Origin of the sequence: Pantoea sp. JV6 (assembly GCF_025910055.1) — a bacterium.
Classification (GTDB): domain Bacteria; phylum Pseudomonadota; class Gammaproteobacteria; order Enterobacterales; family Enterobacteriaceae; genus Pantoea; species Pantoea agglomerans.
This window is the reverse complement of record NZ_JAPCIM010000022.1, coordinates 173,015-230,685: the sequence shown is the minus strand read 5'-3', so window position 1 is coordinate 230,685 and position 57,671 is coordinate 173,015. Positions and strand designations below refer to the sequence as shown.

At 57.8% G+C, this 57,671-nt stretch carries 50 protein-coding genes (1 of these 50 cut by a window edge); 20 read left to right on the top strand and 30 right to left on the bottom strand.

The window, feature by feature from the left end; translation table 11 throughout:
- Nucleotides 1–22 precede the first annotated feature (22 nt).
- From osmY to OK412_RS20890, 5 genes are all read right to left on the bottom strand, one after another.
- The gene (osmY, locus tag OK412_RS20910) at nt 23–637 is read right to left on the bottom strand and encodes a molecular chaperone OsmY (protein WP_010671097.1); all 615 of its coding nucleotides are present in this window, start codon (nt 635–637) and stop codon (nt 23–25) included.
- A 258-nt stretch (nt 638–895) separates the two neighbouring features.
- The gene (prfC, locus tag OK412_RS20905) at nt 896–2,482 is read right to left on the bottom strand and encodes a peptide chain release factor 3 (RefSeq protein ID WP_010671098.1); all 1,587 of its coding nucleotides are present in this window, start codon (nt 2,480–2,482) and stop codon (nt 896–898) included.
- Between the two features lie 293 nt (nt 2,483–2,775).
- Complete coding sequence (locus tag OK412_RS20900; protein WP_010248978.1) at nt 2,776–3,879, bottom strand: M20 peptidase aminoacylase family protein; 1,104 nt, start codon at nt 3,877–3,879, stop codon at nt 2,776–2,778.
- Between the two features lie 4 nt (nt 3,880–3,883).
- The gene (locus tag OK412_RS20895) at nt 3,884–4,357 is read right to left on the bottom strand and encodes a YjiG family protein (protein WP_010248980.1); all 474 of its coding nucleotides are present in this window, start codon (nt 4,355–4,357) and stop codon (nt 3,884–3,886) included.
- A complete protein-coding gene (locus OK412_RS20890; protein WP_033758794.1) occupies nt 4,347–5,015 on the bottom strand; it encodes a nucleoside recognition domain-containing protein in 669 nt (222 codons plus the stop codon). The genes OK412_RS20895 and OK412_RS20890 overlap by 11 nt, the downstream gene beginning before the upstream one ends.
- A gap of 489 nt (nt 5,016–5,504) precedes the next feature.
- On the opposite strand from OK412_RS20890, the gene ftnA reads away from it, so the two are divergent.
- Nucleotides 5,505–6,011 (top strand): non-heme ferritin, encoded by a 507-nt coding sequence (gene ftnA / locus OK412_RS20885; protein WP_010248984.1) that lies wholly within the window; start codon nt 5,505–5,507, stop codon nt 6,009–6,011.
- A gap of 60 nt (nt 6,012–6,071) precedes the next feature.
- Here ftnA and OK412_RS20880 read toward each other — a convergent pair whose 3' ends face one another.
- The gene (locus tag OK412_RS20880; RefSeq protein WP_264353509.1) at nt 6,072–8,435 is read right to left on the bottom strand and encodes a glycoside hydrolase family 31 protein; all 2,364 of its coding nucleotides are present in this window, start codon (nt 8,433–8,435) and stop codon (nt 6,072–6,074) included.
- Between the two features lie 10 nt (nt 8,436–8,445).
- Nucleotides 8,446–9,756, bottom strand: a complete 1,311-nt coding sequence (locus tag OK412_RS20875; protein WP_187507354.1) for an MFS transporter — start codon at nt 9,754–9,756, stop codon at nt 8,446–8,448.
- On the opposite strand from OK412_RS20875, the gene OK412_RS20870 reads away from it, so the two are divergent.
- A complete protein-coding gene (locus tag OK412_RS20870) occupies nt 9,728–9,982 on the top strand; it encodes a hypothetical protein (protein WP_010671102.1) in 255 nt (84 codons plus the stop codon). The genes OK412_RS20875 and OK412_RS20870 overlap by 29 nt on opposite strands.
- Entirely contained in the window at nt 9,979–11,043 is a 1,065-nt protein-coding gene (locus OK412_RS20865) for a LacI family DNA-binding transcriptional regulator (protein ID WP_010248992.1), read from the top strand. Before OK412_RS20870 ends, OK412_RS20865 begins: the two co-directional genes overlap by 4 nt.
- Before the next feature lie 26 nt (nt 11,044–11,069).
- Here OK412_RS20865 and OK412_RS20860 read toward each other — a convergent pair whose 3' ends face one another.
- The 6 genes from OK412_RS20860 to OK412_RS20835 form a co-directional block, all read right to left on the bottom strand.
- Nucleotides 11,070–13,919: a bifunctional diguanylate cyclase/phosphodiesterase gene (locus OK412_RS20860; protein ID WP_033772588.1), complete on the bottom strand. Its 2,850-nt coding sequence runs from the start codon at nt 13,917–13,919 to the stop codon at nt 11,070–11,072.
- Nucleotides 13,920–14,097: 178 nt separating this feature from the next.
- On the bottom strand, nt 14,098–15,186 hold the full coding sequence (locus OK412_RS20855; RefSeq protein WP_228312444.1) for an MBL fold metallo-hydrolase: 1,089 nt from the start codon (nt 15,184–15,186) through the stop codon (nt 14,098–14,100).
- Nucleotides 15,174–16,913, bottom strand: a complete 1,740-nt coding sequence (locus tag OK412_RS20850) for an ABC transporter permease (RefSeq protein WP_089414915.1) — start codon at nt 16,911–16,913, stop codon at nt 15,174–15,176. Before OK412_RS20850 ends, OK412_RS20855 begins: the two co-directional genes overlap by 13 nt.
- 2 nt (nt 16,914–16,915) lie before the next feature.
- A complete protein-coding gene (locus tag OK412_RS20845; RefSeq protein ID WP_061703100.1) occupies nt 16,916–17,917 on the bottom strand; it encodes an ABC transporter substrate-binding protein in 1,002 nt (333 codons plus the stop codon).
- Nucleotides 17,918–17,932: 15 nt separating this feature from the next.
- A complete protein-coding gene (locus OK412_RS20840; protein WP_033769858.1) occupies nt 17,933–19,000 on the bottom strand; it encodes an ABC transporter ATP-binding protein in 1,068 nt (355 codons plus the stop codon).
- Between the two features lie 133 nt (nt 19,001–19,133).
- Nucleotides 19,134–19,733: a cupin domain-containing protein gene (locus OK412_RS20835; RefSeq protein ID WP_010249001.1), complete on the bottom strand. Its 600-nt coding sequence runs from the start codon at nt 19,731–19,733 to the stop codon at nt 19,134–19,136.
- Between the two features lie 331 nt (nt 19,734–20,064).
- Between OK412_RS20835 and OK412_RS20830 the strand changes: the two genes are divergently transcribed.
- Entirely contained in the window at nt 20,065–20,547 is a 483-nt protein-coding gene (locus OK412_RS20830) for a YlaC family protein (protein WP_010249002.1), read from the top strand.
- On the opposite strand, the gene OK412_RS20825 is transcribed toward OK412_RS20830, so the two are convergent.
- From OK412_RS20825 to OK412_RS20815, 3 genes are all read right to left on the bottom strand, one after another.
- On the bottom strand, nt 20,544–21,947 hold the full coding sequence (locus OK412_RS20825) for a PLP-dependent aminotransferase family protein (protein ID WP_010249003.1): 1,404 nt from the start codon (nt 21,945–21,947) through the stop codon (nt 20,544–20,546). The two genes, OK412_RS20830 and OK412_RS20825, sit on opposite strands and share 4 nt — an antisense overlap.
- A 125-nt stretch (nt 21,948–22,072) precedes the next feature.
- Nucleotides 22,073–24,319, bottom strand: coding sequence for a putative bifunctional diguanylate cyclase/phosphodiesterase (locus OK412_RS20820; protein ID WP_264353508.1), 2,247 nt, complete (start codon nt 24,317–24,319; stop codon nt 22,073–22,075).
- A gap of 153 nt (nt 24,320–24,472) precedes the next feature.
- Nucleotides 24,473–26,554 (bottom strand): putative bifunctional diguanylate cyclase/phosphodiesterase, encoded by a 2,082-nt coding sequence (locus OK412_RS20815; protein ID WP_264353507.1) that lies wholly within the window; start codon nt 26,552–26,554, stop codon nt 24,473–24,475.
- 543 nt (nt 26,555–27,097) lie between these two features.
- Here OK412_RS20815 and OK412_RS20810 point away from each other — a divergent pair.
- From OK412_RS20810 to OK412_RS20790, 5 genes are read left to right on the top strand one after another with little or no spacing between them, the layout of a single operon-like run.
- Nucleotides 27,098–27,667, top strand: coding sequence for a spore coat U domain-containing protein (locus tag OK412_RS20810; protein WP_264353506.1), 570 nt, complete (start codon nt 27,098–27,100; stop codon nt 27,665–27,667).
- Nucleotides 27,668–27,689: 22 nt separating this feature from the next.
- A complete protein-coding gene (locus OK412_RS20805; protein ID WP_010249007.1) occupies nt 27,690–28,205 on the top strand; it encodes a spore coat U domain-containing protein in 516 nt (171 codons plus the stop codon).
- 25 nt (nt 28,206–28,230) lie between these two features.
- Nucleotides 28,231–28,929, top strand: coding sequence for a molecular chaperone (locus tag OK412_RS20800; protein WP_010671112.1), 699 nt, complete (start codon nt 28,231–28,233; stop codon nt 28,927–28,929).
- A 7-nt stretch (nt 28,930–28,936) separates the two neighbouring features.
- The gene (locus OK412_RS20795; protein ID WP_264353505.1) at nt 28,937–31,384 is read left to right on the top strand and encodes a fimbria/pilus outer membrane usher protein; all 2,448 of its coding nucleotides are present in this window, start codon (nt 28,937–28,939) and stop codon (nt 31,382–31,384) included.
- A complete protein-coding gene (locus tag OK412_RS20790) occupies nt 31,381–32,358 on the top strand; it encodes a spore coat protein U domain-containing protein (RefSeq protein ID WP_264353504.1) in 978 nt (325 codons plus the stop codon). Before OK412_RS20795 ends, OK412_RS20790 begins: the two co-directional genes overlap by 4 nt.
- Here OK412_RS20790 and OK412_RS20785 read toward each other — a convergent pair.
- The 3 genes from OK412_RS20785 to exbB form a co-directional block, all read right to left on the bottom strand.
- Nucleotides 32,355–33,677, bottom strand: coding sequence for an MFS transporter (locus OK412_RS20785; protein WP_033758824.1), 1,323 nt, complete (start codon nt 33,675–33,677; stop codon nt 32,355–32,357). The two genes, OK412_RS20790 and OK412_RS20785, sit on opposite strands and share 4 nt — an antisense overlap.
- Before the next feature lie 235 nt (nt 33,678–33,912).
- The gene (gene exbD, locus OK412_RS20780; RefSeq protein ID WP_010249013.1) at nt 33,913–34,335 is read right to left on the bottom strand and encodes a TonB system transport protein ExbD; all 423 of its coding nucleotides are present in this window, start codon (nt 34,333–34,335) and stop codon (nt 33,913–33,915) included.
- Nucleotides 34,336–34,341: 6 nt separating this feature from the next.
- Entirely contained in the window at nt 34,342–35,064 is a 723-nt protein-coding gene (gene exbB / locus OK412_RS20775) for a tol-pal system-associated acyl-CoA thioesterase (protein WP_022623877.1), read from the bottom strand.
- Nucleotides 35,065–35,416: 352 nt separating this feature from the next.
- Here exbB and OK412_RS20770 point away from each other — a divergent pair, with 352 nt between their 5' ends.
- The 5 genes from OK412_RS20770 to OK412_RS20750 all read left to right on the top strand — a co-directional run bounded on the left by OK412_RS20770 (nt 35,417) and on the right by OK412_RS20750 (nt 40,443).
- Nucleotides 35,417–36,388 carry a TRAP transporter substrate-binding protein gene (locus OK412_RS20770; protein WP_264353503.1) on the top strand — a complete coding sequence of 324 codons (972 nt, stop codon included), beginning with the start codon at nt 35,417–35,419 and terminating at the stop codon, nt 36,386–36,388.
- A gap of 48 nt (nt 36,389–36,436) precedes the next feature.
- Complete coding sequence (locus OK412_RS20765; RefSeq protein WP_010671117.1) at nt 36,437–36,943, top strand: TRAP transporter small permease; 507 nt, start codon at nt 36,437–36,439, stop codon at nt 36,941–36,943.
- A 14-nt stretch (nt 36,944–36,957) separates the two neighbouring features.
- The gene (locus OK412_RS20760; RefSeq protein ID WP_264353502.1) at nt 36,958–38,244 is read left to right on the top strand and encodes a TRAP transporter large permease; all 1,287 of its coding nucleotides are present in this window, start codon (nt 36,958–36,960) and stop codon (nt 38,242–38,244) included.
- Between the two features lie 135 nt (nt 38,245–38,379).
- Nucleotides 38,380–39,570, top strand: a complete 1,191-nt coding sequence (gene metC, locus OK412_RS20755) for a cystathionine beta-lyase (protein ID WP_089414911.1) — start codon at nt 38,380–38,382, stop codon at nt 39,568–39,570.
- A gap of 210 nt (nt 39,571–39,780) precedes the next feature.
- Nucleotides 39,781–40,443, top strand: coding sequence for a DedA family protein (locus OK412_RS20750; protein WP_010249020.1), 663 nt, complete (start codon nt 39,781–39,783; stop codon nt 40,441–40,443).
- Between the two features lie 32 nt (nt 40,444–40,475).
- Here the strand turns inward: OK412_RS20750 and OK412_RS20745 are convergent, their stop codons facing one another.
- The gene (locus OK412_RS20745; protein WP_010249021.1) at nt 40,476–41,384 is read right to left on the bottom strand and encodes an AraC family transcriptional regulator; all 909 of its coding nucleotides are present in this window, start codon (nt 41,382–41,384) and stop codon (nt 40,476–40,478) included.
- A gap of 204 nt (nt 41,385–41,588) precedes the next feature.
- Here OK412_RS20745 and dkgA point away from each other — a divergent pair, with 204 nt between their 5' ends.
- On the top strand, nt 41,589–42,413 hold the full coding sequence (gene dkgA / locus OK412_RS20740; RefSeq protein WP_010249022.1) for a 2,5-didehydrogluconate reductase DkgA: 825 nt from the start codon (nt 41,589–41,591) through the stop codon (nt 42,411–42,413).
- Between the two features lie 98 nt (nt 42,414–42,511).
- Here the strand turns inward: dkgA and ftsP are convergent, their stop codons facing one another.
- From ftsP to OK412_RS20720, 4 genes are all read right to left on the bottom strand, one after another.
- Nucleotides 42,512–43,942 carry a cell division protein FtsP gene (ftsP, locus tag OK412_RS20735; protein WP_264353501.1) on the bottom strand — a complete coding sequence of 477 codons (1,431 nt, stop codon included), beginning with the start codon at nt 43,940–43,942 and terminating at the stop codon, nt 42,512–42,514.
- A 141-nt stretch (nt 43,943–44,083) separates the two neighbouring features.
- Nucleotides 44,084–44,821 carry a 1-acylglycerol-3-phosphate O-acyltransferase gene (locus tag OK412_RS20730; protein WP_010671121.1) on the bottom strand — a complete coding sequence of 246 codons (738 nt, stop codon included), beginning with the start codon at nt 44,819–44,821 and terminating at the stop codon, nt 44,084–44,086.
- A gap of 45 nt (nt 44,822–44,866) precedes the next feature.
- A complete protein-coding gene (gene parC / locus OK412_RS20725) occupies nt 44,867–47,140 on the bottom strand; it encodes a DNA topoisomerase IV subunit A (protein ID WP_172608899.1) in 2,274 nt (757 codons plus the stop codon).
- A 192-nt stretch (nt 47,141–47,332) separates the two neighbouring features.
- Nucleotides 47,333–48,097 (bottom strand): transporter substrate-binding domain-containing protein, encoded by a 765-nt coding sequence (locus OK412_RS20720; RefSeq protein WP_061703106.1) that lies wholly within the window; start codon nt 48,095–48,097, stop codon nt 47,333–47,335.
- Nucleotides 48,098–48,264: 167 nt separating this feature from the next.
- Here OK412_RS20720 and OK412_RS20715 point away from each other — a divergent pair, with 167 nt between their 5' ends.
- A complete protein-coding gene (locus tag OK412_RS20715; protein WP_010249028.1) occupies nt 48,265–48,846 on the top strand; it encodes an NAD(P)H-dependent oxidoreductase in 582 nt (193 codons plus the stop codon).
- 48 nt (nt 48,847–48,894) lie between these two features.
- Nucleotides 48,895–49,203 (top strand): putative quinol monooxygenase, encoded by a 309-nt coding sequence (locus OK412_RS20710; RefSeq protein ID WP_010249029.1) that lies wholly within the window; start codon nt 48,895–48,897, stop codon nt 49,201–49,203.
- A gap of 295 nt (nt 49,204–49,498) precedes the next feature.
- On the opposite strand, the gene OK412_RS20705 is transcribed toward OK412_RS20710, so the two are convergent.
- The 6 genes from OK412_RS20705 to nudF all read right to left on the bottom strand — a co-directional run bounded on the left by OK412_RS20705 (nt 49,499) and on the right by nudF (nt 54,950).
- On the bottom strand, nt 49,499–50,398 hold the full coding sequence (locus tag OK412_RS20705) for a LysR substrate-binding domain-containing protein (protein ID WP_010671124.1): 900 nt from the start codon (nt 50,396–50,398) through the stop codon (nt 49,499–49,501).
- Nucleotides 50,399–50,492: 94 nt separating this feature from the next.
- Nucleotides 50,493–52,388, bottom strand: a complete 1,896-nt coding sequence (gene parE, locus OK412_RS20700; protein WP_010249031.1) for a DNA topoisomerase IV subunit B — start codon at nt 52,386–52,388, stop codon at nt 50,493–50,495.
- A gap of 49 nt (nt 52,389–52,437) precedes the next feature.
- Nucleotides 52,438–53,019 carry an esterase YqiA gene (yqiA, locus tag OK412_RS20695; RefSeq protein ID WP_010249032.1) on the bottom strand — a complete coding sequence of 194 codons (582 nt, stop codon included), beginning with the start codon at nt 53,017–53,019 and terminating at the stop codon, nt 52,438–52,440.
- Nucleotides 53,020–53,022: 3 nt separating this feature from the next.
- Nucleotides 53,023–53,850, bottom strand: a complete 828-nt coding sequence (gene cpdA / locus OK412_RS20690; protein WP_022623882.1) for a 3',5'-cyclic-AMP phosphodiesterase — start codon at nt 53,848–53,850, stop codon at nt 53,023–53,025.
- Nucleotides 53,851–53,892: 42 nt separating this feature from the next.
- Nucleotides 53,893–54,318, bottom strand: a complete 426-nt coding sequence (locus tag OK412_RS20685) for a DUF1249 family protein (RefSeq protein WP_008925735.1) — start codon at nt 54,316–54,318, stop codon at nt 53,893–53,895.
- Nucleotides 54,315–54,950, bottom strand: coding sequence for an ADP-ribose diphosphatase (nudF, locus tag OK412_RS20680; RefSeq protein ID WP_010671126.1), 636 nt, complete (start codon nt 54,948–54,950; stop codon nt 54,315–54,317). Before nudF ends, OK412_RS20685 begins: the two co-directional genes overlap by 4 nt.
- Nucleotides 54,951–55,163: 213 nt before the next feature.
- Here nudF and tolC point away from each other — a divergent pair, with 213 nt between their 5' ends.
- From tolC to OK412_RS20665, 3 genes are all read left to right on the top strand, one after another.
- Nucleotides 55,164–56,630, top strand: coding sequence for an outer membrane channel protein TolC (tolC, locus tag OK412_RS20675; protein WP_010249035.1), 1,467 nt, complete (start codon nt 55,164–55,166; stop codon nt 56,628–56,630).
- Nucleotides 56,631–56,772: 142 nt separating this feature from the next.
- Nucleotides 56,773–57,444, top strand: coding sequence for a DUF1190 family protein (locus OK412_RS20670; RefSeq protein WP_010249037.1), 672 nt, complete (start codon nt 56,773–56,775; stop codon nt 57,442–57,444).
- A 7-nt stretch (nt 57,445–57,451) separates the two neighbouring features.
- Nucleotides 57,452–57,671 carry the start of a glutathionylspermidine synthase family protein gene (locus tag OK412_RS20665; RefSeq protein WP_264353500.1) on the top strand. 941 nt of this gene lie beyond the right edge of the window, so 220 of the gene's 1,161 nt are visible here — the first part of the coding sequence; it begins with the start codon at nt 57,452–57,454; its stop codon lies off the right edge, out of view.

Sequence of the window (57,671 nt, the reverse complement as noted above, 5' to 3'; positions counted from 1 at the left end):
ACAGAAGTGGCCGTACGCAAGCTTAAGATTTAACCGTCAGGTCATTCTTAACGCTTTTCACGCCTTCAATGGCTTTAGCAATGCTTTCTGCACGATCTGACTGTGCCTGATTAGCAACCTGCCCTGAAAGCTGAACAACGCCGTCGGTGGTCTCAACTTTTACGTTGCGCGACGGAACAATGTCATCCGCTAATAGCTTAGCTTTAATTTCGCTGGTCGTGGCGGTATCGCCCGCATAACCTTTCATTGATGATGCTTTGCTGTCTCTGACGTGTAGTTTGTCGCTGACGGATTTAACACCTTCGATTTTCTGCACCACAGCCACAGCCTTCTCAGCCTGATCCTGTGAGGTGACGAAACCGCTTAAGGTCACGACGCCGCTATGCGTTTTTACCGAGATATCCGTGCTTTTAATTGCGTCATCATCTACCAGCGCCGCTTTGGCTTTGGCGGTGATGCCGCTGTCATCCATATAACCATCGACTTTTTTCATAGAACTATCGATTTTTGAACCCGCGCTGTCGGCTGTCTGTGACGCTTTCTGCGACATTGATTCGTCAGCCAGTGCGCTGCCGCTGATCAGTGCTGAGCCAATCATGGCGGCCATCAGGGTTTTAGCAATCTTAGTCTTGTTCATCGATATCTTCCTTCTATCAGTTAACTCACCCAAAAACTGTGGGCGCAACAGAGGCACAAGTGCCGCTGCGTTACAGGACGTAAGGACAAGAGAAGTCTCTTCCGCCGTCCGATAGAGTAATCATAGACGGCATTTTGCAATTTGCCTGGCTAACTGGTTGATCACACGTCAAAACAGAAGAAAAACGGGGTTTTTAGGAGGAGTCTGGAAGGAGGAAAACAGGGCCACTCCCAGCTGGAATGGCCCGGAAACAGGCGATTAGTGCTCGCGCGTTTTGCGGAAACGGACGTCGGGGTAACGTTCCTGCGTAATATTAAGATTAACCATGGTTGGCGCAATATAAGTCAAATTATTGCCGCCATCGAGTGCCAGGTTAACTTCGTTTTTGCGCTGGAAGTCCTCAAACTTTTTCGCGTCGCTGCATTCAACCCAGCGCGCCGTAGAAACGTTGATCGCTTCGTAGATCGCTTCGACGTTATATTCGCTTTTCAGACGGGCAACCACCACATCGAACTGCAGCACCCCGACCGCACCCACGATCAGATCGTTGTTATGCACCGGACGGAACACCTGTACCGCACCCTCTTCCGACAGCTGAACCAGCCCTTTCAGCAGCTGTTTCTGCTTCAGCGGATCGCGCAGACGAATACGGCGGAACAGCTCTGGCGCGAAGTTCGGAATACCGGTGAACTTCATGTTTTCACCCTGAGTAAAGGTGTCGCCAATCTGAATGGTGCCGTGGTTATGCAGGCCGATGATATCGCCAGGATAAGCCTCTTCAACGTGCGAACGGTCGCCCGCCATAAAGGTCAGGGCGTCGGAGATCACCACATCTTTGCCGGTGCGCACCTGACGCAGCTTCATCCCTTTTTCATATTTACCGGACACCACACGCATAAAGGCCACGCGGTCGCGGTGTTTCGGGTCCATGTTGGCCTGGATCTTAAACACGAAACCGGTGAACTTCTCTTCTTTCGCTTCTACCGTGCGGGTGTCGGTGTCACGCGGCATCGGACGCGGTGCCCATGCCACCAGGCCATCCAGCATATGGTCAACGCCAAAGTTACCCAGCGCGGTGCCGAAGAAGACCGGCGACAGTTTGCCGCTCAGGAAGGCTTCCTGCTCAAACTCGTGCGATGCGCCCTGTACCAGCTCCAGCTCTTCACGCAGCTGTGCCGCCAGATCGTCACCGACTGCGGTGTCGAGGTCCGGGTTGTTCAGCCCCTTCACGATGCGGACATCCTGAATGGTGTGGCCTTTACCGGTCTGGTAGAGATAGGTCTCATCTTTGTAGAGGTGATAAACCCCTTTGAACAGCTTGCCGCAGCCGATAGGCCAGGTGATCGGTGCGCAGGCAATTTTCAGCTCGCTTTCCACCTCATCCAGCACTTCCATCGGGTCGCGGATGTCACGGTCAAGTTTGTTCATAAAGGTCAGGATCGGCGTATCGCGCAGACGGGTAACTTCCATCAGCTTGCGGGTACGATCCTCGACGCCTTTAGCGGCATCAATCACCATCAGACAGCAGTCAACCGCGGTCAGCGTACGGTAGGTATCTTCCGAGAAATCTTCGTGGCCCGGGGTATCCAGCAGGTTCACCAGGCTATCGCGATAGGGGAACTGCATCACCGAGGTGGTAATGGAGATACCACGCTGTTTCTCCATCTCCATCCAGTCCGACTTAGCGTGCTGGTTAGAGCCACGGCCTTTTACCGTACCGGCGGTCTGGATAGCCTGTCCGAACAGCAACACTTTTTCGGTAATGGTGGTTTTACCGGCATCCGGGTGCGAAATGATCGCGAAGGTGCGGCGGCGTGCCACCTCTTCTAAAAAGGGATTAGACATGGAATTCTTCTCAATAGGCAGCGCAACTTACTGGCGCTGCTGATAAATCACGGTGGCCGGCAGAACCTTACCGGCGGGTAAACGGTGCCAAAAACGATCTTTCATCGTTGGCGGGTCAGCGCGAAGTTACATTGGCGTGAATTCCGGTTACCTGGTCAGCTTTAAGGCGGCATAGCATACAATATTTTGCGCGCGCGGCCTACAGGGAGAGGGGCAGGATTTCAGGGGCGGGGAATCGGGGAAAGGTGGATGCCGCAACAAAGCGGGACGGGTCTGCACCCGCCCCGCCTCCGTTATCCCAGCACCTTTCTGACGCAGGCTTTGAAGATCTGCACACCAATCTCCAGCGAGTCGAGATCAAAATGCATGTCGGGATGATGCAATCCGGGCGTCAGGTTGGTGCCCAGCCCCCAGAAGCCCGCTTTTACACCCGGACGCTTCACCGGATAGTAGAAAAAGTCCTCGCTGCCCGGCGTGGTCCGGGTTGACAGCGCGCCCTCTTCGCCCAGCACCTCGACGATCGCGGCGCGGATCACCGCCGTCGCCTCATCATCAATCTCGGCGGCGGGCATCTCTTTTAATACGCGGACCTCGGCGCTGGCACCCAGGGCCGCCACGCTGTGAGTAATGGCGCGCGTGACCTGCTCTTTCAGCAGCGTCATCGGCCCGTTCTCCTGCGAACGCAGATCCCAGACTACGCGGGCTTCATCCGGCACCGAGTTGGTGACACCGGCGTCGCACAGGAAGCGGGTCGCTTTGACGCTCCAGGTCAGGCCGGGCGAGAGGTGGATGGCGTTGACCGCCTGAACCGCCTGTACGGCAGCATCCAGCGCATTCACCCCCAGGTGCGGACGCGCCGCATGGGCGGGCTGGCCTTTGATGGTCGCTTCCAGCGTGCTGCAGGCTGAGTAGAGCACCGCAGGCACCGCCTGGCCGACCACGCACTCCTCCAGCGGACGCAGATGGAACCCCAGAATCATCTCCACATCATCCAGTGCGCCACCTTCGATCATTGAGAGCGCACCGGCGCCCAGCTCCTCGGCGGGCTGGAACAGGATCTTCAGCCGGCCACGTTTCACCGCGCCCTCCTGCAGCAGAGCCGTCGCCGCCGTCAGCACGACCGAAGAGTGACCGTCGTGACCGCAGGTGTGGCGCGCACACGGCACGCCATCAATGATGTGCCCCAGCGCATCCATATCCGCGCGCAGCGCCAGCACCGGACCCGGCACACCGCTGTCGATCTCGGCCACAATGCCCGTGGTGTTATTGATATTGCGCGTCACCTTCAGGCCCGCTTTCTCCAGCTGATCGGCGATGTAGGCCGAGGTTTTCACCTCCTGAAAACCCAGCTCCGGAATTTCGTGTAAATAGTGGTAATGCTCTAATACCTCAGACACAGCGTTACTCCTGAATAAACAGACGCATAACAGACATTGCGATCAGCGCGTTGATGATGCTCACCAGCATCAGCAGCGGCCAGTATTTTTTTGGCACATCGGCCACGCCCAGCAGCCGTCCCATATATTGCAGCTGCGATCCCATCAGGAAAATCGCCGGGGCCAGAATCGTGATATCCGCGCCGGTCAGCAGCCCTTTGGTCAGCAGACTCACCGCTACGCCGGTGCCCGCCGACGACGAGAGCCAGGCGGTGAGCAGCACCGTAATTGCCTCACCCGGCAGGCCGAACAGCCCCATCACTGGCGCAAAAACGTGCCCGAGAAACTGCATGATGCCGAGCAGATTGAGCACTTCTGCCAGCACATAGGCCATCACCACATTTGGCATCAGGTTGTGAATGGCGATGTGAAAGCCTTTACGCGCGCCGGTCACAAACACATCAAAGGGATTACTGCTGGTCGTGATTTTATTTTCCATCGGCGAAATCCTTTTTATAAACACTGTTTAACACAGCGCGCGTTATCGCCGCACCGACAAATTTCAGCACGAACATTAATAACAGCGGAATAATAATCGGCAGCGTCATTGAGGCGAATAGCGCGGAGCCGATGGCGAAATAATTATTGATTAAGCCGGCACCGGAATATTGCCAGGCACTCATCACCACCACCTCTTTTTTACCGATCTGATTCTGGTCGGCCATCTCTTTGGTTAATGCCGCGCCCGCGTCGGTACTTTGCAGGTCGGTGATTAACGCCAGACCGCAATGGCCCGGCAGCCCCATCAGCGGCTTAAGCAGCGGCGTCAGCAACCGATGCGCCGCGCGAATCGCGCCGTAGTGGGTGAAGATTTCCAGCACGCCCAGCGCCAGCATCACCGTGGGCGTCAGCGACAGCGCAAACAGGAAACCCGCTTTGGCACTGAGTCCGCCTGCGCCAAGAAAGGTGTTGCTGGCGGGATCTTTCATGGTGCCAAAGCTGCCGCCCAGCGTGGTGAAGTCAAAGGCGCCCAGCCATGAAAGACCCTCGACGTTATAAAACAGCCCTGAGAAAAACAGGATGGCAAAAATTAACGCGACATAACTGCCTTTGGTCGCCGTCATTTTTACCGGACTAATAACACTTTCATCTGACATTATTTTCTCCTGATAACCTGGCTTGCAGCCTGTTCCCTGCCATGGCAAGTTTCAATATATGGAACTGAGTTCTAAGCATGATTTATGCCAGAGCCGATTGGCGCGCGATGATTAATGCCCCTGCTGTCACCTCTGGGCGTTTAATCCACGCCATGCCTGTTATGGCTCTGCGAAATATCTTTTTCTGACGGCAACGTGATATTTCCGGCGCGTTATCAGATGACCGCTATTTCTCCAGCTTCAGCGGCGATTGCACCAGCAGGATAGCGACCGGGCGCACTATCATGGTGCTGAAATCCTGATTTTGTTGCCCGATAAGGAGTGATGCAGAATGAGAATCGCTCGTATTCAATTTGTGAAATAATTCTATTTAAATCAATCAGATAAATTAGCTGTTTTTGCGGAAAAGCCTTCGCTTTACTAACATATTTGATGCATAATTCACCGACTATACCTGTTTATTTAACATCTTCTTAAAAGGACTCGGCCATGCTGACTGCTGAAATGACTGGGCGTTTAAACGACCAGCTGAACCTGGAATTTTTCTCTGCCAATCTTTATCTGCAAATGAGCGCCTGGTGCAGCGACAAAGGCTTTGAGGGTGCCGCTTCCTTCCTGAAGATGCATTCACGCGAAGAGATGCAGCATATGCAGCGTCTGTTTGATTACCTGAGCGATACCGGCGGCATGCCGGTGCTGGGTACCATCGCTGCGCCGCCAGTCTCTTTCACCTCGCTGAATGAAATTCTGCAGCAGGCGCTGGAGCATGAGCAGCTGATCACCAGCAAAATCAATGAACTGGCCCATGCCGCCATGACCTCACAGGATTACTCTACCTTCAACTTCCTGCAGTGGTATGTTGCCGAGCAGCATGAAGAAGAGAAACTGTTCAAAACCGTGCTGGATAAACTGGCGCTGGTCAGCAACAGCGGCAACGGTCTGTTCCTGGTCGATAAAGATCTGGGTCGCATGAGCACCGAGAACCACGCAGAATAATGTTTATCGGCCCCTTTTCGGGGCCGATCTTATTGCCGTCTTGCTGACACCACTGCACCGCTATTCCAGCCGGTAACTCGCGGCTTTCACGCCATTCACCCACAGTTCACGGCTTTCACCCGCAGGCAGTAACAGCGCGATCTCCCGCCAGGCTGGCTGGTAATCTCCACGTTTTTCCACCGTCAGATCGATACGCGTGGCGCTGCTGCAGAGCGTCCAGCGAAGCCATAGCGCATTACCCTGCTGCCAGCCGTGGCTCTCGCCATCGTCATCAAACATTTCGCCTTGAGTCTGCACGCCTTCGGGGGCAGGCCATAGCTGCCATTGCCGCACCGTGTCGCGCCGCGCATCGGTGGTGCTTTCGCACTCGCCCAGCGGGATCACCGCACCGGCCCTTACCAGCAGCGGCAACCGATCCAGCGGCGCATCCAGCGTGATAGTCTCACCGCCCGCAAATGCCTTGCCGCTGTGCCAGTCATACCAGCCGCCGCCGTTACGGGGCAGATAGACTTCACGACTGCGCGCCCCCTGCTCTACTACGCTGGCGACCAGCAGATCGCGCCCCAGCATAAAGTCATCACACTCCTGATAGGTCAGCGGATCCTGCTCGTGATCGAGGAAGGTCGGGCGCAGCATCGGCTCATCTTCCACGCTGGCCTGCCACGCCAGGTTATAGAGGTAGGGCATCAGGCGATAGCGCAGCCGGATCGCCTCGCGGATCATCGGTGTGACTTCCGGGTACATCCAGGGCTCGTTTACCGTGTGATCGTCATTCCAGGAGTGGATAGTAAAGCGCGGGTGCATAACGCCATTCTGAACCCAGCGCACAAACAGCTCGGCATCCGGCTTATCGCCCGAGAAGCCGCCGACATCGTGCCCGACGTTAAATAGCCCGGAGAGGCTCATCCCCAGTCCCATGCGGATGTTGTAGCGCAGGGTTTGCCAGCTGGTGCGGTTATCGCCGCTCCAGGTCTGTACATAGCGCTGCATCCCGGCGCAGCCGGAACGGGAGATCAGATAAGGGCGTTTGTCCGGTGCAAACTGCTGCTGGGCTTCCATTGAGGCGCGCATCATCAGCAACGGCATTACCGGCCGGATATGCTTGATGGCGATCGGCTGACCAAAACCGTGACAGCGCGCTTCGCCATCCCACACCTCATATTCGTTGTTGTCATTCCAGGTGGAATCGATGCCCTTTTCCAGCAGCTGCCGGGTGACATTCTCCTGCCACCAGCGCACCGCCTGCGGATGAGTGAAGTCGAGGTGCGATCCTTCATCGTCCCAGAAAACCGACCGCTCAGGACGATCCTGCTCAGAGTCACGAATAAACAGCCCCTGCGCAGCCACTTCCTGATAGCGCGGATGATCCTGCAGCAGGCAGGGCTTGATGTTGGCCGCCAGCTTCATTCCGGCAGTATGAAACGCGTCGCTAAGCGCATTGGGATTCGGGACTTTGTCATAGTTCCAGTTGAAAACGTAGCGCTTGTTGTTAATCGAGGTGTAACCCGAAGAGAGCTGGAACGAGTCGCAGGGAATTTCATGCTCGCGACACAGACGGATAAAGGATTGCAGCTGCTGCTGCGCGTCGGGCGCGTCGGTGTAGTGCATGGTGGACCCGCTGTAGCCCAGGCTCCACTTCGGCTGAAACAGGGTGCGACCGGTCAGACGCACAAAGGCTTTGGTGACGTCGAGCAGCGTCGGGCCCAGCATCATGTAGTAATCAAGATCGCCCGCTTCGGCGCGGTAACGGCGATAAGGGAGATGGTAGTTATCCAGCTCATTCCCCAGATCGAGCCAGCTGCTGCTCAGGTTGTCATAGAACAGGCCAAAACTGACGCCATCGCGCTGCGTCAGGGTAAACGGAATATGTTTATAGAGCGGATCGGTGCTGGCGGCGTTGTAGCCCATGGCGTCCAGATTACGCATCTCAAAACGGCGGTTAACGCGGTTCAGGTCGCCGCTCTTCTCGCCCAGGCCATAAACCCGATCCTGCGGCTGGCGACGCTGATAGTGCTCGACTCCATCACCGTGTGCATTGAGCAGATAGGCACCGGTGTGACGGTCGGCGGCCAGCGGCTGCCAGCTCTCACCATCAAACTGCTCCCAGCTCAGGCAGAGCGGCTGATGCACCGTGACACGCAGCCGTTGCGTGCTGATGCACAACTGCTGCGCATCGTGTTCAACCTTAAATGCCGGCAGCGTAAAGCCATCCAGCGCCTCACGATCCCGCCCCTGCCAGGGCACGTCGCTGACAGGCGCAATGCTCCAGGTGCGGTTCAGCGCCAGCTCACCGTCGCGCTTCAGCAGCACGCGCATCAGCTTATCCTCCAGCACGTAAAGCCGCAGGAAGTGACGATCTTCGACCTTGAGTTCAACAAAGTGATCGGCCTGCTGATGCAGCGTCCAGTTCTTCAGGGTTTTCATCGCGATATCCTTATGGGTTAGCAGGGCGCTGGCGGCGTTCGGCGACCAGCATCACCAGGAAAACGGCACCAATCAGGTCAAAGAAGCCCATCGCCACAAACAGCGGATTGAAGCCGATGGTATCGGCGGTGACACCGATAATCAGCGAGAAGATAAAGCTGGCGATCCAGGCGCAGGAGCCGCGCATGCCGTTGACCGTGGCCATCTGGCGGCGATCAAAACGCTCCACCACCAGCGCGCTCAGCATGCAGGAGATCACCTGATGGCCGAAGCCACCGACGGAGATCAGGGCGATCGCCAGCCAGGGATCTTTTACCAGCGTCATCAGCGCCAGGGAGACCATTAGCAGTGCGCCGGTCACCGAACTGGCGACAATCGAATTGACGCGGGTGAGACCAAACCAGCGCACATAGATTTTGGTCAGATAGCCGCTGGCAACGCTGCCGAGGTCGGCAGCCAGAAACGGCAGCCAGGCGAACATCACGATCTGCTTGAGATCCATGCCGCGCTCATTGGCCAGATAGAGCGGCACCCAGAAGCTCAGTACCGCCCAGGCGGGTTCGGCCAGAAAAGCCGGGATGGCGATGCCGTAGAATTTCTTCTCTTTACCAATCAATTTCAGCGCGGTGAAGAACGGCAGTTTTTCCCCGATCGCTTCGTTGTCCTGATTAATAAAGGCCCGCTCCTCATCAGAGAGACGAGGATGGCTCTCAGGCGAGTGATAGCCCCACCACCAGAGTGCAACCCACAGCAGGCCCAGCCCGCCGGTCAGCAGAAAGGCGCCCTGCCAGCCAAACGTTATGTGCGCGACATAGATAATCGGTGGCGCCAGCATGGCACCAATCGAAAAGCCGACGCCCGCCCAGCCCGCCGCGACCGGACGCTCCTTTTTCGGAAACCAGTCACCGATCGCTTTGGCGTTCGCGGGCGTTGCCGCCGCCTCAGAGGCGCCCATGACAAAGCGCAGCAATGCCAGATGCAGCCAGCTTCCCGCACCGGCGTGCAGCAGACAGGTCACCGACCAGATCAGCGCACAGATCAGGAAGCCCATCTTCAGTCCGATCACATCGATCAGCCAGCCGCAGATTGGCTGAAACAGGGTATAGGCCAGCTGAAACGCCGCCACCACCCAGGAGTACTGTTCGGTCGTCATGTGCAGACTGTTTTTAAGTTCCGGTGCCAGAATGCCGAGCGAGTTGCGGGTGATGTAGTTGACGGTTACACCCAGCAGGAACATTCCCAGCATCCACCAGCGTAAATTTTTAATCACGCGCACCGTGCGGGATGCACTGATGGGTTTGGTTGTTGATTCGAGGCTCATTGTGCCACTCCTGATTGCCATTGATGACGCACACCGCCTGCTGGCGTACCGCGTGTCCTGTAACGAACTTAGAAAAGTGCGAAACGTGGGTACAGACACTTTTTTGCAACGCTTTTCATGGCAGGCTGAATCCCGGCAGAAAATGGCACTGAAACGCTTATCTGACGCGATTCAGCAGGTTATGAAAAATTTTTCATCAGCAGATTTGAAGGCGATCACAGAATGAAACAAAGGCTGAAAGTAAGCGAAATTGCGGCACTCAGCGGCGTCTCCATCAGTACGGTGTCGCGGGTGCTGGCGGGTAAAGCCAATACCCGGCCCGCCACCCGTGACAAAGTGCTGGCCGTAGCGCAGCAGCAGGGCGTGCTTAACAATCTGCACAGTGGTCGCCTGCTGCTGAATAACCTGATGGTCTTTGCCCCGCCGCGCGCCTTTGATGTACGCAGTGACATCTTCTACTACAAAGTGATTCAGGGGATCAGCCAGGCGGTGGAGCCGCATGAGGTGCGGCTGCGCTACTGCCCGCTGGAGGAGGTGGAAAGTGATGCGGCGCTGTTTATCGATAAGATGCAGCAGACCGAAGCGGCACTGCTGATCGGCATTGATGATGAGCATATTCATCAGCTGGCGGCGGAGATGAACAAACCCTGCGTGCTGATTAACGCCCGCGATCGCCGAATGCGTCTGCCTTCAGTCTCGCCCCATCATCAGCTGATTGGTGAATTCTCAGCGCGCTATCTGTTTGAGCAGGGACACCGGCAGATCCTGTCGCTGCATTGCTTACGCCGCTACACCATGGAGCAGCGATTGCAGGGGGTGCGCGACGCCTGGCATGCCATGAACCTGCGGTTTGACAGCCGCCAGCATCTGCTGACCCTGAACAGCTTCAGCAGCAATGAAGCGGCGGAACGGCTGAGTGAATATCTGCGCCACTGCCCTGATGCGCTGCGCCCGACCGCGATTCTCGCCAGCGGTGATTACATTGCGGCAGGCGCCGTCACTGCGCTGGAGCAGGCCGGTCTGCGGGTGCCGCAGGATATTTCGGTGATGAGTATGGATGGCTTTAATCTGGCCGCTATCCACGATATTCCGCTGACCTCGGTGCAGGTGCCGCGTGATGAGCTGGGCGCAGCGGCAGTGAGAATGTTGCAGGAGATGCGACTGAATCCAGGCACACCCACCGGCAGCCTGCTGCTGAATGGCAGGCTGGTGGTGCGCGAGTCGGTGCGGCGCATTCGCGATAATCTCAGCCATGCGCCGGTCCAGCAGCATGGCCTCTATGATTAACACGGTATGGATTAACCCGGCGCGGATTAACCCAGCGTTTTCAGCCGCAGTTCCGACGGCTGAGGCCGTCCGAACAGGAAGCCCTGGAACAGGGTACAGCCCTCATCGCGCAGCTTAGCGAACTGCTCATCGCTCTCCACCCCTTCGGCAGTAATCTGGATATCCAGACTGCGACTCATGCCGGTGATGGCGCGGATAATCGCCAGCGCCTCGCGGCTGTCACCCATATCATTGATAAAGGATTTGTCGATTTTGATTTTGTCGAACGGGAAAGATCGCAGATAGCTCAGCGACGAATAGCCGGTGCCGAAATCATCCAGCGCAATCTGCACGCCCAGCGCCTTGAGATTTTGCAGGGTACGGATATTACCCAGCGAATCATCCAGCAGCACCGATTCGGTGATCTCAACCTCCAGCCGTGCCGGATCGAGACCCGACTCTTTCAGCGCGCCTTCCACCACCGGCACCAGCGAGCTGTTTTTAAACTGCAGCGGTGAGAGGTTGACCGAGACCGACTGCTCCCCTTCCCAGCTCGCCGCTTCGCGACAGGCTTCGTAGAGTGCAAACGCCCCCAGCATATGAATCAGGCCGGTCTCTTCAGCGATCGGGATGAAGTCGTTGGGCATGATCAGCCCACGAACCGGATGATGCCAGCGCATCAGCGCCTCATAGCCAATGATGGTACGGTTATCACCGTTGGTGATGGGCTGATAGTAGAGCCGCAGATGCCCGCCGCTAATCGCATCGCGCAGATCGTTTTCAATCAGGCGTCGACTGCGTGCCACATCGTCCATCTCCAGCGTGAAATGCTCATAGCGGTTGCGGCCGTTGCGTTTGGCTTCATACAGCGCCATGTCCGCACAGCGCAGCAGCTGCTCCGGCGTATTGGTGATGGTGGTGCTGAGCGCAATCCCCACGCTGAGCCCGACCGACAGATTATGGCCTTCAACGTTGACCGGCGGGCGAATCGCCTCAATCAGGCGCTGCGCCACAATGCTCGCCTCTTCATTACTGGCCACCGAAGGCAGCACGATGGCGAACTCATCGCCTCCGATACGCGCCAGAGTATCCTGGTCACGCAGCGCGTTACGCAGACGCTTAGCCACACTGCGCAGCAACTCGTCGCCAATCTGGTGGCCCAGCGCATCGTTCACATTTTTAAAGTTATCGAGATCAAGGCAGAGCGCGGCGGTCTGGCGCTGTATCTGACCGGCAGTGCGCAAAGCTTCACTCAGACGCTGGCGGAACAGAATGCGGTTCGGCAGGCTGGTGAGGTTGTCGTGGTGCGCCATATGGTGAATACGGGCATCAGCAGCGCGCTGGTCAGTGACATCTTCCACCAGCAGCATCAGGTAGTTACGTCGCGCATCCTGACCGTTAATCGCGGTGGCGCGGGTATGCAGAATGCGTTCGCCGCTGGCGGTCATCAGCAACTGCTCACGTTCATGCATGCCCTCACTGCGCAGCGCAACATCCGCCAGATTATTAAAGTAATCGCTGAGTTCGGGCGACATGCATTCGTGCGGGCGCTTGTTGACGATCAGCGATTTCGACAGGCCAAACAGCTGCTGAGTGCGGTCGTTAACCAGCAGGATCTCGCGGGTGATCGCATCTTCCACAATCACGCAGGAGGGAATGTTGGCGATGATATTATCCAGGAATTTAGAGAGCGCGGTTTTCTGGGTGCTCTGGGCTTCAGCCAGATCCCGGGCGCGCAGCACCTGCTGCTCCTGCTCACGGCGTTCCGTGCGGTCGCGGGTGATCTTAGCGAAGCCGACCAGCTTACCGTCATCATCGTGGATTGCGTCGATGACCACATGCGCCCAGAAGGCGCTGCCATCTTTGCGGTAGCGCCAGCCCTCATCTTCAAAACGGCCGGTCTTAAGCGCGATACCGAGATTCGCTTCCGGGATGCGGTTCAGCCGCTCCTGGGAACTGTAAAACAGCGAGAAGTGCTGACCCACCACTTCATCCGCTTTGTACCCTTTGGCACGCTGCGCACCGGCATTCCAGTTCACCACCACGCCGTCGACATCGAGCATATAGATGGCGTAATCGGTGACCCCTTCTACCAGCAGACGGAAACGCTGCTCCTGCTCCCGTTGCTGGCTGCGGACGCGCTGCTGTTCGGTGCAGTCGCGGGTGATTTTAGCGTAGCCCAGCAGCTTACCCTGATCGTCGCGGATCGTGTCGATCACCACATGCGCCCAGAAGGCGCTGCCATCTTTGCGGTAGCGCCAGCCCTCATCTTCAAAGCGGCCGGTGCGATAAGCGGTTTGCAGGTTCTGCTCCGGGACACGGTTCAGGCGATCCTGGGCGCTGTAGAAGCGGGAAAAATGCTGGCCGACAATCTCTTCCGCCACATAGCCTTTGGCGCGCTGTGCCCCGGCATTCCAGTTCACCACGTTGCCGTCATGATCGAGCATATAGATAGCGTAATCGGTAACGCCCTCCACCAGCAGGCGGAAGCGCATCTCCTGCTCCCGCTCTTTGCGCTGCTGCTCCTGCTGCTGAGTGCAGTCGCGGGTAATACAGGCGTATCCCACCAGCAGACCGGCGTCATTGCGTATCGGGTCGATCGTCTCGTGTGCCCAGAAAGCACTGCCATCTTTGCGATAGCGCCAGCCTTCGCTTTCATGGTGTCCGGCAGTCGCAGCCATATCCAGCCCACGCTGCGGCAGGCCCCGGCGGCGATCTTCTTCGCTATACAACAGGGCAAAGCTGCAGCCAATCATTTCGTCTGGCGTATAGCCTATCGTGCGCTGAGCACCCTGATTCCAGCTGCCGATGATACCGTCAGGTTTTAGCATAGTGATGGCGTAATCATTCACGCTTTGTACCAGCATGCGATAGATGACCTCAGAGTTATTATCCATTGTGATTAGCCTGCTGCTCTGTAGCCGGATGACGGCTTAGGAATGTTCTTAATAGCGTGCGCAGACTACAGCCGAAAAGAGCTGAGATGACAAGCGCATTAAGAAGATTAATCAGTGTTTATAAGGGGTTTATCGGCAGCGGCGAGTAAATGTTCAATGACTCCGCGGTGGCGGCGCGTCAGGCGACCCGCTCCCAGCGCGAGGAGAGCGAATAACGGTGCTGCCAGCAGAGCATTGCCGGACTTTGGCTCATCAGCTGCTGGCACTCTTGCGGCGCGACAAACGCCGGGATCACTTTCTGGGCCGCCGTCTGTCTGATCAGCGCCAGCTGATCGTCGAGCGGCGGATGCACATTCCACGGCAGCCAGCGTGCCATGCCGGATTGCAGCATCTCAAAGGCACGGGTGCCGCTGGAAACGTGACTGCTGAAGATCAGACGAAAGTCGGGCTGATGGCTGAGCTGCGCCGCCAGCCCGCTGTCAGCCACCGCATCCGCCGCGACAATTACCGTATCCGGTCGCCAGTGGTCGGGTGTTGCGACGCGCAATAACCGGGCCAGCGCCAGCATCGCCGCGGCGGGCAGGCTGTTGAGCGCCAGCAACTGCGCCACCTCTTCGCGCACCTGGGGACACATCACTACCGGCAGCCCGCGAGCGCTGAGCTGCAGCGCCATCTCAGGGCCGCGCCCGTGCAGCGGCGCGGTGACCACGGCGCCCCCTTGTGCCACCAGGGCCAGCGCGTCGATCTGCTGCGCCAGTCGCTGATTGCGGTCGCCATAGGAACCATCGGTAATCAACAGCCGTGCGCGTGGCGGGCAATCAAACGGCAACAGCAGCGATTCGCGACTCCAGTCGCCCATATAGGTGATGCCACCTGCAATCGGCAGATGAAACCAGATCGATCCTGGCGAATGCCCGCTGCGACCGGTAAAGAGATTCAGCGGCCCCAGCGCGCACTGGCCGCGCAATGGCAGGATGCGTCGCGCCTGAGCCGGCACGCCAGCCTCGCCCAGCTGCTGCCAGGTGATCTCACTGGCATAGACCGGCGGTGAACCGATGTCGGCCCAGCTATCCAGCGCCGCCGCGTGATCCACATGGGAATGGGTCAGGCAGAGCGCATCGACCTGGCCGATGGCGTCCACTGCGGGCCGGACGCCCGGCTCCGGCCCGGCACCTAAATCCCATAACAGACGGTATCCCTCTATCTCCAGCAGGAAAGCGGCCGGCAGTTTTCCGCCGACGCCGCTGATCACCGTCAGGCTTGCCATGGCAGGACTCCCTGCGGCAGACGGCGCGTCAGTCGTGAGGCCAGTAGCATTAAGCCCAGCACGATCCCAATCATCAGGCATCCGACCGCCGCCGCCAGCGGCGCCGATCCGCCTTCGTCCAGGAAAATAATGGTCGGGCCAAGCGTCTGGGTTTGCGCGGTAACCAGCAGCACTGAAACCTGTATTTCATTCAGCGCGGTGAGGAACACCAGCAGCGCACCGGCCAGCACAGAAGGTGCCGCCAGCGGCAGCAGGATGTCAGTCATCCGCCGCATCAGACCCGCGCCGCATAAGCGCGCCGCCTCATCCAGTGACGGTTCGATTTGCGCGAACCCGGCCAGCGTCGGCCTTAACACCAGCGCCAGGAAATTGGCCAGATAGGCCGCGAGAATAATCCACACCGTTCCGTAAAGAGAAAATCCCAGCAGCGGCAGTGGCCGCAGGAAAAACAGCATCGCCGCCACGCCGGTGACAATGCCGGGCAGCGCATAGGTCAGCTCGCTGGCGAATCCCAGCCCCCGCACCAGCCGGGTACGATGCCAGCTGAGAAAGAAAGCCAGGAACAGTGCCATGACGCTGAGCAGCAGCGCCGTCAGGCCGGTGAGCCACAGGCTGGTAAAGAACGCCTGCCGTATCGCCGGATAGCCCCACAGCGCCTGCTGAAAATTCTCCAGCGTCAGGGTTTGCCAGTTCAGAGCCTGACCGAAACCGCGGGTTAAGGCGGTGGTCAGCAAGGCGCTGAGCGGCAGCAGCAAGGTGATCACCATCCACAGCCAGGCGATGATTTCGCCCGGCAGTCGCGCGCGCCGCAGCGGCTGGTGCCAGGGTCGTGGCGATCCGCTGACCCGGACATCGCGTCGTCCGCCCAGCCAGCCGCTAATCAGCATCCCGGCGAGGGTGATCAGCGCAATCAGCATCGAGTAGACGGCGGTATTGGGCAGCGCACCGGGGCCGAGGGTATTGAGCTGCTGATAAACCAGCGTAATCAGCGTCGGCACCCGCGCCGGAATACCCAGCATCGCCTGGATACCGAAATTCCCGACCGCAGCGACAAACGCCAGCGCCGCCCCGGCGAAGATCGCGGGGCGCGCCAGCGGCAGGATCACCGTGAACAGAATCTGCCGGGGTGATGCGCCGCTGATACGGGCCGCCTCCACCAGTTCGGCGGGGAGTCGACGCAGGCCAGCCCGCACCGTGAGGAACACCAGCGGCGCATTGTGCAGACCCAGCAGCAGTACCATGCCGGTCGCGGAATAGAGCGGTTGCTGACCGGGTGCCAGCCATGTCCCGCCCAGCGCATTCACCGCTGTGGCCAGCAGACTGCCCGGTGCCAGCGCCTGTACCCAGGCCAGCGCAGTCACCTGCGGCGGGATCATCAGCGGCAGGATAAAGGCGAATACCCAGGCCGCTTTGGCACGCAAATCAGTGAGCGCCACCAGCCAGGCGGCCACCGTTCCCAGCAGCAGCGACAGCAACGTCGCGCTGATGCCGATCGCCAGGGTATTCAGCGTGGCACTGAGCACCCGCCGGCTGGTCAGCAATCTAAGCAGGCGATCGCTATCCAGTATGCCATCCGGTGCCAGCGCGGTTCCCATCAGCCGGGCAAAGGGTGCCACCGACAGCAGGCCGATCACCAGCACCAGTATGCCCAGCACCAGCGGTTCCGCCCGCCATCTGCGATGCCTGGCGGCCTGGCCTCTTCGCCATTCGTTGCCCAGCACGCTCACGATCAGCCGCCAAACAGTTCAGTAAAGGTTTCGCGGACCTGAGCATCCTCGGCCACCGCTTTTGCCACATCCGGCGTCAGCAGCGTGATTTGCTCAATCGGCGCAAAGCCACTGGGTGCCGCCACGCGGGCATCGACCGGCCGGTTGCCCTGCTTCGCCACCAGCTGCTGCCCCGCTTCCGACAGCATGAAATCAACAAAGGCTTTGGCGGCCGGCAGATTATGCGCCGACTTCATGATCGCCACCGGCTCGGTCACATAGGAGACGCCCTCCTGCGGATAGACCAGATCGATGGGCGATCCCTGCTTTTTGGCGCGGATAATATCGGCATCCGTGATCACGCCATACTTATCCATGCCGCTGGCAACCGCTTTCAGCGCCGGTCCATTGCCGCCCTGTGGCGCAATGCCGATAGCGGCCAGTTGCTGATAGAACGCCCAGCCAATCGACGGAGTATGGATATCGGTATGCAGCTTATAGAGCGCCGCACCGGAATAGAGGGGACTGGGGACCGCAATCTGGCCTCTGTTTTCTTCTACTGCCAGCGCTTTCCAGCTACTGACCGGCTTCGCACGCTGGGTGTTATAGGCGATCACCGTGGCGATAATTTTGGTACCAAAAAAGGTTTTATCCGCATCGTAATAGGCAGGCTTCAGGTGGCTGACCGGGGCGGCCGGATATGAATAGAGCTGCCCCTCTTTCTTGAGTGCGCCCAGATTGATCGCGTCGGCCACCAGCAGCACATCGGGTTTGACCTGGCCGCTCATCATTTCAGTACGCAGCACGTTCATCAGTTGAGTGGTGCCGTTGCGGGTCCACTCCACCTCCACCGCCGGATACGCGGCCTTAAACGCATCGATGGTCTGTTGCGCAATTTCAGGTGCCTGCGACGTGTAAACCACCAGCTTGCCGCCGGGCGCGTCGGCCGCCTGCAACAGGGTTGAGGCCGCGAGGCCCGACAGCAACAACAGCGCGTGAAGCGGAGTACGAAAAGCCGTTTTCATGGTTTCTGAAACCCTTTATGCAGGAAGAATCCAGCCGTCATCGACGGCGACGCCGACGGTGTCATCCACCGCCAGTAATGCAGCATCATTAAGCGTCAGCGACAGGCTGACATCCGGTTGATTAAGCGGTCGAAGGTTGATCTGATGGTAGCCACCGCGAAAGATAATGCGCTCAACGCGGGCGGCAAACTGCCGCTCTCCCTCAGCGGCGAGGTGAAAACTGACGCTGTGGAAGCTGGCTTTGCCGTGTGGCAGCGGGCGCTGGTGAGGCGAGCAGCGCAGCAAAACCCGCAGCCCGCAGAGCGTGGCGGTTGCCTGACCCGGATCGAGCGGCTCAATGTCGCTGACCGGCAGCACCCGCCCCTCATCAATAAAGGTCGCCACCATCTCATTAGCCGGTTCGCGCCACAGGGTCTGCGGGCTGGCGAACTGCATCACTCTGCCGTGTTCGAGCACCACGATGCGGTCGGCCAGTGCCATCGCTTCGCGTTGATCGTGGGTGATATAGAGTAAGGTGGCGCCACTGTGGCGATGGAAGCGGCGGAACTCCTCTTCCATGGTGGCGCGCAGATGGACATCGAGGTTAGCCAGCGGCTCATCCAGCAGCACCAGCGTCGGCCGTGCCACCAGGCAGCGAGCCAGCGCCACGCGCTGGCGCTGACCACCGGAGAGATCGGCGGGTCGGCGGTCGGCGAAGCGATCCAGCCCGACCAGCGTCAGGGCCTGGGTGGTGCGCAGTTCGCGTTCTGCGCGCGCCACACCGTTCACCTTCAGGCTGTAGCCGACGTTCTCCGCGACCGTCATATGCGGCCACAAAGCGTAGTTCTGGAACACCACGCCGAGCTCGCGGGCTTCCGGCGGCAGGTGCAGCCCGTCTGCGGCAACCTGACGTTCACCGATGCGGATTTCACCGCTGTCGAGCGTTTCAAAGCCGGCCAGCAGGCGCAGCAGGGTGGTTTTGCCGCAGCCAGAAGGCCCAAGAACGGCGACAAACTCGCCCTGGTTAATCTGTAACGAAATCGCGTCCAGTACCGGCTGCGCGCCGAACGCTTTGCTCAGTCCGGTTAACGATATTGCCGCCATCTTACTCTGCCTTTGCCGTTAACATGCTGGGCAAAACGCTACGACAGTTTGATGACAGCCCGGTGACAGCCAGGCTTACGGGACGCGAAAGCCGGGCTGGCGGAGCGGCATCGGGGCGTGCTCGCCCCGTGGCTTACTGCTGGGCGGTGAGCGCCGCAATCGGCTGCCAGATCTCGGTTAATGCGCCCTCTTTGCCGGTAAAGGGATCCTGCGTCGGCAACGGCACTTTTTTTACCTGCTCCTGGGCCATTTTCAGCTTCGCGGGCTCATCGCGCAGCGTCTCCGGCGACATCCCGTGCGGATAGGCACCTATCACCATAAAATCTTCGCTGGCGCTGACCTGCCGATGGCCGACACCCGCCGGAATCAGGACCGCATCGCCTGCGCGCAGGGTCACCATGCGGCCACTGTCGCCGCCAAACAGCACTTCCGCCCAGCCTTCAGCGACGCCCAGCAGTTCATGGGTATTAGGATGATAATGGGTGTATGGGAAGATCGGATAGCGCCAGGCGGGTGGCCAGCCGTTCTCCTCAAAGGTTTTCTCAAACCACGCAGCGATCTCCTCCTCTTCCGGCACCACGCGCGGCCAGATAATCAGAGGTAACGGGTTATTGGGTACACCGCCCGACGGGCTGGCGAGCATCAGATGCTGAGGATTGTCAGAGGCCCCGGCCGAGAAGGTGCCAGCGGCAAAGGACATCATTAATAGCAGACTGGAGGATGAGGCACGCATACAGGTTCTCCGATGTTTTTCTAAGTGTGGCAAACCCGCGGTACAATGCAATGTGCGCCAGACGACACAATTGAGATAATTGACTGATATTGCTGACTAAAGCCAAATGTGTCGTTAACTATAGGGTCGGAGTGTGCCTGCGCGACGGCGGATAGCGGTTCTTACTGCGGCAAAGTGTTGCAAAATGTCAGGCGGAAAGTCACACAGGCGCCGCAGCCCGACGCCCCGGGCACTGTTGTATAAACTGTTATATAAAAAAAGCACAGATCTGTTTCTGATATGCTTGACTGTTATCTGTTGTAATAGCTAACAGATGACAGTGAGGTAACAAATGGACGCTATTAAACAAATCCTGATTGACGAGATCGCCCTGCTTAACCGCGAAGAACGTCGCGACAATTTGCCGCGTTTCAGCCTCTCGTTTCTGAAGAACCACCCTGGTCTCTGGGCAGTAATGTATCTCTGCTACGGCCTGTGCGTGGCGCTGATTTTCACCACCGAGATGCTCGGCTGGCCCGCCTTCTGGTTTGCCACCGTGTTTGTGCTGGTGATGAGTGTGCTGATGCTGCTGGATATCAACCCGAAATATCGCTTTGAAGATATCGATGCCCTCGACCTGCGCGTTTGCTACAACGGCGAGTGGTATTACATTCAGCCGGTGCGCGAACAGGCAATCTCACGCATTCTGTCGCTGCCTGAGACACCAGAACGTGTGAAGAGCGGTATCCAGCGTCTGCTGACGCAAAAAGGGGAAGTGGACTTCTATGATGTCTACTACCTGACCTGGGGCCATCAGGAAGCGGCGCGGGTTTAATCCGCCTGCCCTTCCGCCATCAGCTGACCCAGCTTCACGATTGCCGCCTCGGCCCGACTATCCCACGGCCAGGCGGTATTTAACCTGAAGCAGTGCCTGAACTGCTCACCTGCCGAAAATAGCTGCCCCGGTGCAATACTGATCCCCTGAGCCAGCGCCCGCTGATAGAGCCGGGTCGTATTGATGCTTTCCGGCAGCGTCACCCAGAGAAAATAGCCGCCACGCGCTTCGCTGACCGTGGCCTGCGGCGGCAGCACCTTCATTAACGCCTGGCGCACCATCTGCTGTCGCTTCGCCAGAATCTGCCGCAGCCGCTTCAGATGGGTGTCGTAACGCCGCGTGGCAAGAAAATCGGCCAGCGCCAGCTGCATCGGCGCACTGGTAGAGAGCGTGCTCATCAGTTGCAGCCGCTGAATACGCTGCGCATGCTGTCCCGCCGCGACCCAGCCGACGCGGAATCCTGCCACCAGCGACTTTGAAAATGAGCCGCAGTGCAGCACGTTCCCCTGGCGATCCCAGGCTTTCGCCGGCAGCGGCGGCGCATCACCCGCCCAGAGTTCGGCATAGACATCATCTTCAATCATCGGTACCTGATAACGCGCCAGCAGGGCGACCAGCTGCTGTTTGCGTTCCGGCGTTAAGGTTACGCTCAGCGGATTCTGCAGGGTGGTCATCAGCCAGCAGGCTTTCACCGGCCAGCGCTGCAGTGCTTCCTCCAGCTGGACGAGGTCGATGCCATTTCTGGCATCAACCGGAATCGCCAGCGCCTTGAGCTTAAGCCGCTCTATCGCCTGCAGCGCGCCATAAAAACTCGGCTGTTCAATCACCACATAATCGCCTGGCTCGGTCAGGGATTGCAGACTGAGGTTCAGCGCCTCCAGCGCTCCGCTGGTGATGACAATTTCATCCGGCGACAGGGTGATGCCCTGACGCGCATAGCGCTGCGCCAGCAGCTGTCGCAGTGTAGCGTTGCCGGGCGGCAGATTGTGCAGCGCATCGGTTGGGGTCAGATGATGAGAGACGTTAGCCAGCGAGCGCATCAGCTGGCGCTGCGGAAAGAGTGCGGGATCGGGAAAGGCGGAGCCAAACGGCACGATGGCCGGATCGCGCGTGGCCTGCAGCACATCAAACACAAAGTCGTTGATATCGACCTGTTCACTGATCGCCACGCTCAGCGGTGCGGGTGCTAAGGCACGCGGTGCAACGTAGTAACCCGACTGTGGACGAGAGACGATCCAGCCCTGACTCTCCAGCAACTCATAGGCATGCAGCACCGTCATCAGGCTGACGCCCTGCTGCGCGACCTGCTGACGCAATGACGGCAGACGGGTGCCCGGCAGCCAGATGCCGGCCTCTATCTGCTGCTGAATCTCATCCATCAATCGCTGGTATTTCGCCACGGGTGACCTCTCCTTGTTTGACCGTGAATAGTCTGACCGCGAGACTTTACCACGCACGGCGACCAATGACAGGCGGCGCGAATCGCTTTATCCGATTGCGCTGATTCTTCACGGCTTCAGGCAGGTCAGATCACAGCGACCTGCGGCGTCAGCGGCTGCCCGGCTTCGGCTTCGGATTCGGCTTCGGATTCGGCTTCGGATTCGGCTTCGGATTCGGATTCGGATTCGGCTTCGGCTTCGGCTTCGGCTTCGGCTTCGGCTTCGGCTTCGGCATTAAGACTCACTTCCGCAATCACCTCTTCAATTTCTGCCACCACATAATCAGCCAGCTCCGGCACCCGCTCCGGGGGAACCGGCTTGCCCAGCAGATAGCCCTGCAGCGTATTACAACCCAGACTGGTCAGGAAGGCCTGCTGCTCAGCGGTTTCAACGCCTTCGGCCACCACTTTCAATTGCAGCGACTGCGCCAGCGCCACTATCGCCGACACGATGGTGGCATCTTCTGTGTGATGCTGCAGCTCATTCACAAAGGCCCGGTCAATCTTGAGTTCACTGGCCGGTAGCCGTTTCAGATAGAGCAGGCTGGAGTAGCCAGTGCCAAAGTCATCAATTGAAGCTTTAACCCCGAGCTGGGTCAGCTCAGTCAGAATACGCACGCTCTCATCGGGATCGCGCATCGCGGTGGTTTCCGTCACCTCCAGCGTCAGCAGTTCGGCCGGAATCTGATGTTTTTCCAGCGCATCCACCACCGTCTTCACCAGATTCGATTGCTCAAACTGCAACGCCGACAGGTTCACCGCCACCGACCAGTGCGGATGGCCCTGCAGATGCCACTGGCGCAGCTGGCGACAGGCTTCATGGATTACCCAGTTGCCGATATTGACAATCATTCCGGTCTTTTCTGCCATTGGCAGAAATTTATCGGGCGACAGCAGGCCGCGCTGCGGATGCTGCCAGCGCAGCAGCGCCTCAAAACCGAGAATCGGACCGCTCGGCGCGCAATATTTTGGCTGATAGAACAGGCGCAGTTCATCATGATCCAGCGCCTGCCAGAGATCGTTATTCAACTGAAGCTGGCTCTGGGCCTGAATGTTCATTGAAGGCTGAAAGAAGGTGTAGCCGTTGCGGCCATTATTTTTGGTGTGGTACATCGCCGCATCGGCGTTGAACATCAGTTCGCGCTCATCCACGCCATCGCCGGGATAGACCGCGATGCCAAGACTCAGCGATACCACCAGCTCATAGCGTGAGATATCAAACGGGCGATCCACCGCTTTGACCAGCTTATCGGCGATGGCCGCCGCATCATTGGGATCGTCGATCTCTACCAGCAGCACAAACTCATCACCGCCGAGCCGCGCCAGCGTGAAGTAGCCGGTCATCTGCTCGCTCATGCGCTCGGTCACGCCGACCAGCAGACTGTCGCCAATGTGGTGCCCGAACGCGTCGTTGACCGCCTTAAACCCATCGAGATCCATAAACATCAGGGCAAACTGCCTCTGCTCACGGTTCGCTTTGTTAATCGCCTGCTCCAGCCGATCCTCCAGCAGGATGCGGTTGGGCAGTCGCGTCAGGTTGTCGTGCAGCGCCAGCTGTGCCAGCTCGCGATTGGCTTCAGCCAGCGAACTGGCGAGAATCGAGGTACGCGCCTGCATCCGCGCATCCAGCATCGACACCAGCAAGGTAATGCCCAGAATCGAAATAGTGACCACCGTGACCAGAATCGCCAGCCAGTTGCTGTTGACGCCCTGCCCGACCGGATGACTGTGGACGGGAAACTCTGCCGCCATCATGCCGGTGTAGTGCATGCCGGCAATAGCACAGCCCATCACCACCGATGCGCCAATGCGCAGCAGGGTGACCCGACTGGTCTGTCCTTCCCGCAGGTTAAACGCCAGCCACAGCGCGGTGCCAGAGGCGGCCAGGGCGATCGCTACCGACAGCGCCACCCAACTCCATTTCCAGACGATACCGGGGGAGAACATCAGCGCCGCCATGCCGGTGTAGTGCATCGCGACTACGCCGCTGCCGAGGATCAGCGCGCCGCCCGCCAGGCGCGGCAAAGGCAGATCGCCATTGCAGACCAGCCACAGCGCAAATATCGACGCACAAACCGCGATGGCCGCAGAAAAGGCGGTGAGCCCGGCGTTGTAGCTCATGACCATCTCCATGTTCATCGACAGCATGCCGATAAAGTGCATCGCCCAGATGCCGATGCCCATGGAAAAACCGCCGCCGAACAGCCAGACCAGCGCAACTTTGCCGGTTGAATGCACCACCCGTCCCGCCATATCTAAGGCGGTGAACGAAGCCAGCATCGCGACAAGAACGGAGACGATGACGATAAAAGAGTCGTATGAGGTCGCTAACATAGTGCATTCCCGCGAAAGCAGAGCTTGTGGTTGGGCAGAGGGTTTTAAAATTATTCTCTTAGTTATCGGCACAGCCCGGCGGTTAATGAGCCGCGAACCCTGCATCCTTCCACTCATTCTGAGTGATGAAATCTATCGTTGCTGTCAATACAGTCAGCCGGACAGTGACGCCACCGGCTGTCGCAGTGAGGGAAAACTCAGCGCCTCAACCCGGTCCGCTGGCGTCGGCTTGCCCAGCAGATAGCCCTGCAACGCATCAAAGCCTAAGCTGGTGAGCAAATGCTGCTGCTCTTCAGTCTCCACCCCTTCCGCCACCATGCGCAGATTGAGGCTCTGCGCCAGGGTCAGCATGGCGCTGACTACGGTCGCATCTTCACTGCCGGGCCGCAGGCAGTTGATAAAGCTGCGATCAATTTTGAGTTCACTGGCATCCAGATCTTTGAGATGCAGCAGGTTGGCATAGCCGATGCCGAAGTTATCAATCGCGACGCTGACACCCGCCTGCTGCAATTCACGAATGCGCTGCTGGCTGAAAGCGGGATCGCGCATGGCAATCGCTTCAGTGATCTCCAGCATCAGCGCGCTGCCTGGCAGTTGGTTACGCGCCAGGGTCTGCGTCAGGATAGTCAGCAAATCACGCTGGTGAAACTGCAACGCGGAGAGATTCACCGATACCGTCCAGTCACTGTGGCCCTGGCTGTGCCATATCCTGAGCTGACGGCAGGCCTCCCCGATCACCCAGTTACCCAGCGCAATAATCTGACCGGTTTTTTCGGCGCGCGGCAGAAACAGCTCAGGCGTCAGTAAACCGCGCTGCGGATGCTGCCAGCGCAACAACGCTTCGAATCCCATTAACCTGGTGCCGCCGGAACAGAATTTGGGCTGATAGAACAGCCGCATCTGCTCGCGCTCTATCGCCTCCCACAGATCGTTCGCCAGCTCCAGCTGATGCTGCGTCGCGGCGCTCATGGCCGGTTCAAACAGGCACCAGCCGTTTCGTCCGCTGTGTTTGGTGTGGTACATCGCCGCATCAGCATTAAACAATAGCTCCTGCCGGTTGCGACCGTGCAGCGGAAAGATCGCAATGCCCGCGCTGAGTGAAACGTGCAGCACATAGCGGTCAAGTTCAAACGGCGAACTGATGACTTTAACCAGTTTTTGCGCCAGCTGGCGGGCTGCGCTGATATCGCACTCAGCCATCAGCACAAATTCATCGCCCCCCAGACGCACCAGCAGCATCGTGTTGCTGAGCTGGCTACACAGCCGTTCCGCCACCGCCACCAGCAACCGGTCACCGACGTGATGTCCCCATGTGTCATTGACCGCTTTGAAGCCATCGAGATCCATATAGATCACGGCAAAGCGATGCTCATTAAGCATCGCCTGTTTAATGGCGAGATCGAGCTGCTGCTCCAGCATTACACGATTGGGCAGCGTGGTCAGGTTGTCATGCATCGCCAGCTGACGCAATTCCTGGTTAGCGCGATTGAGGCGGGTCGCCAGACGCGCGGCGCGTAGCTGCGCATCCAGCATCGAACTCAGCAGAGTGATACCCAGAATAGTCAGGGTAATCAGCGTTACCCACACCGCCAGGCCCGCATTACTGACGCCGTGCGGCTGCATCATACTGCTGTGGCTGAACTCTGCTGCCGCCATACCCACATAGTGCATACCGGCGATGGCGATGCCCATTACCAGAGAGGCCAGCCCGCGCATCAGCATCAGATGATGATCGCCCTGGCGCAGATGAAAGGCCAGCCACAGCGCCAGGCCAGAGGCCGCAAACGCAATCAGCACAGAGAGCGCCACCAGCAGCGCATTCCACTCCGGTTGCGGTTCAATCAGCAGGGCATACATACCAAGATAGTGCATGACCACCACACCCGCGCCCAGGATCAGCGTGCCGCGCAGCAGCCGCTGGCGGGTGAGATGCAGGCCACCCACCGTCTGGCCAAAAGCCAGCACAGACGCCAGGATCGCCACCAGCAGCGAGAGGATCGTCAGCCGCGTGTCATAGCGCATCATCATCGGCAAGATCATCGCCAGCATCCCGATAAAGTGCATTGCCCAGACGCCAATCCCCATTGCGATGCCGCCCACCAACAGCCAGAACCGGGCGCTCCAGCCACGGGATACCGCCACTCGTCCGGCGGTATCCAGGGCTGTAAAAGAGGCAATGAACGCCACGATCAGCGAAACGCAGATCAGGACGCTATCCCAGGTGACAGGCAACATGTGCAACTCCTCACCACCCGCGGAGAAACGGGTGCTGTGTACAGTCTGATAAGTGATCTGAAAACACCCGATGGGTGAAAGTGATTAAATTTCGGTATTTTCTGGTCCTGAAGGTCAGGCAAAACGCGCCCGCCGACGCTGGCCATTTATAACCTGCATCTTATTAACCGCCCGCAGAGCAAGCCGGTAAACCGTTATTATGTCTGATTGGTACAGGAACATATCACCGAAGCAGAAAGCATGCCAGATACCGAAAAAACAAAGAATTTTGTTTTATCGCCTCGTCTTCGCGCCTTGCTGTTACTGGGTTATCGGCCGGAGTGACGTTTTGATTAATCAAAAATAAATAGCAAGGCTTCGCGTAACGCTTTAACTGATCTATAGTAAGTAAAACTGATATAAATCAGCATTCTTAAGTCTAAGATTTTTCTTAAGATAGCGGCACTGCCTACCTTGTTATTTTATTTCCTTTATTTTGGGTTGAATCGTTAATAAACACCGGGTGAAAAAGCACTGACTCTGGATAATCCGTAAGGAAATATTATGAAACTCAAGCTTTTTCTGTTTGCCGCTGCAGGATTAACTGTCGCTATTCCGTCATTAACCCAGGCGGCGACGACCTCGGGAACCATCAATGCCACGTTAACCCTGACCACCGGTTGTCTGGTGAACGGCCAGTCGGCTACGGCGGGCGTTAACTTCGGTACCCTGAACTTTGGTAGCAGCGCAGCCACGTTCGATACCCTGAACGCCACACTGGTCGGTGCGGCTGGTAACGGTATTTTTGTGCGCTGCACCACCGGTCAGGATTACAACGTGGTGGTCACCAGCAGCAATGCTGCGCCAGCGACCATCTACGGCACCGCCTCTGCATCGCCGCGTTATCTGGTACTGGGATCGGATAATGCGCAGGGCATCGCCTATACCCTCTACAGTGACGCCTCCTTTACCACGGCGATCGCCAACAATACGCCTATCGCCACCAGCGGTACTACCGATCCGACGCTGGGGACCAACTACGCCATCTATGGCCGGGTGGTCGGCGGCGGCTTTAACCCCCTGATCCCTGCCGGAACCTATACCGACACGATTAACGTTGCCGTGAACTATTAACTGCTGTCGCAGGTAAATACGGGTGGTTCTCTGGCGATCCTGCCTGACGATCGCATGCGGTCTGCCCCTGCTGACAGGGAGTATCAGCGCCTGGAGTCTGCCAACCAGCACCTTCCAGGTTACCGCGTCGATTGTGGCAGGCTGCGTGATATCCGGTACCAATACCGGCGTCTTTGGCACGCTTAATTTCGGTACGCAGTCTGGCGTGGCGGCGAATACCGTCAACGCCAGCTATCTGCAGAGCACCTCGATTAATCTCGCCTGTACGCCGGGCACCACGCTGAGCATGAGCATTAATCAGGGCAACAATTTCACCACGACCCGTAACCTGAAGCTGCCCAATTTCAGCAACACCGTTCCCTATACGCTCTTTAGCAACGCCAGCCGCACCACGGTGATCCCCGTGAACCAGGCGGTGCCGCTGAGTTATAGCAATGCCAATAACATTACGCTGCCGATCTACGGTCAGCTACAACTGCCCGGCACTGCGCGCGCCGGCGTTTATACCGACACGCTGACCGTCACCCTGAGCTGGTGAGGTGATAGAAAACAAGGATATGATCATGAAGCCACTGCGCGCCCTGTTGCTGCTGCTAAGTTCCACCCTGCTCTCCCCGGCCTTCGCCGCGAATTCGGTCATGATCTGGCCCATCGATCCCGCCATTAATCCTGAAGAGAAAGCCAGCGAACTCTGGCTGGAGAATCGCGGTAACAGCACCACCATGATGCAGATCCGCGTCTTCAGCTGGCAGCAGAACAATGGCCAGGAGCAGTATCAGACTCAGCAGCAGGTAGTCGCCAGCCCGCCGATGGTGCGGATGGAGCCAGGCCAGAAACAGCTGGTCAGGCTGATTAAACAGACGCCGCCTGCGGCCGGTAAAGAGCTGGCCTATCGGGTGGTGCTGGATGAGATCCCGACCCCGCGAAATCCCGGCGAGAATCAGGCCGGGCTGACCTTCCAGATGCGCTATTCGGTGCCGCTGTTTGTTTATGGTACCGGGCTGAACACAGACAGCGCTCGCCCGGCTCTGCGCTGGCAACAGGTCAGCGAGGGCGGCAGGCGCTGGCTCCAGTTAACCAACAGCGGCAGCGGTCACGCCCGGTTAAGCAATGTGGCGATTGGCGGTCGCAAACTGGGCGAAGGCTTGTACGGCTATGTGCTGGCTGACAGCTATCACCGCTGGCCGCTTACCTCGCCAGTGAGCGGCGAACTCACCGCAGAGGTTAACAAGAGCCAGTGGCGCAGCGCTGCCCAGAAGTAAGCGCTGAATGAGACCGTTTTCCCTGCATCCCTGCGCGCTGGCCGTGGCCAGCGTTATTTACGCTTTTACGCCGGATCCTGTGCTGGCGGAGACTTACTCATCCCTGCCCCCGCCGCCCAGCCTGCAGACCAGCAGCAACGGTCAGCAATATATGCTGGAGCTGGTGATTAACCAGCAGGAGAACGGCAATATTGTGCCAGCAGAGCAGCGCGACGGTCATTTCTGGATTCGCAGTGGCGATTTGCAGCGTGCCGGCCTGCCAGCGGATAAGCTGGGCCAGCAGCCGCAGGTCGATGTCAGCAGCCTGCAACCCATCAAAGTGGAGTATGACGCTGCGCGACAGCGTCTGCTGCTGACCGTACCGCCTGAGTGGCTGCCCGGTCAGGTGATTGGCGAGGCGAAGAACGGACCGCGCTATCCGGGCCGTACCAGCAGCGGCGCGCTGATGAATTATGATCTTTACGCCAGCCGCACGGATAACAGTGGCTCCCGCCTGTCCGCCTGGAACGAACTGCGGCTGTTTGGTGATGCCGGTCATTTCTCCACTAATGGCGTCTGGCAACAGCAGCTGGAAGGCAGTACGACTTATCAGGATGATGGCTATATCCGCTACGACACCTGGTGGAGCAATGAAGATGAGAATGCGGCGGTAAGCTGGCGGGTCGGCGATCTGGTCACCGACTCGCTGGCCTGGAGCAGCAGCGTGCGTCTTGGTGGCATCCGCGTCGGTCGCGACTTCAGCGTCCGTCCCGATCTGGTGACCTATCCGCTGCCCGCTTTTTCCGGTCAGGCCGCCGTGCCTTCCACCGTCGATCTCTTTATCAACGGCTATCGCTCCAGCCAGGCGAACGTGCAGCCTGGCCCCTGGTCGATGACCAATGTGCCATTCGTTAACGGCGCGGGTGATGCCGTGATCACCACCACCGATGCGGTTGGCCGCCGTGTTACCACCACCATGCCGTTTTACGTCTCCAGTAACCTGCTGAAATCGGGGCTGTCGGACTACGCCTTCTCTGCCGGGGCAATCCGCGAAAACTACGGCATAAAGAACTTCGATTATGGTGAGGCAGCGGCCAGTGGCTCTTATCGTTACGGTATGACCGACTGGCTGACGCTGGAGAGCCACGCCGAAGGCAGCGAAACGCTGGCGATGGGCGGGCTGGGTGGTCAGCTGCGCGTCGGCAGCTGGGGCGTGGTCAACGGCGCGGTGGCGCAAAGTCAGCTCGATGGCGAGAGCGGCAGGCAATATAGCTGGGGATATCAGTACAATAACCGCTGGTTCAACATCGGCACTCAACAGACCCAGCGCAGCAGCAACTTCGGCAATCTGGCGCTGGTCGGCAGCCGTGCCGGTAGCCAGGCGGATAGCCGCTACGCACTCTCACGCCGCAGTGCTCAGTACAGCGCCAGCGTCTCGCTGAACCGCTTTGGCAGCGTCGGTGCTGCCTTCATCGACATCACCGACGGTCAGGGCGATCGCACCCGGCTGTGGAACCTCTCATGGAGTAAAAACCTGTGGGGTAACAGCAGTCTGTATGTCTCGGCCAGCCGCGATCAGCAGGAGAAAAGCTGGACCGGGGCGATTTCGCTGGTGATCCCGTTTGGCGAACAGGGCAGCGTTGCCCTCAGCAACGAACGCGACCAGCGTGGCCGCGACAGTCAGCGCGTTTATGCCTCACGCGCCATGCCCAGCGACGGCGGGTTCGCCTGGGATGCCTCCTGGGCGAATCAGAGCGGAGACAGCGGCGATTATCGTCAGGGCAGTCTGCGCTATCGCAACAACCAGATTGATACCTCGGCGGGCTTCTATGGCGATGATGATAACCTCACCCAGTGGGCCGATCTCTCGGGTGCGCTGGTGTTAATGGACAACAGCGTCTTTGCCGCTAACGAGATCAACGACGCCTTTGTGCTGGTGAAGACCAACTATCCCGACGTTAACGTGCGCTACGAGAATCAGTCGATGGGACGCACCAATCAACAGGGTTATCTGCTGGTGCCCGCCATCAGCAGCTACTACCCGGCCAAATATGATATCGACACCCTCGACCTGCCGGCAGATATGACCACGCCACGGGTTGAGCAGCGCTTTGCGGTGAAACGCCAGAGCGGCTATCTGCTCAACTTCCCGGTGGAGAAACTGCGCTCAGCCAGCGTAATCCTGGTCGATGCGCAGGGCCAGCCGCTGCCGGTATCAAGCCTGGTGCAGCGTCCCGATCATCCCACAGAGTATGTCGGCTGGGATGGCATCGTCTGGATGGAAGATCTCGCCGCCAGTAACCCGATGCAGGTGGTGACGCCCGATGGCCGCCAGTGCGAAACCGAACTGCGCATCGCCAGCGGTCAGCCGCAGGCGCTGAAAACTTACGGCCCCCTGACCTGTGCGCTGCCCGCCCCTGCCGCAGGCAGCGCCCCCTCTCCCGCTGAATCATTTACGTCCGGAAACCGACCATGATGAAATCTGTAATACTGGCTGGCCTGCTGCTGTTACTGCCGTCGCTGGGCTACGCCGCCTGCGCCCTGCCCGCATCGACCGCCAGTTTCGGTTCAGTTACGACCTTTGTGGCGAACACCACCGTCAGTTCCACCACCACGAATGCCAACGTCAACTGTGGCGCGGGTGCCGGGCTGTCGCTGCTGGGCAATAACCAGATCACCTTTCAGCTGACGGGCGCGAGCAATAGCAACGGCACGCGCGGTACTCTGAAACGCAGCGGTGGTACCGGCAGCGATAATGTGCCGGTGCGGCTCTGCACCGACACGGCCTGCGCTACCGAACTGACGATTGGCGGCACGCCATTTGTCTATGGTTCGCAGACCCTGATCAACCTGGCGGGCTTGCTGGGCAGCCTTAACTTCGCCATCCCGGTCTATCTGCGCACCGTTCCCGGTCAGGTGGTCGCCGCCGGGACGTACCAGCTGACGCTGAATATGGCCGTGACTTATCGCATCTGCACCAGCGTTGCGATTGGCAATATCTGTTTAAGCGAGCAGAACGGCAGCGGTGTCATCCCGATTAATATCACCGCCATTCTTACCAATGACTGCACCACCATCACCGCGCCGAATATCAGCTTTGGCAGCGCGCCGCTGGTCGGCAGCTTCTCCGCCGTGTCACAGACCATCAACGTGTTGTGCAGCAAAGGCAGCACCTATACCGTCGGGCTGAGCAACGGTAGTTATCCGGTGGGCAGCGTCAGGAATATGGCGAGCGGCGCGAATCGGCTGAGCTATGAAATTTATAAAAGTACCACCAGCAATCGCTGGGGATCGGCAGGCACTGAACGCTGGAGCAGTACCACCTCGACGGCGGTATCCACGGATGGACTGACGCGCGGTTTTAACTACACCGCGCGCATCCTGACCACGCAGAACACGCCGCCAGCCGGAAACTACAGCGACAGCGTGGTGGTCGATTTGTCGTTTTAGAGTGAAGCACTGACCGGCGTGCCGCTGTGACGGGTCTGATACTGCTTCACCATCCGGCCAATCAGCAACGTGCCGATCAGCCCACAGACTGCGGCAAAGGTCAGCCAGACGCCCGGCATCGCTTTGTCACCGGTGGCATGGATCAGGTAGCTGGAGATGGCAGGCGTAAAGCCGCCAAACAGCGCCGTCGCCAGGCTGTAAGCCATGGAGAAACCGGCGGCGCGCACCTCCGCAGGCATGATCTCCGCCAGATAGACCACCATCGCACCGTTATAGCTGGCATAGAGAAACGACAGCCACAGTTCCGCTTCCAGCAGGTGGGCGAAGCTGGCCGATCCCACCAGCCAGTGCAGCACCGGCCAGGTGGTGACAATCATCAGCAGGGTAAAAATGATCAGCAGCGGACGGCGTCCGACGCGGTCTGACAGCGCCCCCATCAGCGGCAGCCAGATGAGGTTTGAGACACCGACACAGAGCGTCACCAGGAACGCCTGCTTGTCACTCATCATCAAGACCGTTTTACCAAAGGTCGGGGTAAAGGCGGTGATCATGTAGAACATTACCGTGGTGGTGACCACCATCAGCATCCCCGCCAGCACCAGCGCCCAGTTGCTGGCGACCGACCGCATGATTTCCGTCATGCTCGGATGATGTTTACGTTTGCTGAACGCTTCGGTCTCTTCCAGCATCCGGCGGATATAGAACAGGAACGGCACAATCAGACAGCCGACCACAAACGGGATACGCCAGCCCCACTCCGTCACCGCCTCTTTCGCCAGCAGATGATTCAGCATCAGACCCAGCAGAGCAGCAAAGATCACCGCAATCTGCTGGCTGCCCGACTGCCAGCTGACGAAAAAGCCTTTGCGTCCTTTGGGCGCGACTTCGGCCAGATAGACCGACACGCCACCCAGCTCCACGCCCGCCGAGAAGCCCTGCAACAGCCGTCCCAGCAGGATCAGAATCGGCGCTGCCACGCCCAGGGTGGCGTAGCCCGGCACCAGCGCGATGGTCAGGGTGCCCATCGCCATTAAGCCCAGCGTCAGCAACAGCCCTTTACGACGACCATGATGGTCGATGTAGGCACCGAGGATGATCGCCCCCAGCGGGCGCATCAGGAAGCCGGCACCGAAAGTCATCAGGGTCAGCATCAGGGAGGCAAACGGGTCATCGCCGGGAAAGAAGGTTTTTGAAATGGCAGTAGCGTAGTAGCCAAACACCATAAAATCGTACATCTCCAGGAAGTTACCACTGGTGACGGTGAAGATGGTTCGGGCGGCACTTTTCGGCGGCTTTTGTAAAGACGGGGTGTGACTCATAACGGCTTCCTGTTGTTTTTTAGCCGTTTTAGCCTGCCTGATGCGGGATTAATGTGACCTGGCTCACCATTGCACTTTACAAATCTATGTACATAAGTAACAACCAATTAACAATTCAGCTCAGGCAGCATAAGTGATTACCCTGGCCCTGATTTGCCTGATTTTATAGGGCTGGAGAGCAGCCATAAAAAAAGGCGACCTGAACAGTCGCCTTTTTCCTGAGCCGGATAACCCGCTATTTCTTCACGGTTTCCATGCCCATCAGACCAATTTTAAGATAGCCCGCCGTGCGTAGCTTATCCATCACGCTCATCAGCGTTTCATAATCGACTGACTTATCCGCCTGGAAGAAAATGGTGGTCTCTTTGTTGCCCTGGGTCTGGTTAGTCAGCACGTTAACCAGCGACTCCGGCGTGACCTGATCGTTACCGACGTAAAGCTGCTTATCCGCTTTAATCGACAGATAAACCGGCTTTTCCGGGCGCGGCTGTGGCGCGCTGGTTGAGGCGGGCAGATTGACGCGTACGTCGACCGTGGCCAGCGGCGCGGCCACCATAAAGATGATCAGCAGAACCAGCATGACGTCGATAAACGGCGTCACGTTGATCTCATGCATTTCACCATCCGTTTCCAGATCGTCGTTTAATCGCATTGCCATAAGAACTTACCCTAAGCGCAGTTTCTGAGCCGTCGCAGGACGCGGAACATCAGTGGCGACGGTGCCCAGATCGATATCACGGCTCTGCAGCAGCATCACCTGAGCGGCGACATCACCCAGCGAGGCTTTGTAGTTGGCGATCATGCGGGCAAAGACGTTGTAGATCACCACCGCCGGAATCGCAGCGATCAGGCCAATCGCGGTTGCCAGCAGCGCTTCGGCGATACCTGGTGCAACAACCGCCAGGTTCGTCGTCTGGGTTTTAGCGATGCCGATAAAGCTGTTCATGATGCCCCATACGGTGCCGAACAGGCCGATAAACGGCGCAACCGAACCGATGGTGGCCAGGAAGCCATTGCCCCGGCCTGCATGGCGGCTGAACGCAGCGACGCGGCGCTCAAGGCGGAAACTGGTACGATCTTTAATCCCGTTGGTATCTTCCACGCCAGCCGACAGTTCAAGCTCATTCTGCGCATCATTCAGCAGCACCACACTGTGGCTGTGACCGGTAAACGACTGGGCAATGCGGGCGGCGTCATTCAGATTGCGGGCTTCGCCCAGCGCCAGATGCTCGCGCTTCAGACGGCGCTTAGCGGCGCTGAGTTCGGCATATTTGCCGAAGAAGATCGCCCAGGTCACCACTGAGGCCAATAACAGGCCAATCATGACCACCTTTACCACGATATCGGCATGTTGATACATGCCCCAAACGGAGAGGTCCGTTTGCATCAAATCACTGGCTACCACGCTGCTTCTCCAACTTCTGATTCAGGGATGCGAGACAAGCGCGAATAATAGCAAAACGACGGCGAATTGATAGTAGTTCTCATTAGTATTTACAAAGCTGATCGCCGCCATTTACCCGCAATTGACCAGGTTTAAACACTTTTGACAAGGATGTTTCGAAAATGTGAAGTTGCATGAAAATTTATTAAAACAACGTTTCAAAATGTGATGGCATTCATTCAATCAGCATTGCCGCATTTTACTGGCGCGCGTTTTCACTATGCTGGCTCCACACGGTTCTCTCCGGTTAGCCCCCGACGCCGGACGCCGTCCTACCTCTGCGGGAGACAAAATAATGAGAATGACGAAAACATGCCTGGCCAGTGCCCTGGCGGCGATGATGATGAGCGCCACCGCCACGGCACAGGTGATCAAAGTGGCTGAAGTCCAGCCTGCCGGTTATCCGACCGTGGTCGCCCTGCAGCACATGGGCGACAAACTCAAACAGGCCACCGATGGACGGCTGGAGATGAAGCTCTTCGCCGGTGGCGTGCTGGGGGACGAAGATCAGACGCTGCAACAGGTGCAGCTGGGCGCAATCGACATGATCCGTGTGTCGCTGGCGCCGGTCACCTCGATCGCCCCGGAAACCAGCGTGCTGACCCTGCCCTACATTTTCCGCGACATTGACCACATGCACAAAGTGCTGGATGGCGAGATAGGCCGCGAGATTGCCGACAAATTCGATAAAGATCCCAACGCCCGCATGGTGTTCCTGGGCTGGACCGATGCCGGTGAGCGCAACATGATCACCAAGAAGCCGCTGGCAAAACCGGAAGATCTGAAAGGCATGAAGATCCGGGTGCAGAACAGCGCCATCTCGCTGGCGACCCTGAAAGCGATGGGCGCGAATCCGGTGGCGATGGGCGTCAGTGAAGTGTTCAGTGCGATGCAGACCGGTGTGGTCGATGGCACCGAGAACAACCCGCCTACTTTTGTCGCCCATAACTATATGCCGGTGGCGAAGTACTACACCCTCAGCGGCCACTTTATCCAGCCAGAGATGATCCTGTTTTCAAAACGCGCCTGGGATCGCCTGAAACCTGAGGATCAGGCGCTGCTGAAGAAGCTCGGCAAAGAGGCGCAGGATGAGGAGCGTCAGCTCTGGGCGACCTATACCGAGCAGTCGATCGCCAAAATGAAGGCAGGCGGCGTCACCTTCCAGCAGACCGACCGCGACTACTTCGTCAAAGCGACCCAGCCGGTGCGCGATCAGTTTGGCGGCAGATATCAGGATCTGATGACCCGGATCGCTGAGGTGAAATAACCCTTCCGCGCCACACTGCCGTGTGGCGTGCTTAATCAGGTATCAATTATGGCCGCTTATACACGTCTGATGGATGGGCTCTATCTGCTGTGCATGCTGATTGCCGCCGTGGCACTGATGATTATGGTGACGGTGATCCCGATCGGGATCTTCGCCCGCTACGTGATGAACGGCGCGCTCTCCTGGCCGGAACCGGTGGCCATTATCTGCATGATCATTTTTACGTTTATTGGCGCACCGGTCGGACTGCGGGCCGGAACGCATATCTGCGTTTCGATGGTCACCGATCGCCTGTCACCCGCCCGACAGCGCCTGATGCTGCGCGTCAGCGATCTGCTGATGATCATCACCTGTCTGGTGATCTTTCAGGCCAGTTACAGCCTGTGCGAAGCGATGTGGGTGCAGACGCTCGCTTCATTACCGGCAGTAACTTACGGCGAGATGTATCTGCCGATTCCGATTGGCGCGATCTTCACCCTGCTGTTTGTTGTTGAGCGATTGCTGACCGGCGATCAGAGCCAGCGGCCGATTGTCACCCTGGGCGGCACCCACTAACGCGGAGCAGAAAAATGGATGCATTGATCTTGATAGGCAGTTTGCTGGTGTTGCTAATGGTGGGTTTTCCGGTCGCCTTTGCGGTGGGGCTGAGCGCCTTTATTGGCGCCTGGTGGATCGATCTGCCGCTGGAAGCGGTGGTGATTCAGGTGACCAACGGCATTAACAAATTTTCGCTGCTGACTATCCCGTTCTTTATTCTCGCGGGTGCGATTATGGCGGAGGGCGGGATTGCCCGGCGGCTGGTCAACTTCGCCTATATCTTTGTCGGCTTTATCCGCGGTGGCCTGTCGCTGGTGAACATTGTCGCCTCCACCTTCTTTGGCGCGATTTCCGGCTCATCGGTGGCGGATACCGCCTCGATAGGCTCGGTGATGATTCCGCAGATGGAGGAGAAAGGCTATCCGCGTGATTTCGCCGCCGCAGTAACCGCCAGCGGCTCAGTGCAGGCGGTGCTGACGCCACCCAGCCACAACTCGGTGATTTACTCGCTGGCGACCGGCGGCATGGTGACCATCTCCTCGCTGTTTGTTGCCGGTATCTTTCCTGGCCTGCTGCTGGGTGGCTGCCTGATGGTAATGTGCCTCGGCTTTGCCCATAAACGCGGCTATCCCAAAGGGGAACGTATTCCGTTTCGTCAGGCGCTGAAAATCTTCTTCGACGCGTTCTGGGGCCTGTTTACCGTGGTGATCATTATGGGTGGCATTCTCTCCGGCATCTTTACCGCCTCGGAGTCCGCCGCGATCGCCTGTATCTGGGCCTTTTTCGTCACCATGTTTATCTACCGTGACTTTAAATGGAACCAGCTGCATATCCTGCTGTTCCGCACCATTAAAACCGTCACCATCGTGATGGTGCTGATCGCCTTCGCGGCCGGATTCGGCGCGGTGATGACCTTTATGCAACTGCCGACGATTATCACCGAGGCGTTCACCAGCCTCTCTGATAACAAATATGTGATCCTGATGTGTATCAACATCCTGCTACTGGTGGTGGGAACGCTGATGGATATGGCACCGCTGATCCTGATCCTGACGCCGGTGCTGTTGCCGGTCGCCACCGCGCTTGGCGTCGATCCGGTTCACTTCGGCATGATCATGCTGACCAACCTCGGGATCGGCCTGATCACCCCGCCGGTCGGTACGGTACTGTTTGTCGCCAGTGCGGTCAGTAAGCAGAAAATCGAGCAGGTGGTCAGAGCCATGCTGCCGTTTTACGGCATGCTGTTTATCGTGCTGATGCTGATTACCTATATTCCCGCCATCTCCCTCTGGTTACCGCGCCTGATGGGCGTGATGTAGCGTCGGCAAAATCGGGTCCGGTGGCGGACCCGATTTTCATCCTGCGAAGCACTCTGATAATCACCATTGAGTCTCAACCCTGCTGGTCGTTTCGTGGTAACGTGAGGGCTTAGTCAGAAGCGGCAAAGGCGACTCATGACCACCAGAAAAATTGATACCACGCTCGTCAGTGCAGGACGCAGCAAGCGTTATACCCAGGGCTCGGTGAACAGTGTGATTCAACGGGCCTCCTCGCTGGTTTTTGATACGGTCGCGGAGAAGAAACGCGCCACCGCCGGTCGGGCAAAAGGCGAACTCTTTTATGGCCGTCGTGGCACCCTGACGCACTTTGCGCTGCAGGATGCGATGACGGAGCTGGAAGGCGGCGCAGGCTGTGTGCTCTACCCCTGCGGCGCGGCTGCCGTGGCGAACGCGATTCTGGCGTTTGTCGAGGCGGGCGACCACGTGCTGATGAGTGGCGCAGTCTATGAACCGACCCAGGATTTCTGTACTAAAATCCTGACTAAGCTGCAGGTTTCAACGGGCTGGTTCGATCACTGTATCGGCAGTGAAATCGGTGAGCTGGTGCAGCCCAATACCCGGGTCGTTTTCCTGGAATCACCGGCCTCTATCACGATGGAAGTTCAGGATATTCCGGCGATTGTTACGGCGGTTCGCGCCAAAGCGCCCGAGGCGATCATTATGATCGACAACACCTGGGCGGCCGGTATTTTATTTGATGCGCTGGCGCACGGCATCGATATTTCGATTCAGGCGGGCACCAAATATCTGATTGGTCACAGCGATGCGATGATCGGCACGGCGGTCGCCAATGCGCGCTGTATCGATCAGCTGCGCGAGAACTCCTATCTGATGGGTCAGATGGTCGATGCCGATACCGCCTACATGGCGAGCCGGGGGCTGCGCACGCTGGGTACCCGTCTGCGTCAGCATGAAGAGAGCGCGATTCAGGTGGCAGAGTGGCTGGCAGCGCGTCCCGAAGTGGCGCGGGTTAATCACCCGGCGCTGGCGCAGAGCAAAGGTCATCAGTTCTGGCAGCGTGATTTTAACGGCAGCAGCGGCCTGTTCTCTTTTATCCTGCAGGAAAAACTCAGCGCGCCCCAGCTGGCGGAATATCTCGATCACTTCCATCATTTCAGCATGGCTTACTCCTGGGGCGGCTATGAATCGCTGATCCTGGCAAATCAGCCGGAAGAGCTGGCCGCGATTCGTCCGGCGGGTGGAGTCGACTTCACCGGTACGCTGGTGCGACTGCATATTGGTCTGGAGCACGTTGACGATCTGCTGGCTGACCTGGACGCCGGTTTTGCGCGCCTGACGCGTTAATAAACTCAGGCAAAAGATAAACAGACGCTAAACAGAAGATGAACCGGGTAGCGGCCACCCGCAGAGTTTGCCGGGCTGCTGCTCATTTATTGTTAAAATTTATCCCAGACCGTTCAGGTCATCAGTGAGGTCGCTGCATTTATTGCGCAGCGCCGCGACCGATTGCCTGAATGCAGACGGATAGTTCCTTGTGACGTGATGGAATAGCAAATGGGTGTTTTACACGAGATTGTCCACGCGCTCTGGCATCAGGATTTTGCCGCGCTGGCAAATCCGGATGTGGTGTGGGTGGTGTACGGCGTGATGTTCCTGACGCTGTTTCTGGAAAATGGGCTGTTACCCGCCTCTTTCCTGCCGGGCGATAGCCTGCTGCTGCTGGCGGGTGCGATGGTGGCAAAAGGGGTGATGGATTTTGTGCCGACGATGGTGATCCTCACCACCGCCGCCAGCCTGGGCTGCTGGCTGAGCTATCTGCAGGGTCGCTGGCTGGGGAATACCCGGCTGGTGAAGAGCTGGCTGATGCATCTGCCCGCGCAGTATCACCAGCGCGCGTGGAATATGTTTAACCGTCACGGCCTGATGGCGCTGCTGGTCGGCCGTTTTCTGGCCTTCATCCGGACGATCCTGCCAACCATGGCGGGCATTGCGGGCTTGCAGAATGGTCGCTTCCAGCTGTTCAACTGGCTCAGCGGCGTGCTGTGGGTCGGCATCGTCGTGACGTTTGGCTATGGCATCAGCCAGGTGCCGTTCATCAAGCGTCATGAAGATCAGGTGATGGCGATCCTGATGATACTGCCGATGGTGTTGCTGTTTCTCGGGCTGTTCGGCAGTATTCTGGTTATCTGGAAAAAGCGTCGGCAGAAACAGGCCTGACGTCAGCGCGTAGCATCAGGATCCGCCGCCACTCAGGCGGACGGATCCGCTACTGTCTGCCGCACACGATTCACCTCTTCCCCTGGCGTCACGCCAAAATAGCGCTTAAATTCCCGCGAAAACTGTGAGGGACTTTCATAGCCAACCCGCACCGCCGCCGCACTCGCTTTCAGTCCATCGTGCAGCATCAGCAATCGCGCCTGATGCAGGCGATATCGCTTGAGATACTGCAGGGGCGACGTCTGCGTGACCGCTTTAAAGTTATGATGAAAGGCTGAAACGCTCATGTTCACTTCCGCCGCCAGCGCATCGACGCTGAGGTTTTCCGCATAGTGATTCTCAATCCGTCGCAGGGCACGCGCGATCAGGCTGAATTGCGTCTGTCGGCTCACCAGTGAGAGCAGCGCACCACCAATCGGGCCAGTCAGCACGTAGTAGATAATCTCCCGCACGATGTGCGGCCCCAGCACCCGCGCATCGCGTGGCTGGGTCATCACATCAAGCAGCCGCTCAGCGGCACACAGCATCGGTTCCGTCAGCCACGCCGAGTGGATCCCCGAGGTCTGCGGCTGCGGCTGGAACTGATCGTCATCGCCGATTTCAATCAGCAGATCCTGCAGGCTGGCGGTATCGACATTAAGGCACAGCCCGGCAATCGGCACCTCTGGCGAGGCCCAGGTTTCGCACTCCACCGGCAGCGGCACCGTGAGCATCAGGTACTTGCTGGCGTCATACTGAAACACCGTGCTGCCGAGATAGCCGGTTTTGCTGCCCTGAAACAGGATCACAATGCCGGGCTGATACATCATCGGCGTACGGGGACGATATTGATTAGCGTAAATCAGCGACACATTTTCGACCGGACAAAGACGGTCGTGACCATGGGTCATTAATGTGACGACCTGCTGCGCCAGCCGGTGACACAGGGCATCGTGCGCCATAGCGACTCCTTTTACGGGCAAAAAACCAGTGTGCCGTGCGAATGCCTGAATCACCAGCAGCCTGGAGAATCAGGCAAGAAATTTACCGGATCGGGCATGGCGGCAGAACCGCTGTTGTTGCCTCAGCTAAGCAGGCTGAGAATTGTTGGCTAGACTTAAGCACAGTGAAATCTCACGGATTAACCGCAACGGAAAGGAGCAACTATGGCAGACCAACCCATTATCAAACTGCGCGATGGCAATATGATGCCGCAACTCGGACTCGGTGTGTGGCAGGCCAGCATTGAAGATGCACGTCATGCGGTGCTGAAAGCGCTGGAGGTCGGCTATCGCTCAATCGATACCGCCGCCGCCTATAAGAATGAAGAGGCGATTGGCCAGGCACTGCAGGAAACTGACGTGCCGCGTGAAGAGATTTTCGTGACCACCAAACTCTGGAACGACGATCAGCAGAACGTTCAGCAGGCGATGGAAACCAGCCTGGAGAAACTGAAACTGGAGCAGGTTGATCTCTATCTGATGCACTGGCCGTGCCCGGAAAAAGACAATTATGTCGATGCCTGGAAGAAGATGATTGAACTGCAGCAGCAGGGGCTGACTAAAAGTATCGGCGTCTGTAACTTCCATGAGGCGCATCTGAAGCGACTGCTGGATGAAACCGGTGTCACGCCGGTGGTGAACCAGATTGAGCTGCACCCGATGCTACAGCAGCGCACGCTGCATGCGTGGAACGCACTGCATCAGATCCAGACCGAATCCTGGAGTCCGCTGGCGCAGGGCGGCAAAGGGGTCTTCGATCAGGAGATCATCAAGTCGCTGGCGAAGAAATATGGCAAGACGCCGGCACAGATCGTGATCCGCTGGCATCTGGATAGCGGCCTGGTGGTGATTCCGAAGTCGGTGACACCAGCCCGCATTGAAGAAAACTTTAAGGTGTTCGACTTCCGTCTGGACAAGCATGAAGTGAGCGATATTGCGAAGCTGGACAGCGGCAATCGTCTGGGGCCGGATCCGGAAACCTTTAACTAAAGCTGGGCGCCATCGGGTGAACTCACCTTCTCTGCCCTGCGGCTGGGGCAGCTAACGATTAACGCGGTCAGGCGGGCTCTCCCTGCCTGACCGCGCTGTTATGCGCTGGACTGCACCACCAGCTGACCGGCAGTACCGCGGTCGGCCAGTTCCAGCGTCTGACTGTAGTAGACGAACGGGAAGTGATCTGACGAACTTTGCGGGAAAGTGACCATCAGTTCCACGCTGCCATCGACCCACACCGTATCTTTCCAGCCACGATCTTCGCCCATCGGCTGCGCACCATTGACACTTTTAATCAGGAACATCACGCCCTGGATATGCAGCGACTGTGGCCGGTCAGCATGCAGGATCCAGCGCTCAAAGGTGCCCTGCTGTGCCGTGGTGTCAATGCGGCTCATATCCCAGATCGCGCCGTTAATGCCCGGCATGCTGTCACCGATGCGGAATTCACGGGTGCGAACCGCCACGCCATCCAGAATCTGATCGGCCAGCAGCCGCATCGGCAGATTATCCGTCACCAGCGGCAGCAAGCCGGTTGGCCGCAGCGTCAGGATCAGGGTTGACGTCAGAATGGAGGATGGCTCAAAGAAGCCGCGCAGCCGATCCATAATGCCCGCCGCCGTACCTGCGGTAATCGACACTTCATCGCCCTGCGACATATCCACCAGCACTTCGCGGCGTTCGCCCGGCGCCAGTGACAGGCGCTGCACCGCGACCGGCGCAGGCAGATAGCCCTGATCGCTGGCGATGACCATAAACGGGCGATTGTCGCTGAGCACCATCTCATAGCGGCGCGCATTCGAGGCGTTCAGCAGACGCAGACGCACCCAGCCGCGTGATACCTCCACAAACGGATTGCGTACGCCATTCACCAGCAGCGTGTCGCCCAGGAAACCACCATCCTGCGGCGGGTCATAGACCGGCGTGGCAAAGTTATCGAGCCGCTTGTCCTGAATGATAATCGGGAAGTCATCGACGCCGTAATGCTTCGGCAACGGCAGCTGCCTGCCAATATCATCTTCCACCAGCCACATCCCCGCCAGTCCGTTATAGATGTGCGGAGCCATGCGGTTCGGTGTATTGGCGTGATACCAGCAGGTTGAGGCCGCCTGACGAATCGGCAGCACCGGCGACCAGTCGACACCGGCTGACATCATACGCGGCGCGCCCCCCATCAGCGCACCCGGCAACTGCAGGCCGCTGATAGTCATGGAGACCGGCTCGTTCAGACGATTGCTGTAGATCAGCTTAACGTCATCGCCGCTGTAAACCCGGACGGTCGGGCCAAGATAGAGGCCATTAATGCCCCACACCGGCACTTTGTTGTTGTCGCCATTAAAAGACCAGTGGCTGCGCTGCATTGTCAGGAACAGCGGCTGGCCGCGACGGGATTCCAGCAACGGCGGAACCGGAAGTGGCGTGTCGCCATTAGCTGAAGAAGCGGCACGCGCCGCATGAGGTAGTACACTGGCGCTAAGCGCCGCTCCGGCAGAAAGCTGGATGAACTGACGTCTGCTGAAAGACATAAAACTTCTGACCCTTTACGCGTGGCGCTAAGCGCCGACCCTGTTTTTATTGATCTGTTTTTGCTGTGCTGCGTTCACGGCGGGCGGACGTGCCCCGCCGTGCGGCATCCCTGCAGGATAGTTCGGCGAATGGTTCGCCGGTCAGATATTTCCGTTTTTTTCGCGTTCTGCGACTTCGGCGTTCAGCTCTTCCAGCTTTGCCGCCATCAGTTCGCGACAGTGGGTCGCCAGCTTACGCACCGACGACGACTCGAAAGCCTTTACATCAATCGGTGGCAGCATCTCAACGATCACCAGCCCGTTTTTCCAGCGATTGAGGTTGATCTTGCCATGCGTGTTAGAGACCACAATCGGAATGATCGGCACACCCGCCGCCACAGCGGCGTGAAAGGCACCGGTTTTAAACGGCAGCAGGCCACGACCACGGCTGCGCGTTCCTTCCGGGAACATCCAGATGGAGATGCGCTTACTGTTAAACTCATCTACCAGCTGACCGATCGTGCCGCGTGCTTTTGCACGGTCATCGCGATCGATCAACAGGTTACCGGTCAGCCAGTAGAGCAGGCCAAAAAATGGCACCCACAACAGGCTCTTCTTGCCCACCGTCACCGTACAGGGCTGCACCATTTTAGCCGCGGTGACCATGTCGTAGTTGTTCTGATGGTTCGCGATGTAGATCGCATTACCATAATTCTCAGCACCTTCCGGTCTGCGCAGTTCTACTTTAAGGCCAAACACCGTCGACAGTTTGCCGAACAGATGGCCAAATGTGGCGACATGACGCGGATTGCGCGGTGAAAACAGACACCAGATACAGCCAGATATACAGACTAAGATCGAATAGATGACGACAATAATGGCACGCAGAATCAGTAACATAGTTCCCTCATTGAGCCACGGCTGACGCGGTGTCAGCCGGGTAGTTTACGCTTCGCTATCCGGGCTCGCCGGACGCGCAGGCGCATCCAGTTCAACACGATCAATTTTTTGCAGGCCGCGCGGTAACAGCGTGCCGCGACGTCCGCGATCGGCGCGGAATTTTTGTAGCTCTTCACTGCGCAGCAGCATTTTACGCTTGCCTACGTGCAGCGTGATAGCGCTGCCCGGCGGTAAAATCATCAGCCAGGCCAGTTTGTCCTGACCGGCGGCCGCTTCCGCGGATGGAATCGAGATGATTTTGTTGCCCTTGCCTTTCGACATCTGCGGCAGCTCCCCGACCGGGAACATCAGCATCCGTCCCGCCTGCGTGATCGCCAGCAGCATGTCATCTTCATGATGGACGGCCATCGGCGTCATCACGCGGGCGTTTTCCGGCAGCGTCAGCAGCGCTTTACCGGCGCGGTTGCGCGACACCAGATCGCTGAAGGTACAGATAAAGCCGTAACCCGCATCAGAGGCCATCAGCAGGCGCTGGTCATCCGGCTCCATCAGCACCTGTTCAACTATCGCACCCGGCGGTGGCGTCAGCTTGCCGGTCAGCGGCTCGCCCTGCCCGCGCGCTGAAGGCAGCGACGTCGGATCCAGCGTGTAGCTGCGGCCGGTGGAGTCGATAAAGGCCACCGGCTGATTGCTCTTGCCGCGTGCCGCAGCCAGATAGCTGTCGCCGGCTTTGTAGCTGAGTCCGGCTGGATCGATATCGTGGCCTTTGGCGCTACGCACCCAGCCCATCTGCGACAGCACAATGGTCACCGGTTCAGACGGCACCAGCTCGGTTTCGCTCAGGGCTTTGGCTTCTTCACGCTCACGCAGCGGCGAGCGACGATCGTCGCCGTAGCTGGCGCTGTCAGCCTGTAACTCTTTTTTCAGCAGGGTATTCATCTTGCGTTCAGAGGCCAGCGTGGCCTGCAGCTGATCGCGCTCTTTTTCCAGCTCCGCCTGCTCGCCACGGATCTTCATCTCTTCCAGTTTTGCCAGGTGGCGCAACTTCAGTTCGAGGATCGACTCGGCCTGGGTTTCGCTGATGCCAAAGCGTGACATCAGGACCGGCTTAGGCTCATCCTCAGTACGGATGATCTCGATCACTTCATCGATGTTCAGGAACGCAACCAGCAAACCTTCCAGGATATGCAGGCGGCGCAGCACGCGATCCAGGCGGTGATTCAGACGACGTTTGACCGTATCTCGGCGGAACACCAGCCATTCGGTCAGGATCTCATGCAGGTTTTTCACCGCCGGGCGGTTATCCAGCCCGATCATGTTGAGGTTAACGCGGTAGCTCTTTTCCAGATCGGTGGTGGCGAACAGATGGTTCATCACCTGATCGAGATCGACGCGGTTGGAGCGCGGAACGATCACCAGGCGGGTCGGGTTTTCGTGATCCGATTCATCACGCAGATCCTCCACCATCGGCAGTTTTTTATTGCGCATCTGGTTCGCAATCTGCTCCAGCACGCGCGCGCCCGACACCTGATGCGGCAGCGCGGTAATCACCGCCTCGCCCTCTTCCTTCTTCCAGACTGCACGCTGGCGAATCGAGCCGCGACCGGTCTGATAGATTTTGCGGATCTCGTCACGCGGCGTGATGATCTCCGCCTCTGTAGGATAATCAGGCCCCTGGACAATATCCAGCAGCTGTTCCAGCGTGGTTTTCGGTGAGTCGATCAGTGCGATGGCGGCCTGAGCCACTTCGCGCAGGTTGTGCGGCGGAATATCGGTCGCCATACCCACGGCAATCCCGGTGGTGCCGTTCAGCAGAATATTGGGCAGGCGCGCCGGTAACATCTTCGGCTCCTGCAGCGTGCCATCAAAGTTCGGCTGATAATCGACCGTCCCCTGACCCAGCTCACCCAGCAGCAGCTCGGCATATTTTGACAGGCGGGATTCGGTGTAACGCATCGCCGCGAACGACTTGGGATCATCCGGTGCCCCCCAGTTACCCTGGCCATCGACCAGCGGATAACGGTAGGAGAACGGCTGCGCCATCAGCACCATCGCTTCATAGCAGGCGCTGTCGCCGTGCGGATGGTATTTACCCAGCACGTCACCTACGGTACGCGCCGATTTTTTGAATTTTGCGCTGGCGCTCAGTCCCAGTTCGGACATGGCGTAGACGATACGTCGCTGAACCGGCTTTAATCCGTCGCCAATGTAAGGCAGGGCGCGGTCCATGATGACGTACATCGAATAGTTTAAGTACGCATTCTCGGTGAATGTGTGCAGGGCAAGACGCTCTGCACCATCCTGAGTCAGTTCACTCATTAATTTCTCATCCTCACATCGTGGCCCACAACGGCGGGACACCCGGCGGTGGTTTGGCGAGGATAGTACCTTATTCGCTGGTGTTAGTCACAGGGGAAGCGCGGGAGAGCAGGCGTCCCGCCGCGCGATTTCATGTGCCGGAGGCACGCCGGATTCAGACCGGCAAGTGTCTGACCTGTCTGTGGAAGTGGCTCAGGGCTTTGCACCCATCCACTGGCGGGCAATGTCACGATATTCGCCGGTGGCTGTGCTGAGATGCAGCCACTGATCGACATAGAGCTTCCAGCTGATATCGTCGCGCGGAATCATGTAAGCCTTCTCGCCATACTGCAGCGGTTTGTCGGGATTGATCGCGCAGAGCGTCGGGTAATGCTGCTGCTGAAAACGCGCTTCAGAGGCATCGGTGATCATCACATCCGCCTTGTTGTCCACCAGTTGCCGGAAGATGGTGACGTTATCGTGGAACAGCGTCAGTGAGGCCTTTGGCAGGTGGCTGTGCACAAAGGCTTCGTTGGTGCCGCCTGCCGGTTCAATCAGCCGCACGTCAGGCCGGTTGAGCTGTTCGATGGTCTGGAAGCGATCTTTATCGCTGCAGCGCACCAGTGGGATTTTGCCATCCACATCCAGCGGCCGGGCGAACCAGGCGGTCTGCTGGCGTTTCAGCGTGACGGAGACGCCGCCGACGGCGATATCACACTGCTTTGCCAGAAAATCGGGCATCAGGTTTTTCCAGCTGGTTGGCACCCACTCCACTTTCGCGCCGAGCGAGGTAGCCAGCGCGTTCGCCATGCTGATATCCAGCCCTTCATACTGACCATCGGGTCGCAGGTAGCTGTAAGGCTTGTAATCCCCGGTGGTGCAGACCTTAAGCGTTTTAGAACTGAGGATGGTGTCGAGATGAGATTGTGCCTGGACAGCACCGGTGGCCAGCAGCAAAGAGAGGACAATTTTTTTCATTTTGCGTTTTTCTATAATTGTTTCACAGTGAGTTTGCCTGCCGATGGTGCCATAAACCGGCGCATTGTTGCTTCCACAGCAAAAGTGTTGTGATCAACCTCCCATTTTTCTGCGACCGCAGCGCGCGTAAGCTAAGCGCCATATTCAGGAAATGAGGCAAACAATTCATGAGCAAGATTTTAATTATCGATGGCGGCAAAACGTTTGCCCACTCTAAAGGCGAACTGAACCACACGCTGACCGACGTTGCGGCCAGCCAGTTGCGTGACATGGGGCATGAGGTGTCTGTGACCCTGGCTGACAGCGACTACGTGGTCGCAGATGAAGTGCAGAAATATGTCGACAGTGATGTGGTGATTTATCAGATGCCAGGCTGGTGGATGGGCGAGCCGTGGACCGTGAAGCGTTATATCGATGAAGTCTTTACCGAAGGCCACGGCTCGCTCTACGCCAGTGATGGCCGTACCCGTTCTGATGCGGCGAAGAAATATGGTTCCGGCGGTCTGCTGCAGGGCAAAAAATATATGCTGTCACTGACCTGGAACGCGCCGCTGCAGGCCTTTACCGATCCGGAGCAGTTCTTTGAAGGCGTCGGCGTCGACGGTCTTTATCTGCACTTCCACAAAGCCAACCAGTTCCTGGGCATGGAAGCGCTGCCGACCTTTATCTGCAACGATGTGATTAAAGCGCCGGACGTGCCACGCGATATTGCCGCTTATCGGACCCATCTTAGTCGCGTTTTTGCGTAAGATGGCTGGGGGATACCCCCTATTTTCTCACGAAAGAGGAATTCGCGAATGTTAACAGTCGTTGCTGAAATTTGTGTCAAACCCGGTCGCCGTCAGGCCGTGCTGGATGCGGTGAAAAAACTGATCCCGCTGGTTTTAGAAGAAGAAGGCTGCCATCAGTATGACGCGCTGCTGGACCATCAGGCGCAGGTGCCGTGGAAACAGAACTCGCCGGACTCCATTTTTATGCTGGAACAGTGGGAAACGCTGCGTCATCTGGAGCAGCATCAGCAGATGCCGCACATGGATGCGCATCGCGCCATCATTAAAGATGATGTGGTGGATGTGAAGATTCTGGTGCTGGAACCCAGCGCCTGATTCGTGCTGAAGGCTTAACCCCTTTTCGGTAAACGGGGTCAGGCTGCTGACAACCTCAAACCTGAGTGCCTCTGGCAGCAATGAATTAGCTCAACGCGAAGGGAACACGGTCAGAAGAGGAAAGCGTCCCGCGCCAGGGATGGCGCGGGTAGAGCGACCAGGGACTGGCTTGAGCGCCTTTCCGATCTGACCGTGTTCCCTGTGCAAGCACAATCTCACAGCGAATCCGGCCAGACTTGCCAGCATCTCCAAACCCCTGCCCTATGACAGGGGTTTTTTATTATGGCAGGAGAGATCATAGCAGCTGACGCCGATCAATCTCGGTGCGGAGAAAATCCAGGAAGCAGCCGATACGCGAAGAGAGCGTGGTGTTGCGGTAATAGACCGCATGCACCGGCAACCGCAGCTCGCGGGTTTCAGCGGGGAGAACCGGCACCAGCCGTCCTGCCGCGCAATCTTCCCGGCTGACAAAGTCGGAGAGGCGTGCGATCCCCTGTCCTGCCAGCGCCAGCTGCCGGATGGTTTCGCCGCTGGAGGCAGAGATTGTGGGCTTAATGCGCATGAAATCGCCATCAGGCTGCCAGATCGGCCAGACGTTGTGCGCCTCAAGATGGCTGAAGCCGATGATTTGATGCTGCGCGAGATCGGCCACGCTCTGCGGGGTGCCCGCTTTCGCCAGATAGGCCGGACTGGCCATCAGCCGGATCGCACTGCTGCCAAGCATCCGGGCGCGCAGCGTAGAGTCGCGCAGTTCGCCGATGCGAATGGCAATATCCGTTTGCTGCTCCAGCAGATCGATCAGGATATCGTCAGTATTCAGTTCAAGCTGGATCAGGGGATAGCGGGCGCGGAAATCGTCCACCAGCGGCACAATCACATGCAGCATAAAAGGGGTGGCGGCGTTTACCCGCAGCCGCCCTGACGGCATCTCGCGCCGCAGGGCTATCTGCTCTTCGGCCTGCTCAACCGAGGCCAGGATCTGTCGCGCATGCTCCAGAAAAACCTGTCCCTCTTCGGTCAGCGCCAGCCGTCGGGTGGTGCGATGCAGCAGGGTGGTCTGCAGCTTGCTCTCCAGCCGGGACAACGCCCGGCTGATGCCCGAACTGGTCTGCGCCAGCTGGGATGCCGCCGCGGTAATAGAACCGCTGTCCACCACCGCCACCCAGGCACGTAACTCTTCCAGGGTAATTTTCACAAGGATTACTGTCTCTGCTCTGAATCTGCCGGGTTCTCCGGGGATGTGCTGGCTGAAGCACAAAGAGAACAGGACGCTTTCGCGTCCTGTTTTTTTACACTTCGATATCGGCCTTGTCGCCTTTTTCCTGCAACCAGTTACGCCGGTCTTCGGAGCGTTTCTTCGCCAGCAGCATATCCATCATGCGCAGCGTCTGGTCGATATCCTCTTCACTGATGGTCAGCTGTACCAGACGGCGGGTATTCGGATCCAGCGTTGTTTCGCGCAGCTGCAAAGGGTTCATCTCACCCAGCCCTTTAAAGCGCTGAACGTTAGGTTTGCCCTTTTTGCGTTTCAGCTGCTCCAGCACGCCCTCTTTCTCATCTTCATCCAGCGCGTAGTAGACCTCTTTACCGAGATCGATACGGTAGAGCGGCGGCATGGCAACGTAGACGTGTCCGTTTCTGACCAGTGAACGGAAATGTTTCACGAACAGGGCACACAGCAGCGTGGCGATGTGCAGACCATCCGAGTCCGCATCCGCCAGAATGCAGATCTTGCCGTAGCGCAGCTGTGAAAGATCTTCGCTGTCGGGATCGATGCCGATCGCCACGGAAATATCATGCACTTCCTGCGACGCCAGCACCTCATCGGAAGAGACTTCCCAGGTGTTAAGGATCTTGCCCTTAAGCGGCATGATCGCCTGATATTCACGATCGCGCGCCTGCTTGGCCGAGCCGCCTGCCGAGTCCCCTTCGACCAGGAACAGTTCTGTTTTATTCAGATCCTGCGCGGTGCAGTCCGCCAGTTTGCCCGGCAGCGCCGGACCGCTGGTGAGCTTTTTACGCACCACTTTTTTGGCTGCCCGCATACGTCGCTGGGCGCTGGAGATCGCCAGCTCAGCCAGTTGCTCTGCGATCTGGATATTCTGGTTCAGCCACAGGCTGAAGGCATCTTTTACCACGCCAGAGACAAAGGCTGCGCACTGACGTGAAGAGAGACGCTCTTTGGTCTGCCCGGCGAACTGCGGATCCTGCATTTTTACCGACAGCACATAGGCGCAGCGATCCCAGATATCTTCAGCGGAGAGCTTCACGCCACGCGGCAGAATGTTGCGGTATTCGCAGAACTCGCGCATCGCATCCAGCAGCCCCTGACGCAGGCCGTTGACGTGAGTCCCGCCCTGCATGGTCGGGATCAGGTTAACGTAGCTTTCAGTTAACAGCTCACCGCCTTCCGGCAGCCACAACAGCGCCCAGTCAACCGCTTCCACATCGCCAGCAAAGCTGCCGACAAACGGTTTTTCCGGCAGCGTCGGTAAGCCATTCACCGCTTCGCACAGGTAGTCAGTCAGGCCATCTTCGTAGCACCAGGTCTGTTCGGTATTGTTCAGCTTGTCTTTAAAGACAATCTCAACGCCAGGACAGAGCACCGCTTTGGCTTTCAGCAGATGTGATAAGCGTGACACCGAAAAACGTGGGCTGTCGAAGAAGCTTTCATCGGGCCAGAAATGGACGCGCGTGCCGGTGTTGCGTTTAGCCACCGTGCCGGTAACCGTGAGATCCTGGACTTTGTCGCCATTCTCAAACGCCATGTCATAGATTTCGCCATTACGGCGCACCGTGACTTCGACGCGTTTTGACAGGGCGTTAACCACCGAGATGCCGACGCCGTGCAGGCCGCCCGAGAACTGATAGTTTTTATTGGAGAACTTGCCGCCCGCGTGCAGACGACACAGGATCAGCTCGACGGCAGGCACGCCCTCTTCCGGATGAATATCCACCGGCATGCCGCGACCATCATCAATAACTTCCAGCGACTGGTCAGCGTGCAGAATCACTTCAACCCGCTTCGCGTGGCCGCCCAGCGCCTCATCGACGCTGTTATCAATCACTTCCTGACCCAAATGGTTGGGTCGCGTCGTATCGGTGTACATCCCCGGGCGACGGCGAACAGGCTCAAGGCCAGTCAGGACCTCAATGGCATCCGCGTTATAGTTAGATTGACTCATCGTAAATGTCTGATTAGAAGGGTGAAATGGGGTGCGATTTCCGCATTACTCAGGGATGATTCAGACCGAGAAAGTCCAGAATCTGCGGGAAATGGCGCTCGAATCCAGTAAATGCATGATTCCCGCCCTCTTCTACCGTGTGACGGCACGCGCTGTAATAGTCGAGCGCCTGACGGTAATCGAGAACTTCATCGCCGGTCTGTTGCAGCAGCCAGAGTAAATCGGGCGCTTCCAGCGGTTCAATCTGCATTACTTTCAGATCGTAAATGTGGCGTGACTCTAACACATATTGCTGGCCGGTGTAGGGATTCTGATTTTCGCCCAGGAAATCCGCCAGCAGCTCAAAAGGCCGCACCGCGGGATTGACGACCACAGCAGGCAGCATAAAGCATTGCGACAGCCAGGTAGCGTAATAACCGCCCAGCGAAGAGCCCACCAGCCCCAGCGTTTCGCCGCTGCGGCTCAGTACCAGATCTTCCAGCATTGCGGCTGCATCGGCCGGAAACGTCGGCAGCTGGGGCACGATCATTTCGATCTCCGGATGCTGCGCCTCTAACCATTGCCGGAACTGCGTCGCCTTAGCCGACTGCGGCGAGCTGTTAAAACCGTGCAGATAGAGTAATGCCGCCACGCGTCAGTATCCTTCTGAGTCTAAATCGGGACGAAAAGCGTCGGTGTCGAGCCGGTTAACCTCGGTCTCAAGGCCGCCATCCGGATACAGCGTGAACCAGCGCCAGCCTGGTGCCACGGTGTCAATCGTAAAGCTGGTGCAGTGCGGTTTGAACTGAACGCAGGTTGAAGGGGTGGCCAGCACACGACGACCGTGCCACTCAAGGTCCAGCTCCTGGTGAATATGACCACAGACCAGCGTCCGGGCTAACGGGTAATGCTGTAACACCGCATCGAGCTGATGTGAGTTGCGCAGGCTGTGCTGATCGAGCCAGGTACAGCCAGAGGCCAGCGGATGGTGGTGCAGCAGCACCAGCGTATGACGTTGCGGATAGCGGGCCAGCGCGTTATCGAGCCACTCCAGCTGATAATCGCTCAGCATCCCGTGCGGCACACCTGAGACCTGGCTGTCCAGCAACACAATCTGCCACTGCTCACCCACCAGCACCTGCTTGTGGGCATTGATATGAGCGGCTGCCAGCGTGTCGAACATCGCGGGCTGAAAATCGTGATTACCGGGCAGCCAGACGCAGGGCCGCGGCAAACGTGAGATGCCCTCAGCAAAATGCTGATAGGCTTCGATAGAGTGATCCTGGGCGAGATCGCCGGTGGCGATAATCAGGTCGTAGTCACGATGTTGCGCAATAATCGCATCCAGCACCGCTTTATAGCTCGACCAGGTGTTCACCCCAAGCAGCGATTCATGTTTTCCCGCGAACAGGTGGGTATCCGTGATTTGCAAAATCCTGATTTCGGAACCGTTCGCTGCAGGAAGAGTTAGCAGGCTATCCAAAGCGTTTCCTTCGTCTCCACGCCATTTACTGCATTATACGCATCAGCAGACCGGAACTGCCATCGCACCATGTGCCAGGCAGTAGCGCAGCCAGTCTGCGAGAAACTGGTTTATCTGATGTTTTTCATCGCGCTGATGCAATTTTTTATTAGGATAATCATAGCGCGCTTTGAAACGATAGATCTGTTGAGTTGAACACACTTCGGCGACCATCGCATCGTGATAGAGCCTTACCGACATCGAGGGCAGACTCCAGTAACTCACGGCAGGCGCGACCTGGCGGATCTCCACCAGCGTGGTGTAGCGTGTCGACTCCTGGATCGTCAGCTGATAACGGGCGCCACTCACCTGATAGATCACCGATTCTCCCGCCTCATCGTTACGCGGCAGCAGGCGGCGTAACTGGGCGAAATTGGTTTCGCAGAGCCGCATCATTTCGGGAAAGTCAGGGGTATAGCGCTGTTTCATTTTTGTATCCACTCTTCGCGTAGTTTCTCATGGTGCAACGCCAGCCATTGCAGGGCGATGACAGACGCCGCATTGTCAATTATCCCCTCTTCCACCCAGCGGTAAGCCTGTTCGCGGCTTACCACATGGACAAGAATATCCTCATTCTCTTCCTCCAGACCATGGCATCCCTCTGCCTGGCTGGCATCCACTTCCCCAATCAGCACCGACAGACGTTCGCTGGTGCCGCCAGGGCTGGCCAGATAGTTAAGCATGGGCTTAATCCGGCCGACCTCTAATCCTGCTTCTTCAACGGCTTCACGGCGCACGACCTGCTCGACAGATTCACCGGGCTCAATAATGCCGGCGACCATCTCCAGCAGCCAGGGCGAAGCACTGCTGTCATAAGCCGGGATGCGGATCTGTTCAATCAGCACCACTTCATCGCGTAAGGGATCATAAGGTAGCAGCACGGCGGCATGTCCGCGCTCAAAAACTTCGCGCTGTACTTCCCCACTCATTTCGCCGTTAAACTGGCGGTGGCGGAAGCGATAACGTACGACGGAAAAAAAACCATCATAGACGGTTTCGCGTGCAATAATTTCTACATCGTTTTTTGTGAAAGTCACAGGGGATTTTTTTTCTTCCGGCATCATCGGGTTCCTTATGCAGATTGAGGTGGAGCGAAAAAAGCCTGTAACCGTGCTCCATGTAAGTGGTTCTTTCTGAATTATTTACGTAAATTAGGGGGAGAAGGCACGTTCAGCCAACTTATCTCACAGTTGCCCTCTGCTAGAATCGGCGATAATTTTTTGGCTTACCCGGCAGCGCACCCACTGCAATTTGCTGCAACAAAAGGAATGCAAATGAAAAAACTGCTCCCATTTTTTATTGGGCTGAGCCTGGGCGGTTTCAGCTTCGCCAGCCAGGCCGAAGACCTGCTTCAGGTTTATCAACAAGCACGTCTGAGCAACCCGGATCTGCGCAGCGCCGCTGCCGATCGCGATTCTGCCTTTGAGAAAATCAACGAAGCGCGTAGCCCATTACTACCCCAGCTCGGCCTGGGTGCAGACTACACCTATAACAACGGCTATCGCGACAGTAGCGGTCTCCATTCCAACACGACCAGCGGCTCGCTGCAATTAACCCAGACTATTTTCGACATGTCGAAATGGCGCGCACTGACCCTGCAGGAAAAAGCTGCCGGTATCCAGGATGTGACCTATCAGGTGGCGCAGCAGGATCTGATTCTGAACACCGCGACCGCCTACTTCAACGTGCTGAAAGCGATTGATACCCTTTCTTACACCGAAGCGCAGAAACAGTCGATCTATCGCGAACTGGATCAAACTACCCAGCGCTTTAACGTTGGCCTGGTTGCCATTACTGACGTACAGAACGCCCGTGCGCAATATGACAGCGTGCTGGCTAACGAAGTGACCGCGCGTAATAACCTCGATAACAACGTGGAAACGCTGCGTCAGATCACCGGCATGGACTACATGTCGCTGGCGTCGCTGAGCATTGATCGCTTCAGAACCGATAAGCCCGAACCGGTCAGCGCGCTGCTTAAGCAGGCGGAAAGCCGTAACCTGTCGCTGCTCTCTGCGCGTCTGAACCAGGATTTAGCCCGTGAGCAGATTCGCTCCGCTGAAGCTGGTCACATGCCGACGCTGGGTCTGACGGCCTCTACCGGCATGTCGAACAGCAAATATGGCGGCAGCCGTGCGAACCAGAGCCAGGGGTCTACTGACTCCATTACCGGTTCTAACCAGGTGGGTCTGAGCTTCTCACTGCCACTCTATAGCGGCGGCAGCGTCACCTCTCAGGTGAAACAGGCACAGTACAGCTTCGTCAGCGCCAGTGAATCGCTGGAAAGCGCGCACCGCTCTGCGGTTCAGACAGTCCGCTCATCGTTTAACAACGTGAATGCTTCTATCAGCAGCATCAACGCTTATAAACAGGCCGTGGTCTCTGCGCAAAGCTCTCTGGATGCGTCAGAAGCGGGCTATCAGGTTGGTACGCGTACTATCGTTGATGTGCTGGATGCAACCACCGTGCTCTACAACGCTAAGCAGCAGCTCTCTGATGCGCGCTATAGCTATCTGATTAACCAGCTGAATATCAGCTATGCGCTGGGTACGCTCAATGAGCAGAGCCTGCAGAAACTGAACAGCCAGCTGGGTAAAGAGATCCCGACGTCACCGGAAACGGTAGCACCGGAAAATGCACAGCAGACCGCTCGCGTGGATAGCGGTCCGGCGGCAACCGGCTCTTCTGAGGCAGCGCGTCCTGCGGCTCGCCACAGCAGCGGTAATCCTTTCGGTAATTAATGAGCGGACGGGCTGCTTTGCGGCCCGTCTCTCTGTTGAACGTATAACTAAGTAAAGATCCCTGTTGCATCAGGCCTCCAGCTTCAATTTTACCCCCCCATCCCCTATTCTATGCGCTACCTTTGGGCACAGGATAATCATAATGAAACGCACAAAATCTATTCGCTATGCCGCTTTTCGCAAAAGCTGGCAGGCACGCCATTTAACGCCCGTTGCTATCGCCGTTTCGGCGGTATTTATGCTGGCTGGTTGTGAACAGAACGACGAAACAGTTTCGATGTACCAGAATGCCGATGACTGTTCAAAAGCCAATCCGGGCCAGAGTGCGCAATGTACTACCGCATTCAATGAAGCGAAAAAAGAGGCGGAACGCACCGCGCCAAAATATGCCACGCGTGAAGATTGTGTCGCTGAATTTGGTGAAAACCAGTGTCAGCAGACACCGGCTCAGGCGGGCGTGGGCACCACTAATGCCGAATCGCAGCAGAGTGGCGGCAGCTTCTGGATGCCACTGATGGCAGGTTACATGATGGGTCGCATGATGGGCGGTGGTTCGGGCTTTGCACAGCAACCGCTCTTCTCACCGAAAAATGCCCGCAGCCCGGCCAATGGTCAGTTTGTTGATGCATCAGGCCGTAATTATGGTGCAGCAACATCCGGCAAAAGCATGACCGTGCCGAAAACGGCGCTGGCACCAAAACCGGCTACCACCTCCACCATTACCCGTGGTGGCTTTGGTGAAACCGTCGCGAAGCAGAACAGCATGCAGCGTAGCAGCGCCAGCGGCACTTCCAGCCGCTCAATGGGAGGCTAACGCCCCGATGGAACGCATTGCCATTTCAGAGCGCCCAGGCTGGCGCGAAAAAGCCACCGAGTTCGGTTTTCGTTTTCACACCATGCATGGTGAACCCTACTGGTGTGAAGATGCTTATTATCAGTTCACGCTGGCGCAAATCGAGCATCTGGAAGATGTGACCGCTGAATTACATCAAATGTGCCTGCAGGTGGTGGAAAAAGTGGTTAACAGCGAAGCGCTGCTGG

Excerpts from the sequence above, each read along its gene's own strand:
- OK412_RS20845 (WP_061703100.1), bottom strand. The coding sequence starts at position 17,917 with ATGAAAACGGCTTTTCGTACTCCGCTTCACGCGCTGTTGTTGCTGTCG.
- OK412_RS20895 (WP_010248980.1), bottom strand. The coding sequence starts at position 4,357 with ATGGAAAATAAAATCACGACCAGCAGTAATCCCTTTGATGTGTTTGTG.
- OK412_RS20760 (WP_264353502.1), top strand. The coding sequence starts at position 36,958 with ATGGATGCATTGATCTTGATAGGCAGTTTGCTGGTGTTGCTAATGGTG.
- OK412_RS20720 (WP_061703106.1), bottom strand. The coding sequence starts at position 48,097 with ATGAAAAAAATTGTCCTCTCTTTGCTGCTGGCCACCGGTGCTGTCCAG.
- OK412_RS20710 (WP_010249029.1), top strand. The coding sequence starts at position 48,895 with ATGTTAACAGTCGTTGCTGAAATTTGTGTCAAACCCGGTCGCCGTCAG.
- OK412_RS20810 (WP_264353506.1), top strand. The coding sequence starts at position 27,098 with ATGAAACTCAAGCTTTTTCTGTTTGCCGCTGCAGGATTAACTGTCGCT.
- OK412_RS20790 (WP_264353504.1), top strand. The coding sequence starts at position 31,381 with ATGATGAAATCTGTAATACTGGCTGGCCTGCTGCTGTTACTGCCGTCG.
- OK412_RS20875 (WP_187507354.1), bottom strand. The coding sequence starts at position 9,756 with ATGAGCCTCGAATCAACAACCAAACCCATCAGTGCATCCCGCACGGTG.
- OK412_RS20715 (WP_010249028.1), top strand. The coding sequence starts at position 48,265 with ATGAGCAAGATTTTAATTATCGATGGCGGCAAAACGTTTGCCCACTCT.
- nudF (WP_010671126.1), bottom strand. The coding sequence starts at position 54,950 with ATGCCGGAAGAAAAAAAATCCCCTGTGACTTTCACAAAAAACGATGTA.
- OK412_RS20860 (WP_033772588.1), bottom strand. The coding sequence starts at position 13,919 with ATGGATAATAACTCTGAGGTCATCTATCGCATGCTGGTACAAAGCGTG.
- OK412_RS20835 (WP_010249001.1), bottom strand. The coding sequence starts at position 19,733 with ATGCGTGCCTCATCCTCCAGTCTGCTATTAATGATGTCCTTTGCCGCT.
- OK412_RS20765 (WP_010671117.1), top strand. The coding sequence starts at position 36,437 with ATGGCCGCTTATACACGTCTGATGGATGGGCTCTATCTGCTGTGCATG.
- OK412_RS20880 (WP_264353509.1), bottom strand. The coding sequence starts at position 8,435 with ATGAAAACCCTGAAGAACTGGACGCTGCATCAGCAGGCCGATCACTTT.
- prfC (WP_010671098.1), bottom strand. The coding sequence starts at position 2,482 with ATGTCTAATCCCTTTTTAGAAGAGGTGGCACGCCGCCGCACCTTCGCG.
- osmY (WP_010671097.1), bottom strand. The coding sequence starts at position 637 with ATGAACAAGACTAAGATTGCTAAAACCCTGATGGCCGCCATGATTGGC.
- OK412_RS20745 (WP_010249021.1), bottom strand. The coding sequence starts at position 41,384 with ATGGCGCACGATGCCCTGTGTCACCGGCTGGCGCAGCAGGTCGTCACA.
- parC (WP_172608899.1), bottom strand. The coding sequence starts at position 47,140 with ATGAGTGAACTGACTCAGGATGGTGCAGAGCGTCTTGCCCTGCACACA.
- exbD (WP_010249013.1), bottom strand. The coding sequence starts at position 34,335 with ATGGCAATGCGATTAAACGACGATCTGGAAACGGATGGTGAAATGCAT.
- tolC (WP_010249035.1), top strand. The coding sequence starts at position 55,164 with ATGAAAAAACTGCTCCCATTTTTTATTGGGCTGAGCCTGGGCGGTTTC.
- OK412_RS20815 (WP_264353507.1), bottom strand. The coding sequence starts at position 26,554 with ATGTTGCCTGTCACCTGGGATAGCGTCCTGATCTGCGTTTCGCTGATC.
- OK412_RS20685 (WP_008925735.1), bottom strand. The coding sequence starts at position 54,318 with ATGAAACAGCGCTATACCCCTGACTTTCCCGAAATGATGCGGCTCTGC.
- exbB (WP_022623877.1), bottom strand. The coding sequence starts at position 35,064 with ATGCAAACGGACCTCTCCGTTTGGGGCATGTATCAACATGCCGATATC.
- ftsP (WP_264353501.1), bottom strand. The coding sequence starts at position 43,942 with ATGTCTTTCAGCAGACGTCAGTTCATCCAGCTTTCTGCCGGAGCGGCG.
- parE (WP_010249031.1), bottom strand. The coding sequence starts at position 52,388 with ATGAGTCAATCTAACTATAACGCGGATGCCATTGAGGTCCTGACTGGC.
- OK412_RS20830 (WP_010249002.1), top strand. The coding sequence starts at position 20,065 with ATGGACGCTATTAAACAAATCCTGATTGACGAGATCGCCCTGCTTAAC.
- OK412_RS20795 (WP_264353505.1), top strand. The coding sequence starts at position 28,937 with ATGAGACCGTTTTCCCTGCATCCCTGCGCGCTGGCCGTGGCCAGCGTT.
- OK412_RS20820 (WP_264353508.1), bottom strand. The coding sequence starts at position 24,319 with ATGTTAGCGACCTCATACGACTCTTTTATCGTCATCGTCTCCGTTCTT.
- OK412_RS20855 (WP_228312444.1), bottom strand. The coding sequence starts at position 15,186 with ATGGCAAGCCTGACGGTGATCAGCGGCGTCGGCGGAAAACTGCCGGCC.
- OK412_RS20730 (WP_010671121.1), bottom strand. The coding sequence starts at position 44,821 with ATGTTACTGATTCTGCGTGCCATTATTGTCGTCATCTATTCGATCTTA.
- OK412_RS20800 (WP_010671112.1), top strand. The coding sequence starts at position 28,231 with ATGAAGCCACTGCGCGCCCTGTTGCTGCTGCTAAGTTCCACCCTGCTC.
- metC (WP_089414911.1), top strand. The coding sequence starts at position 38,380 with ATGACCACCAGAAAAATTGATACCACGCTCGTCAGTGCAGGACGCAGC.
- OK412_RS20870 (WP_010671102.1), top strand. The coding sequence starts at position 9,728 with ATGGGTTTGGTTGTTGATTCGAGGCTCATTGTGCCACTCCTGATTGCC.
- OK412_RS20840 (WP_033769858.1), bottom strand. The coding sequence starts at position 19,000 with ATGGCGGCAATATCGTTAACCGGACTGAGCAAAGCGTTCGGCGCGCAG.
- OK412_RS20770 (WP_264353503.1), top strand. The coding sequence starts at position 35,417 with ATGAGAATGACGAAAACATGCCTGGCCAGTGCCCTGGCGGCGATGATG.
- ftnA (WP_010248984.1), top strand. The coding sequence starts at position 5,505 with ATGCTGACTGCTGAAATGACTGGGCGTTTAAACGACCAGCTGAACCTG.
- OK412_RS20890 (WP_033758794.1), bottom strand. The coding sequence starts at position 5,015 with ATGTCAGATGAAAGTGTTATTAGTCCGGTAAAAATGACGGCGACCAAA.
- OK412_RS20865 (WP_010248992.1), top strand. The coding sequence starts at position 9,979 with ATGAAACAAAGGCTGAAAGTAAGCGAAATTGCGGCACTCAGCGGCGTC.
- OK412_RS20750 (WP_010249020.1), top strand. The coding sequence starts at position 39,781 with ATGGGTGTTTTACACGAGATTGTCCACGCGCTCTGGCATCAGGATTTT.
- OK412_RS20785 (WP_033758824.1), bottom strand. The coding sequence starts at position 33,677 with ATGAGTCACACCCCGTCTTTACAAAAGCCGCCGAAAAGTGCCGCCCGA.
- dkgA (WP_010249022.1), top strand. The coding sequence starts at position 41,589 with ATGGCAGACCAACCCATTATCAAACTGCGCGATGGCAATATGATGCCG.
- OK412_RS20670 (WP_010249037.1), top strand. The coding sequence starts at position 56,773 with ATGAAACGCACAAAATCTATTCGCTATGCCGCTTTTCGCAAAAGCTGG.